The organism is Marinomonas sp. SBI8L, from assembly GCF_001624705.1.
GTDB lineage: Bacteria > Pseudomonadota > Gammaproteobacteria > Pseudomonadales > Marinomonadaceae > Marinomonas.
Map to the genome: position 1 here is coordinate 1 of NZ_JSEO01000021.1, position 57,671 is coordinate 57,671.

Sequence of the window (57,671 nt, forward strand, 5' to 3'; positions counted from 1 at the left end):
AATGTCAGTTGCTTATATTGGTTGTTCATTTTTGGACGACCTTGGTGGATTGTGTGAGAACTCGAAGCCTATAGGCAACTGACTCTCTTATCTATACCAAGTGTGTCGGTTATTGCTGCAATCTAAGCTTGAGCAAATAATAGGGAACCTGTAACTAAGTCATCTCTTCTCAGCACTGCCAGAAAAAGCCTCAAAAAAGGCAAGAGGACTTATTCGCAAGACTCCCTAGGTCTTACAAAACTGCCTACTCAATACTCTCAAACACCCTAAAAGCTATCTATCAGCCTACTTGTAACTGCAAGACAAAGATTATTACGCCACATTAAAACGCTTCTAAGCTAGCTTGAGAGAGTTTCAGCTCAGTTAGTCTATAGAGGTTTCGGTTCAACCTCTCTTCTATCATTTTTTTGGCAAAAAAAATCCCTGCCGAAGCAGGGATTTTGTTGTAACACTTAAAGATTTCTTAGCTTACCAGCCAGTCAATTCTTTTAGAGCATCACCGATTTCAGCTAGAGAACGAACAGTTTTAACACCTGCGTCTTCTAGTGCTGCGAATTTCTCATCAGCAGTACCTTTACCACCAGAGATGATAGCGCCGGCATGACCCATACGCTTACCAGCTGGTGCAGTAACACCTGCAATGTAAGAAACAACAGGCTTAGTTACATTAGCTTTAATGTAAGCAGCCGCTTCTTCTTCTGCAGTACCACCGATTTCACCAATCATAACGATCGCTTCAGTTTTAGGGTCGTTTTGGAACAACTCTAGAACGTCGATGAAGTTAGTACCTGGAATTGGGTCACCACCAATACCTACGCAAGTAGATTGACCGAAACCAGCATCAGTAGTTTGCTTAACTGCTTCATAAGTCAAAGTACCAGAACGAGATACGATACCTACTTTACCTGGTAAATGGATGTGACCAGGCATGATACCGATCTTACATTCACCAGGTGTGATAACACCTGGGCAGTTAGGTCCGATTAGGCGTACACCTAGCTCGTCACATGCAACTTTACAGTCAAGCATGTCTAGTGTTGGGATACCTTCAGTGATACAAACGATTAGTTTGATACCGCTGTTAGCTGCTTCAAGGATAGAGTCTTTACAGAAAGGCGCTGGCACATAGATAACAGATGCTTCAGCACCCGTTTCTTCTACTGCTTCACGTACAGTGTTAAAAACAGGTAGGCCTAGGTGAGTTTGACCACCTTTACCAGGTGTTACACCACCAACCATTTTTGTACCGTAAGCAATTGCTTGCTCAGAGTGAAAAGTACCTTGACCACCAGTAAAACCTTGGCAAATTACTTTAGTATCTTTGTTAATTAGAACAGACATTATTTGCCCTCCGCAGCTTTAACAACTTGAACAGCCGCGTCTTTTAGACTTGAAGCCGCAATAATATCAAGATCAGATTTAGCTAGTACTTCACGACCTAGCTCAGCATTTGTACCTTCAAGACGTACAACAACAGGCACCTGAACACCTACTTCTTTAACGGCACCGATAATACCTTCAGCAATCATATCGCAACGTACGATACCACCGAAGATGTTAACCAATACGGCTTTAACATTGTCATCAGAAAGGATGATTTTGAATGCTTCAGATACACGCTCTTTAGTCGCGCCGCCACCAACGTCTAGGAAGTTAGCTGGCTTGCCACCGTGTAGGTTTACGATGTCCATAGTACCCATCGCTAGGCCTGCACCGTTAACCATGCAACCAACGTTACCGTCTAGCGCTACATAGTTAAGTTCGAAAGAGGCTGCATGTGCTTCACGTGCATCTTCTTGAGATGGATCGTGGAACTCTTGCATTTTCTTTTGACGGTAAACAGCATTGCTATCAATGTTGATTTTTCCGTCTAGGCAGTGAATATTGCCTTCTTCAGTGATTACCAATGGGTTGATTTCTAGTAGTGCGAAATCAAAGTCATGGAACATCTGAGACAAACCTAGGAAAACTTTAGTGAATTGCTTGATTTGAGTTGGGTTTAGGCCCAATTTAAATGCAAGTTCACGAGCTTGGTAAGGTTGTGCGCCAACTAGAGGATCGATGATTGCTTTGTGAATCAACTCTGGAGTTTCTTCAGCAACAGTCTCGATATCCACACCACCTTCTGTAGATGCCATGAACACAACGCGGCGTGTAGCACGGTCAACAACTGCACCAAGGTACAATTCGTTAGCAATATCTGTGCAAGACTCAACTAGGATTTTAGAAACTGGCTGACCATTTTCGTCAGTTTGGTAAGTCACTAAGTTTTTACCAATCCACTGGTTAGTGAATTCAGCAATTTCTTCGTGAGTCTTAACTAGCTTAACACCGCCTGCTTTACCACGTCCGCCTGCATGTACTTGAGCTTTAACAACCCACATGTCGCCGCCGATTTTCTTAGCTGCTTCTACCGCCTCTTCTGGCGTGTCACATGCATACCCTGTAGATACTGGCAGACCGTATTCAGCAAAAAGCTGCTTAGCCTGATATTCGTGTAGGTTCATTTGTTTTTCCGCTCATCTTGTAATGATTGATATAAGCTCTGCCACATTGGCAGAAATTGTCAGCACCTGCGCTCATCATTCACAGGGCTGACAAATCGAATTTTTTATAGCGATTATTTACGCTTTTTACGGTTTGCAATATGGATAGCATGGCCGTCAACAGCAAGTGCTGCTTCATGTACTGCTTCACTCACTGTTGGGTGAGCAAATACAGTTAGAGCAATATCTTCTGCAGTTGAACCAAATTCCATTGCAATAACAGCTTGAGCGATCAAGTCTGCCGCATGGCCACCAATGATATGGCAACCTAGGATACGATCAGTTTCTTCATCGGCAATGATCTTAACGAAACCGTCAGTATCATTTGCTGCCATAGCACGACCAGATGCTGCAAATGGGAATTTACCCACTTTATAGCTAACACCAGCGGCTTTAAGTTCTTGTTCGTTTTTACCAACCCAAGCTAGTTCTGGGTGAGTATAAATTACTGAAGGAATGCAGTCATAGTTCATTTGCGCTTTATGGCCTGCAATAATGTCAGCAACCATCACACCTTCTTCAGATGCTTTGTGCGCCAACATAGGACCACGGACGATATCACCAATTGCGAATACACCTGGTACAGATGTACGGCACTGATCGTCAACAAATACGAAACCACGCTCATCTAGCTTAACGCCAGAATCAGCAGCTAGACATCCATCAGTAAATGGCTTACGACCAACAGCAACAATTAGTTTGTCGAAAGTTTGCTTCTCTTCTTCACCTTTAGCGTTAAGGTAAGTTACTTCAACTTCTTCACCCTTAACTTCACTTCCAGTTACACGTGCACCAACACGAATATCTAGGTGTTGTTTCTTGAAGATTTTACCCGCTTCTTTTGCAATATCTTTATCACAAACGCTTAGGAATTGATCTTGAGCTTCTAGAACAACAACGTCAGAACCTAGGCGGGCCCAAACAGAACCAAGCTCTAGACCGATAACGCCAGCACCGATAACACCTAGACGTTTTGGCACTTCACGGAAATCTAATGCACCTTCATTATCAACGATAATGTCACCAGTACGAGGCGCTGGTGGGATATTTACAGGTACAGAACCCGTTGCCAAGATAACGTTTTCTGCATCTAGTACAGTTACTGTGCCGTCATGGGCTGTGAATTCAACTTTTTTACCAGCAAGTACTTTACCCATACCTTCAAAGCTAGTTACGCCATTTGCTTTGAAAAGACCAGTAATACCACTTGTCAATTGATCAACAATTTTATCTTTACGATCAACCATGGCATTTACATCCATGCTTACATCGCCAACCGCAATACCATGAACACCGTATGATTCTTTTGCATCATGGTACTTATGTGAAGAGTCCAACAAGGCTTTAGAAGGGATACAGCCTACGTTCAGACAAGTACCACCAAGTCTTGGCTTATTGTCTTTGTCTAGCCACTTTTCAATACAAGCTGTTTTAAGGCCCATTTGAGCAGCACGGATAGCAGCAACGTAACCACCAGGGCCGCCACCAATTACAATAACATCAAATTTTTCAGACATAAGGGTTTCCATTTCTCGGTCAATACGGGCACAACCACATCTAGCTTATAGAAGAGTCGCGCCTCATGTTGTAATTTACCCGACCCAGGATAAGGGCCGAGTTTATAATTTGCTCAGTTACACTTCAAGCAACAAACGTGCTGGATCTTCCAACAAGTCTTTTACTTTAACAAGGAATTGAACCGCTTCCTTACCATCAATCATACGGTGATCGTAAGACAATGCTAAGTACATCATAGGCTGGATAACAACCTGACCATTTACAGCCATTGGACGCTCTTGGATTTTATGCATACCCAAGATAGCTGTTTGTGGTGGATTCAAAATTGGTGTCGACATTAGGGAACCAAAGGTACCACCATTAGTGATAGTGAATGTACCACCTTGCATATCTTCAAGACCTAGCTTGCCATCACGACCACGAACTGCGAAGTCCATGATACCACTTTCGATGTCAGCAAGACCCATTGAATCGGTATTACGTAGAACAGGTACCATTAATCCACGGTTAGTAGATACGGCAACACCAATATCTTGGTAACCATGGTAAACCATGTCATTACCATCGATAGATGCGTTCACTGCTGGGAAGGCTTTAAGTGCTTCAGTCACAGCTTTAACAAAGAAAGACATAAAGCCTAACTTGGTACCGTTATGGGTTTTAAGGAACAAGTCCTTATACTTCTTACGAAGCTCCATTACAGGACCCATATTAACTTCGTTATAAGTCGTTAGCATTGCAGCTGTTTGCTGTGCTTCAACCAAACGCTTAGCAATAGTTGCACGAAGGCGAGTCATTGGAACACGCTTCTCAACGCGACCATCTGTGTTCGGTAGCGGAGCAGCAGGTGCTGGAGTCGCTGGCGCTACAACAGGTGCAGCTGCTAGCGCTTGAGCAGGCGCTTGTTTTTGAGCAGCTTCAACATCTTCTTTAGTGATACGACCACCTTTACCTGTGCCCTTAACTTGAGCAACAGTTAAGCCAGCTTCAGCTAGTGCTTTACGTGCTGCAGGGCCTGCAACTGCGTCATCATCACCTTCTGTTGCAGCAACTTCAGCAACCGCAGCAGCTGGTGCAGCAGAAGCACCAGTTGCGCCTACTAAGAAAGATGCTAGTACTTGATCACTTAGTACTGTATCGCCTTCAGCAGCTAATACATTACCAATAACACCAGCGGCTGGTGCAACAACTTCAAGTACAACTTTATCTGTTTCAATGTCAACAATGTGCTCATCACGTTCACATAGTTCACCTGGTTGTTTGTGCCAAGCTGCAACAGTACCGTCAGCAACAGACTCTGGGAAAACAGGCGCCTTAATTTCAACACTTTCAGTTGACTCAGAAGCAGCAGCTGCCGGTGCAGCAACAGGTGCTTCAGCCGCAACAGCTGTATCACCAGCAACAAAAGTAGCTAGTACTTCAGCACTTAGGACAACATCACCTTCAGCTTTATGAATTGTTTGGATAACACCATCTGCTGGCGCTACAACTTCAAGAACAACTTTATCTGTTTCAATATCAACAATGTGCTCATCACGAGAACATGCTTCACCTGGCTGCTTGTGCCAAGTTGCAACCGTACCATCGGCTACTGATTCCGGAAAAACTGGTGCTTTTATTTCGATACTCATTTTAAACCCTTAATTACTTTGACTGACGTTGTATTAGCCTTGGATGGCATCGTTTACTAACGCTTCTTGTTCTTCAATATGGATAGACATGTAACCTGCTGCTGGTGCTGCAGAAGAAATACGACCTGCAAAGCGGATCTTCAACTGCGGATACAAGGCTTCCAATACACGATTCATACGGTGGCGATTAGCATGCCAAGCGCCTTGGTTCTTAGGCTCTTCTTGACACCAAACTAATGATTCAACATTAGTATAAGGTGCTAATACTGCTTCGAAATCTTTGTATGGGAATGGATATAACTGCTCCAAACGAATAACAGCCACATCGTCTTTCGCCAATTCTTCACGACGATTAATCAAATCGTAGTAAATTTTACCGCTACAGATAACCAAACGCTTCACATCAGCAGGGTCTGCTTTAGATGAAGAATCAGGCAATACAGTTTTAAAGCTGCCTTCAGATAAATCTTCCAAAGATGAAATTGCTTGCTTATGACGCAACAAGCTCTTTGGTGACAAGATAATCAAAGGACGGCGCATTGGACGAATCGCTTGACGACGCAAGATGTGGTAAATCTGAGCGGGTGTTGTTGGTACACAAACCTGAATGTTAAATTCAGCACAAAGCTGCATGTAACGTTCAAGACGAGCAGATGAGTGCTCTGGACCTTGACCCTCATAACCGTGCGGAAGCAACATAGTCAGACCGCATAAACGACCCCACTTATGCTCACCACTGGTGATAAATTGGTCAATTACAACTTGGGCACCGTTAGCGAAATCACCAAACTGTGCTTCCCAGATAACCATACCTTTGGGTGACGTTGTCGCGTAACCATATTCGAACGCCAGAACCGCTTCTTCAGATAAGTACGAGTCATACAAATCTAACGGAGGCTGACCTTCAGACAAGTGTTTTAAAGGAATATAACTACTACCGTCTTTTTGGCTATGAATAACAGCATGACGGTGAGAGAAAGTACCACGACCAGAATCCTGACCAGTAATACGTAACGGGAAGTCTTGCTCTAACAAGGTAGCAAAAGCCAAAGTTTCAGCATAGCCCCAGTTAATCGGCAAAGCACCAGCCGTCATTTTATCTCTATCTTGATAGATTTTTTGTACCTGACGCTGAACCACAATCCCATCTGGTATTTGAGTTAGCTTCTTAGCTAAATCTTGAAGTTTAGCAAGAGGGTAAGTTGTATCACCCGCATCAGTCCAACCAGCACCAATATAAGGGGTCCAGTCAACAAAAGATCCTGTTTGTGATTCAAGCACCAAGCTCTTAGAAACATGACGACCATTGTCTAAGTCTTCACGGTTTTCATCAACCAACTGTTTCTCTTCAGCTTTGGTAACAACACCATTGCTCACTAGCTTATCAGCATATTGAGTACGTGTTGTTTTTAGTTTATTGATCACTTGGTACATAAGTGGCTGAGTACCAGAAGGCTCATCAGTTTCGTTATGACCACGGCGACGGTAACAAACTAAGTCAATCACTACGTCACGACCAAATTCGTAACGGTAATCTAGAGCAAGTTGAGTTACGAATAACACAGCTTCTGGATCATCACCATTAACATGGAAGATAGGAGCCTGAATCATTTTCGCAACATCAGTACTGTACTGAGTAGAACGCACATCTTCTTGACGGTTAGTTGTGAAGCCTACCTGGTTGTTCACAACGATATGAACTGTACCACCTGTCTTATAGCCACGTGTTTGTGACATTTGGAAGGTTTCCATCACAACACCTTGACCAGCAAATGCTGAGTCACCGTGGATAGAAATAGGTACTACCGTCTTACCTGTTGTGTCATTACGACGGTCTTGACGAGCACGCACAGACCCTTCAACAACAGGTGAAACAATTTCTAAGTGAGATGGGTTAAAAGAAAGTGCAATGTGTACTTCACCACCTTCAGTCATCACATTAGAAGAGAAGCCTTGGTGATACTTAACGTCACCAGAAGTATTCACAAGTTTCTTACCTTCAAACTCGTCGAATAGATCTTTCGGATTCTTACCTAGTGTATTTACTAGTACGTTTAATCGACCACGGTGAGCCATACCAATTACAACTTCTTTTGCACCTAGTGCACCAGAACGCTGAATCAGCTCATTCATCATAGGGATTAAAGACTCACCCCCTTCTAGACCAAAACGCTTAGCACCTGGGTAACGGCTACCTAGATATTTCTCTAAGCCTTCAGCAGCGGTTAGGCGCTCAAGTAGGCTTTTACGCGTTTCATTGGAATATTGAGGATCAGATTGGGAAGATTCTACACGCTGTTGAATCCAGCGTTTTTCTTGGGTGTCGACTAGGTACATGAACTCGTAACCAATCGAAGAGCAATAAGTTTTTTCTAAACCTGCAATGATGTCTTTTAGTTTCATAACATCTTTGCTAAAGAATAGAGGGCCAGTGCTAAACTCTTCATCTAGGTCTGCACCAGTTAACTGGTGAAAAGCCAAATCCAAATCAGGCACTTGATTGCGGCCTTGCAAACCTAATGGGTCAAGGTTCGCATGCTGATGTCCACGCATTTGATATGCGCTAATCAGTTGCAGTACTTTAATTTGCTTCTGTTCGTGGCCAGAGCTAACTGCTGCAGAAACTGCGGCTGGCTGAAAACGGAATTTATTTTTAGCCAGTTGTAGGAATTGTTCCTGTACAACAGAATGAGGAACATCAGTTGACTGACCCTCACTCACCCTTGGCAATTGGTCAAAGCATTTACGCCATTCTTCCGACACTGAGTTCGGATCGACGAGGTAGCTTTCAAATAGCCCCTCAATGTACTCTAGGTTGCCACCTGAGAAATGAGAGGTGCTCCATAGCAACTCCATTAAACTTTCGTGCATTCTCGATCACCCTTATGTTCGAGCCGTTTGTCGTTTATACGACAAGTATCAATCTTATATTGTGTTGACTATATAAGGCTCGTGTGGCCTTTTAAGCCTGCCAATTTTACTACTTCATACTCTCTCTATTGTGTCAGTAAAATCGTTAATCATTCGGCACCAAATCTGAAGAGACAAACTAAGTACCTGCACTACCTTCCAACTGTGCCAAGTGATTAAACTTTATTTACTCATCCTTGTACCCACAATAAAGAAACTTAAATTCTGGGTTTATTTACGCTCGATCATTATGTTTGACCTTAAGAGCATAAATGGGCGGCATAGCATATATGCCGCCGATTTAACTCACCTTCATACTTATCATATGAAGGTGCAACATTTTTAAGTTGCGCGTTGTAGCAACATTGTACGAATGCTACCGATTGCTTTCGTCGGATTTAGCCCTTTAGGACATACATTCACACAGTTCATGATACCGTGACAACGGAATACGCTGAATGGATCATCTAGTTCAGATAGTCGTTCTTGTGTTGCATTATCACGTGAATCAATCAAGAAGCGATAAGCTTGCAACAAGCCTGATGGTCCAACAAATTTATCTGGATTCCACCAGAAAGAAGGACATGCAGTAGAACAACAAGCACACAAGATACATTCGTATAGACCATCAAGCTTTTCGCGCTCTTCTGGGCTCTGCAAACGCTCAATTGCTGGTGCTGGTGTATCATTAATTAAATAAGGACGAATCTTCTCATATTGTTTGTAGAATTGCCCCATATCAACAACTAGATCACGAACCACAGGTAGACCTGGTAATGGACGTAAAACCAATTTGTCGTTTTTCAAAACAGCTGACATAGGTGTGATACATGCCAAACCGTTTTTACCATTCATGTTCATACCATCTGATCCACACACACCTTCACGGCATGAACGGCGATATGATACAGAAGGATCCTTATCTTTCATAAGGTTCAATACATCCAATACCATTAGATCTTTACCTTCAGGCAGATCTACTTGGACATCTTGCATGTAAGGAGCGTCATCCACTTCTGGATTGTAACGATAAATACTTACTAACATTTTGCAACTACCCCTTAGTATGTACGTGCTTTTGGTGGGAAAGCTTCAACTGTTTTAGGTGACATATTTACATCACGCTTAGTAACAGTTTTATTCGCTGGGTGGAATAGTGAATGCTTCAACCAATTTTCATCATCACGTTCAGTGTAGTCATTACGCGCGTGAGCACCACGACTCTCTTTACGGAATTCAGCAGGAATTGCAGTCGCTTCAGCCACTTCTAACAAGTTCTCAAGTTCAAGCGCTTCAATACGTGCAGTGTTAAAAGCCATACTCTTATCTTCAAGATGTAGGTTTTCAACACGTTTACGAATCTCAGCCAATTGCTTAAGACCTGTCTGCATAGCTTCACCGTCACGGAATACACCGAAGTAAAGTTGCATTGTTTTTTGCAAATCAGCACGAACAGCAGCAACACTCTCACCAGAGGTAGAGTTGTTTAGACGATTCAAACGAGCCATTGCACGTTCGATGTCAGTATCACTTGCGTCCATTGATTCGAAACCTTCATCCAAAGCTTTCTTCACTTGGATACCAGCAGCACGCCCAAATACAACAAGGTCAAGTAGTGAGTTACCACCTAGGCGGTTAGCACCATGTACAGATACACTTGCAGCTTCACCACAAGCATAAAGACCATCAACAACCAGGTCATTACCTTCAGCATCTACAGTTAGAGCCTGACCACCGATGTTAGTTGGTGTTCCACCCATCATATAGTGACAAGTAGGAATTACTGGAATTGGTTCTTTAACTGGATCAACGTGTGCAAACGTACGAGAAAGCTCAAGGATACCTGGTAGACGCTTATTCAGAGTCTCTTCACCAAGGTGATCTAGTTTAAGCAATACATGGTCACCATCTGGACCACAACCGCGGCCTTCTAGGATTTCAAGAATCATAGAACGAGCAACTACGTCACGACCTGCAAGGTCTTTCGCGTTTGGAGCATAACGCTCCATGAAACGTTCGCCATCTTTGTTAATTAGATAACCACCTTCACCACGACAACCTTCAGTAACAAGTGTACCCGCACCGTAAATACCGGTTGGGTGGAACTGCCACATTTCCATGTCTTGCATTGGGTAACCAGCACGAAGTGCCATACCAACACCATCACCTGTATTAATGTGAGCATTTGTCGTAGATTGGAAAATACGACCAGCACCACCTGTCGCCAAGACAGTCGCTTTTGCTTTTAGGTAAACAGTTTCACCTGTTTCAATGCAAATCGCGATAACACCAACAACAGCGTCATCATCATTTTTAACTAGATCAACAGCATACCATTCGTTAAAGAAGGTAGTGCCACCTTTCAAGTTCGCTTGGTAAAGCGTATGTAAAAGTGCGTGACCAGTACGGTCTGCTGCAGCACAAGTACGCGCCGCTTGTCCGCCCTTACCAAAATCCTTTGATTGACCACCGAAAGGACGTTGGTAAATACGGCCATTTTCTTTACGTGAGAATGGTAAGCCCATATGCTCAAGTTCAAATACAGCTTGTGGACCTACAGAACACATGTACTCAATTGCGTCTTGGTCACCAATATAGTCCGACCCTTTAACGGTGTCGTACATGTGCCAGCGCCAATCATCATTTGGGTCTTCACTTGCAATAGCACAAGTAATACCACCTTGAGCAGATACTGTATGGGAACGTGTTGGAAATACTTTAGTTACACAAGCGGTATTTAAACCAGACTCAGTCAACTGTAGAGCAGCACGCATACCTGCGCCGCCGCCGCCAATAACAATGGCATCAAAAGAAATTGTACGTATATTAGCCATTAGTCTATAGCCCCCAAAGAACCTGAATGCCCCAAGTGATATAAACAAACATAGCTAAACCACATAGAGATTGAAAAAAGAAACGAACACCTGTTGCTTTAAGGTAATCAGTTGAAATAGACCATAGGCCAATCCAAGAGTGAACACCAATTGAAAGCAATGTCATTAAAGTAAAAATACGCATCCATGTGGCTTCAAACAAAGCACTCCACTGATCGTATGTAAGCTCAGGGTTCATTACTAGATATCCAAGAATGAATACCGTATACAAAGAAAGCACGATTGCTGATACACGCTGTACCATCCAATCATATAAGCCTGAACGGCCAAAGCTTGTTATTTGAGTTACCATATCCAAACTCCTACAACCAAAATTAGGATTGCAGCGATTACTAGGTTAGCTTTAGCTGCCATTTGGCCACTCTCTAACTCTTCGAAGTAACCGATATCCATAAACAAGTGTTTAATCCCTGCAACAAAGTGGTACATCAAAGCAGAAACAACACCCCAAATGATGAATTTCGCGATGAAGCTTGTTTGCAAAGCATTTACAACTTGATCGAAACCTTCTTGTGAATCTAACGAAAGATCAAACGCGTAAAACAAAAATGCCAAGCCTACAAACAGGATGACACCGGTTACACGATGAAGGATGGATACAATTGCGGTAACGGGCATTGATATAGTAGCTATATCAAGATTGACTGGTCTTTTTTTATTCACGACTCTTACACCATTTTTATCGATTGAATGGTCAATCACGACCTATCTCTCCATGAAGCAGCATTCAACTACCTCATTAGGCCTCTAACAGAATAGTCTTAATTTACGGGTTAATTCTATAAAAGCGACGTGACCTTATAGATTTCCCCTGCAAATCAATCATATTTCTGGGAACGCAATTATAGACCAGCCAAATTTACTAAGACAAATAGACAAGACAAGGGCTTTACAATGGTCGTCATTCACAAAATGAATAACCCCATACACAAGAACAATAATGGTATAAAATTACAAATTATTTTTCTAAAAAAAATAAAAAATAACCCATATATTTCAACAAGTTAACAAAAAACAATATAAGAACACCCTAGCATCTCGTATTAAGTTATGTATATTTATTACATCTTTTTTTTGTGGAAATACTATTTACACTTTTTTCGCAAGATTGATTTAACCTCTCAGAAACAGTATTTTTTGCGCACCTTCTGGGTCATACAGTCAGTTATCCACTCGACACCGTCCCGATTCAGAACTTGAAGGAGACTAAAAATGGCAGATAGAAAAGCTCGACTTACCGTAGATGGGATTGATGAAGTCATCGAACTCCCAATACTTTCCGGTACTCTTGGTACTGATGTAATTGATGTTCGTGGTCTTGGCTCTAAAGGTGTATTCACCTACGACCCAGGTTTCATGTCTACAGGTTCATGTGAATCAGCAATCACCTATATAGATGGTGATGCAGGTATCTTATTACATCGCGGCTACCCAATAGCACAACTTGCAGAGCATTCTGACTACCTAGAAACCTGCTACCTTCTTTTAAATGGTGAGCTTCCAACAGAAGAACAAAAAGCAGAGTTTGATAAAACGGTTCATAACCACACTATGGTGAACCAATCAATGCGTAAATTCCTTGAGGGATTCCGCAACGATGCTCACCCTATGGCGATCATGTGTGGTTTAGTAGGTGCGCTTTCTGCGTTCTACCAAGACCATATGGACATCAACAATCCAGAACACCGCGAAATTGCGGCATTCCGTTTGATTTCCAAAATGCCTACTTTGGCTGCAATTTGTTACAAGTATTCTAAAGATCAGCCAGTTATGTACCCACGTAACGACCTATCTTACGCTGAAAACTTCCTATACATGATGTTCGGTACACCATGTGAAGATTATGTAGTGAACCCAGTATTTGCAAAAGCTATGGATAAAATCTTTATCCTGCACGCTGATCACGAGCAAAATGCATCAACCTCTACTGTACGCTTAGCAGGCTCATCAGGCGCCAACCCATTCGCTTGTATTGCTGCTGGTATTGCAACACTTTGGGGGCCTGCTCACGGTGGTGCTAACGAAGCTGTACTGACTATGCTTGAAGAGATTGGTGATGAATCTAAGATTGATGAATTCATTGCTAAAGCAAAAGATAAAGACGATCCATTCCGCCTAATGGGCTTTGGACACCGCGTTTATAAGAACTTCGATCCACGCGCTAAGGTAATGCGTGAAACCTGTGACGCCGTATTAGCAGAACTAGGTCAATCGAACGACCCACTTCTAAAAATTGCTAAACGTCTAGAGCAAATTGCACTAGAAGATCCTTACTTTGTTGAGCGTAAGCTTTATCCAAATGTAGACTTCTATTCAGGTATCATTCTGAAAGCTATCGGTATTCCAACAAGCATGTTTACTGTAATTTTTGCAGTTGCGCGTACTGTTGGCTGGATTTCACACTGGAACGAAATGATCAGTGGCCCATACAAAATTGGTCGCCCGCGTCAGCTTTATACAGGTGAAGCTCAAAAAGACTACCCTACCAAGTAAGTTTTTTAGCCTAAAAAAAACCGCGTCACTTAACTAAGAAGCGACGCGGTTTTTTTGTATTAGAATAATGTTTTTATAAAACTTAATCTTCTTCCACGATCTCAGTGATCGTCATCTCCCCACACTTCAAACACTCACCTTCAATCCAAACACGAGATTCACTTTCATACTCTTTTGGATTCTTCATACCTAGGTCAACTTCCATACAATTGTTACACCAAGTTTGAGAGAGAAAGTCTTGCTGCTCTTCAACACTTCTCAGTGAGAAGTCACGCTCTACCCTTTTTTCATTTAACTCGTCATTCACTAGTCATTTACTCCACTATAGCGATAAGCTTGTACTAAGTTTACATCTGGATCTAAAGCATCAAGCTCAATACGCTCAATCACAGAGTCCAATGCGATTGCATTATTTAATTTATTTAAACCACCATCTAACACCAAGGAAAAACTTACCTGATCAGCCTTAATTGAGTTGAGGTAGACATCCCTTACCACAGCAATATTCGCCAGGTAAGTTTGTATCTGATCCAAGCCTTTGAAATCAGTCACATTATCAATACGCATAGTTATTTTTGCAGAACCCTGACCTCTTACCACCGCATATCTCGCTGAGAACAACTTAGCCAAAGCCGCATTCACTTGCTCTGCAATATCTTCTTGATCCAAGCCCTGCACAAACAGAGTGATTGGCTCCTCATCAGGCATCAACACCATAAGGCTGGCTTCATATTCATCCAAGATTTTATTTACCTTAAGAACACCTGCCACATCAGTCTGATAACGTCGACTTGCCTCGATTACAGGCTCCTCAAACAAGCCCCACAAATCAGATACAGTTACCGCTTGTTTGTCTAAATCATCCTGAAGCGGCGCATAAATAGGCAAACCTTTTAACACGGCATCTTTAGCAACTAGGTTTAATAAATCAGAAGGGGCTTGAGCACCGCTGACTTGTCGTAAGAAATCATCCTGCTCAACTATCCATAATAATAAAGAAGGTCTATTCGCCCCCCAGACAGCTAAACGTTTTGAAAAAAGGTAATCATTAATAGATTGAGCATAAAAATCGACAACAACTCTTTTTACAGGAAAAAATTCACCATCTATTTCCATCAAGTTTGTTTCTGTTGTAATCGAATGCTGAGCAACCCAAGACGCTGCAGATTTTTGCGCTGCTGGTAAAACAGCCAAGACACCATCTTGATTACCAGAAACCTTAATCAAGACCTCTTCGATTGCTTGTTTAAAGGCGTTATTAATCAATTTTTTTTCAGAATTGACTAGAGGGAGTGTAATTTCAGCTCGGTAAAGGTTCGGAATTGTCACAGCAGAACTCACTTGAGCGAGTAAAACCATGAAAATAACCATCAGAAATCTAATTTTCATACGCTTCCTTAAAATTAATGCGCATATTCTACTGTGATATTGGCAAAGAACCATAGCCCTAATATGTCACTATGCTAAAATGCCGCCTCCCACACCACTATTATCATGACAGGGCATAGGCAATGACCAAATCGGATAAGAAATCGATTAGTTATAAAGACGCTGGCGTAGACATCAACGCGGGCAATCAACTTGTTGAACGAATCAAGGGCGTAAGCAAAAAAACTCGTCGACCAGAGGTTATGGGCGGCCTCGGCGGTTTTGGTGCATTAACGCGTTTACCAACTAAATATAAAAATCCAATTCTTGTGTCAGGCACAGATGGCGTAGGCACCAAACTTCGCTTGGCAATGGATTTAAACCAGCATGACACTATTGGTATCGACCTTGTTGCTATGTGCGTAAATGACTTGGTTGTAGCGGGTGCTGAGCCTCTACTTTTCCTTGATTATTATGCAACTGGCAAACTAGACATAGATGTCGCTGCAAATGTTGTTACCGGTATTGGCGAAGGCTGCTTGCAGTCAGGCGCGGCGCTTGTTGGCGGTGAAACGGCAGAAATGCCAGGTATGTACCATGACGGCGACTATGACCTTGCAGGCTTCTGTGTTGGTGTTGTAGAAGAAGCAGACATCATTGACGGTACCAATGTAAAAGCCGGTGACAAGTTAATTGCACTTGGTTCTTCAGGCCCTCACTCGAATGGCTACTCTTTGATTCGTAAAATTCTAGAAGTTAGCCAAGCTGACCTTAATCTAGAGATTGATGGTGTGGCATTAAAAGATGCGCTAATGGCACCAACAAAAATTTATGTTAAATCCATTTTAAAACTAATGGAAAGCATCAAGGTAAATGCCTTGGCTCACATTACAGGTGGCGGTCTTCTTGAAAACATCCCACGTGTATTACCAGAATCAGCATCTGCTTACATAGATGCATCAAGCTGGACTCGCCCTGCTATCTTTGACTGGTTACAAGAGCAAGGCAATGTAGAGCAAGAAGAAATGTACCGCGTACTTAACTGTGGTGTTGGTATGGTTCTTTGCTTGGATGCAGACAAAGCAGATGAAGCACTAAAAATCCTACAAGACGCAGGCGAAGATGCTTGGTTAATCGGTGAAATTCGCGACAAACAGGATGACGTAGAAGTATTAATCTCTGACCTAGAGGCTTAATTACTGTGAGTTTTCCTATTGTTGTCCTCATATCCGGTAGTGGCAGCAACCTACAAGCTCTGATTGATCAGAGCTTGTCAGGGGATCTTGATATTGAGATCAAAGCTGTTATCAGCAACAAAGCCGATGCTTATGGCTTAACCAGAGCCAAAGAAGCAGGTATCCCAACCCATCACCTGAATCATAAAGAATTTGAATCACGTGAAGCGTTTGATGCAGCATTACAAACTTGTATCGATCAACACCAGCCTAAGCTAGTTGTTCTAGCGGGTTTTATGCGCATTCTTAGTGAAGGTTTTACCCGTCATTATCAGGGTCGCATGCTAAACATTCACCCATCGCTTTTACCTAAGTACAAAGGGCTAAATACCCATCAAAGGGCGATAGATGCAGGTGACAAGGTCCATGGTGTATCAGTACATTTTGTAAGTGCAGAGTTAGATGCTGGTGCTGTCATAGTGCAAGCGAAAACTGACATTGATACTGAAGAAACAGCTGATTCTTTAGCACAAAAAGTACATAAGCTTGAACATATTATTTACCCTCTAGCAGTTAAATGGTTTAGCCAAAACAGACTGAAGGAAGTGAATAATAAAGCAATTCTTGATGAAACCCCTTTAGCTGAAACGGGTTTTGCTTATAATTAAAGCAACCCCATTTAAGATTAGGTATTAATATGTCACCACAAAAAACAAGCTTCTATCTTATCTGCTTGATGATGTGGTGGCCTATTTTCGTCAAAACGGCACCAAGCGAAGCTCCCTCTGATAGCTTTATCAAGCCTTATAGTGCTACCTATAGCACGACTTGGAAAAAAGGCATCAGCCTAAAAGTGGAAGGTACTCAAACCCTCTCTCAAATGCCAGACAAACAATGGCTTTTCTCATTTGAAGCAGATACTTTTTTTGCATCTCTTAACGAAAGCGTTAAGTTCAATGTTAATCAAGGGCAAATATCCCCCCTTGTTTACGAGTATCACACCAGTGCATTTGGTAAAAAACGTGACGCGGTATTAACTTTTGACTGGCAGAAAAATCGTGTGAGAAACGATGTTAAGAACAAGCCTTGGAATATGGATATTCAAGCGGGCGTTTTAGACAAACTCAGTATCCAACTACAGATACGCCAAGACTTAAAACATAATAAAGCAAAACTTGATTATTTAATCGCAGACGGCGGCAAACTCAAACCTTGGCATTTTGAACGCCTAGGAAGCGAGAAAATTAACACTCAATTAGGTGATATAAATACCATCAAGGTAAAACGTGAAGGAACAGGAAAAAGAGCAAAAACCACAACGTTTTGGTTTGCACCTAAGTATGACTTCCTTCTCGTTAAACTTGTTCATCAAGAAAAGAAAGAGTCTTACAAACTCGAATTAGAATCGATCAAATAGCAGACGAGTAGCACTATCCCTCTAGTTGTTCCAAATAGTTAATATTCAGAAATACTTGCTCTTCTTGCCAAAATACCGCTTTTGCCCCTAGCTGGCGATAAAAAAGCATGACTCTCGCCTCATTTTCCAAATAGCGTTTTAGCCTTGCAGCCATTCCAGCTACCGGCAAAATAGCATGTAAAGGCTGAATACCAGAGTCACTTTCAATATAGAAAGCACAATCAGGTTCTTTCTCTGCTTCTGATTTCAATCGCTCAAAGACTGCTTGAGTAACAAGTGGCGTATCACAAGGGCTTAATAACAAATGGCTAACCCCTAGCTTTTGTGCCTGTAACAGTGCGGCATAAACACCACTCAAAGGCCCTCTTTCAAGGCAATCAGCCTCATCAGCAAAAACCTTAACTCCAAGATTTTGATAAGCTTTTGTGTCTTTATTAGCGTTTATCAGAGTATATTCTGCAAGGGTTTCAAAGCTCTTTAAAGCATATTCAATGAGCACCCTATCCTTATAACGAGTTAAACCTTTAGCCACATAGTTCATGCGACTAGCTTGACCACCCGCTAATATAACACCTAAGACAGAAACACTCATTTTGCTTGAATACCTAGTTATTTAGAGCCAAAAGCCAACTTGTTTCTTTGTTGCCAAATGGCCTTGGCCTTAACAACATTTTTTTCTTGATCTAACTCGCCACTCATTAAGGCTAATACCGAGGCCATCGTTTGCATGATTGCTTGCTCACCAAAACTATCAAGGGTTTCACCAGACCAATGATCAAGTAAACGAGTTAAATCTAGATTATCTTTTTGCCTAACATGTTGTTGGCTAGATTTAGGCCACTGACTCCAACTAACCTGTTTGTCTTTTAGGAAGGCCAAACTCACATCTCTTTCAGGGTTCACTTCGGCTTCACCATTCCCCCCCCTAAAAACCAAGACAGATTTATCTTCTAGCGCTTTAGCGGCTTCAATATGAATCTCATCGTACCCCTTATGGAATACCCCGTGCACACTGTGCTCAGCCGCTAACGGGTTCATCAACCTTACCAAAGTATTCACAGGCGAACGCAAACCCAATAGGCGCTTAAGCTCCATCAAGTCAGTCAGCTGAGTTGAGATTTTATCTAATGGAAGATAAGCAAAGTTTTGACTTTCAATTTGTGTTTGCGCTTGGGCAAAACTTTGCGCCGACTCTAATCCTAAAAAGCTAAGCACCTTATCAACATAAATACGTGACTCTTCAGGAAAGCTATGGCCATGCATAAAGACCTTCACACCAGATTGAGACAATGCAATAGCCACCAGCAAAAACCAAGGCAGTTCATTACGCTTACCAGCATACGCAGGCCAGTCTAAATCAGGCTGAATATCAATTTCTTGTGCCATTTTTTTACGAATAGCACGAGTAAAACCGGCCGCTTCTGCAACCGTTTCCTCTCGAATACGTATCAGCATCCAAAAAGCACCCATTTGCTCTGGTTTTACTACATCTTGCAGGATCAAATCCATTGCCTTCTCAGCTTCCTGCTCAGTTAAACTTCTAGAACCATGGCGTCCTTTTCCAAGAATTTTGATAAATTCGACAAACTCAGCACTCATTAAACCTGTTTTCCTATTTTCTTTATCCGCAATTAACCGCTAGTGAATCTGCACTTAAGCATGCATTAATTTCTGGAACGCATGAGCCGCAATTTGTGCCACACTTCAAACGTTTGCCCAGACTAACAAGGTCTCTATCACCTGCTTTAATCGCATTTCGTATTTGTTTTTCACCGACATCAAAACAAGAGCATATCAATCTACCCTTATCTTCAATGTTCGCAAGACGCCCAACTAAAATCGCCGATCTTTCTTGCTGTGTGACTTTATGTGCGGATTCTACAAGATCTACCAACCAAGCGGTATCAACTAATTCACAATTAGGTGAAAAATAGAACACGGCTTGCACGATATCATCAATTAAATAGGTATAACGCTTGCTCTGATTGATCGGGTTTTCATATTCAATCCATTGCCCTTGATGGCAATCAATTTCTGTTTTAGCAAGCAACTCTCGCACCATAGCAGCCAGGTTATGCTGTCCAGAAAATGCTAACTCATAACGCTGACCCTGCTTAAGAGGCACACGACACCAGTACTCCATTTCCTTATCTTCAAACACACAGCTTTCTAAATTTTGGTTTAAGATGGCAAAGCCATAAGTCAAATCCGCTTTCGCCTCAATTTTAACCCTAGCTATTTTTGATTCCGGTTGACCAGATAAAGGATCAACCACAGGCTGAACTAATCGTGAAACTACAGCATTACTAGCATAATTTTCAGTCCAATGAATTGGCGTAAAAATTTGCCCTTGTTTTTGGTCCTCACTGATTTTCACTCTTAAAAAAAGCAAACCTAACTCATTAGCCACAGACACCACTTGCTTTTCGACCAGGTTAAGCACCTGTGCATCCTTTGGCGAAATAGCCAAATAAGGTTGATCAATATGGCGTGACAATTTATCTGTTTTTCCCGTACGCGTCATAGTGTGCCATTGATCTCGGATACGCCCAGTATTAAGCAAATATGGGAAAGCTTGATTAACCTTTAAAAGAGGTTTTTGTGGCGTAATACTAATGAAGTTTGCTTTTCTGTTTGCTGTAAAAAAACGTCCATCAGTTAATATTCTTTTAGTGCCTTCTGGCCGTCCTTTAGGAACAGGCCACTGCACAGGTAATAAAGCATCGTACTCTTGCTGATTTATTTGGCTAAAATGGCCAATATCAAAATCTCGTTTACCATTATTTTTAAAACAAGACAAAGCCGCATGTTCGGCAAAAACCTCATGGGGCGCTCGATAACTAAAGCCAGACGCAAAACCTAATGCTTTAGCTACATCACAAATTGCTTGCCAATCATGGCGCGCCTCACCTGGTGCAGGCAAGATCCCTCTTTGACGAGAAATACGACGCTCAGAGTTAGTAACTGTGCCATCTTTTTCACTCCAACCCGTTGCGGGCAGCAAAATATCTGCAAATTTTGAGGTATCAGTATTCGCTTGAATATCACTGACAATAACTAAGTCACAGGCCTCTAACGCGCGCTGAATTTGTTCCGTATCAGGTAAGCTCACCATAGGGTTTGTGGACATAATCCACACCACCTTAACTTTACCTTCTTCCATTTTTTTAAATAAATCGACCGCCTTTAGACCATTCTCTTTCGCCATATTGGGCGCTTGCCAAAAATCTTTTACTAAATCGATGGCACCTGGGGTGGCGAAGTCCATATGAGCAGCCAGCTGGTTAGCAAGGCCACCAACCTCTCTTCCTCCCATAGCATTAGGTTGACCCGTGATAGAAAATGGCCCCATACCTTCCTTACCAATACGACCTGTAGCTAAATGACAGTTAATAATGGCATTGGACTTATCAACCCCAGTTGCAGATTGATTCACTCCCTGAGAATAAAAACTGACCGTTTTCTCGGTGGAGCACCAAAACCTTACTAATAACTCAAGATCATCAGGGGCTATACCACAAAAGTCAGCAGTGGAATTAAGACTTGGTGTTACCTCTCTTGCATGGGCAATACAGTCTTCAAAGCCGTTGGTGTATTGATCAATATAGGCTTGATCTAAGTGTTTAGTATCAGCACTTGCCACTAACAGATAGGAAAAAATCGCTGCATCACTTCCTGGCGTTATGGCTAAATGTAAATCTGCAATATCGCAAGTTGCGGTTTTTCTTGGATCAATCACGACGACCTTCATCCAAGGTCTTAACTTTTTCGCTGCAACAATGCGCTGATACAAAACAGGGTGAGTCCAAGCAGCGTTAGAACCCACCATAATCAAAAGATCACAGCTTTCTAAATCTTCATAGTTGCAAGGCACAGTATCAGAGCCAAAGGCACGCTTATAACCGACCACAGCAGATGCCATGCAAAGGCGTGAATTAGTATCAACGTTAGCTGTACCGATAAAACCTTTAGCCAACTTATTTGCCACGTAATAATCTTCGGTCAGTATTTGGCCTGATAAATAAAAGGCAAACGCATCTGGACCATGCTCAGTAATAATACGATTTATTCGTGCAGCGACCTCATCTATAGCCGTATGCCAATCCGTTTGTTTACCATCAACATAAGGGTTTAAGAGACGACCATCAGGCACTAAGGTTTCTGCTAAGCTACTCCCTTTTACGCATAGACGTCCATAGTTAGCAGGATGTGCTTCATCACCTGACACAGGTAAAAATTCGCCTGCTTCAGTTTTTTTCGTATTAAGCTTAAGACCACAACCCACCCCACAATAGGGACAAGTGGTTTTCATTTCTTTTGTTGGCATTTTTTGCTCCCAAATCGGCTAACGCGTTAGGGGTAAAAGCAAAAATAATGCTTTAGCCCCAAGGTTTTGTTTACCCTCTACAGATGGCCAGACCTAACTTGCCAACTTCACGTCACCGTTTTCTAAACTCACTTGCCAACAAGGAATCACAATGTCTTCTTCAATGCATTGGCCTGAACTTAATTCAAAATGTTGTTTATAAAGAGGGCTCGAAACCACAAGCTTGCCGTTTATCGAACCAACTATCCCACGAGATAATACATTGGCTTTTGCGATAGGGTCCCAATTAGCTATGGCAAAAACTTGTGGCTCAAGTTTAGGAAGGTAGAAAATAGCCACTTGCTCACCTTCAAATAAAGCCGCAACACCCACACCTTCAATAAGGTCTTCTTGCTTACACACTGTTTTCCAATTGAATGACATACGTTTCTCCTTAGCTGGCTTTGGCGATTAGGTTGTTTTTTTCAGACTGAGTAGCTGGACGAATTTGGTCTCGCTCTTCAACAAAGACGACTTCCTCATCCACACCATCATGGTTCACAAAATGCCTAAAGGCCTTCACTGCTTGCGGATCTTCGAGCGTGGTTTTCCACTCACACTGGAAGGTATCTACAATTAATGCCATTTGATCTTCCAGTTCTTGCGCCAAGCCCAAGCTGTCATCAATTACAACCGACTTAAGGTAATCAAGACCACCCTCAAGGCTATCCATCCAAACAGAGGTACGCTGCAACCTATCAGCCGTTTTCACATAAAACATCAAGACTCTATCGATATACTGAATTAACTCTTTATCTGTTAAATCCGTGGCAAACAAATCAGCATGTCTCGGCTTCATTCCGCCATTACCACACACATAAAGGTTCCAGCCCCCTTCTGTCGCAATAATGCCAATGTCTTTACTTTGTGCTTCTGCACACTCTCGAGTACAACCTGAAACAGCAAACTTTAATTTGTGAGGTGCTCGTAACCCCTTGTATCGATTTTCGATATCGATCGCCATAGTCATACTGTCATTCACACCAAATCGGCACCAAGTACTGCCGACACAAGATTTCACTGTACGTACAGACTTCCCGTAAGCTTGGCCTGTTTCAAATCCAGCCTTAATTAAGGTCTCCCAAATCTCGGGTAACTGATTTAAGTGAGCACCAAATAAATCGATTCTTTGACCGCCCGTTATTTTGGTATATAGCTTGTAGTCCCTTGCGACTTCACCAATTACAATAAGTTTTTCTGGTGTGATTTCACCTCCAGGAATTCGGGGTACAACAGAATAAGTACCATCTTTTTGCATGTTAGCCAGATATCTATCATTCGTATCTTGCAAAGTGACATGCTCTTTTTTGAGTACATAGTCATTCCAAACACTGGCTAAGATATTGCCAACTAAAGGCTTACAAACAATACAACCGTGTCCTTTACCATGCTTTTCTAACAGCTCGTCAAAGCTCTTAATTGATTCAACTTTTATCAGGTTATATAAATCTTGTCGGGTGTAGGCAAAGTGTTCACAAACATCTGTGCTTACTTCAACACCCAATGCTAATAACTCGTTATCAACCACATTTTTAACTAAAGCAGCACAACCACCACAACCCGTACTGGCCTTGGTTACAGCTTTGACATCAGCAAGGGATAAGGCCCCTTCGGCGACGGCTTGGCTGATATCAGCTTTAGTCACATTCAGACAGCTACAGATTGAGGCCGTACTCGGTAAAGCATCTACACCTAACGCAGGTGAAGCGCCATCAGAAACAGGTAAAATGAGAGATTCAGCTTGGCTTGGTAGATCAATTTCATTGAGGTAATACTGTAATAACGTATCGTAACTCGCATTATCTCCAACCAAGACGGCTCCTAGGAGTTTCGTCGCATCTTGATTGACAACCATTTTACGATAGCAGCCTTGCATGCCATCTTGGAAAACAATGGTTTTTGAACCTGGTGTTTGTCCATGAGCATCCCCAATGGACCCCACATCACACCCTAGTAATTTGAGTTTGGTACTCATATCAGCACCTTTAAACTCAAGCTCACCTTGCTTTAATAAATGATCTAACGCCGCTTTTGCCATGTTGTAACCAGGCGCCACAAGACCATAGATACGACCCTCATAAAGAGCACATTCACCTATGGCATAAATATCCTTATCACTGGTTAAACAATGGCTATCCACTTGAATACCACCTCGCTCACCAAGCACTAATCCTGACGATTTTGCTAAAGCATCTTGTGGTCGAATACCGGCTGAAAACACAATTAAATCGGTTTCTAAATACTCCTGACCATCTTCGGAAAAATTCATTCGATGAAAGCACTGCTCACCATTTTCAATATTTCGTGTTCCTGTCGCCACATGCACTTTTACACCAAGTTCTTGAATCATATCTTTAAGTAGATCACCGCCTTTTTCATCTAACTGAACAGGCATTAATCTAGGTGCAAACTCGACTACATGTGTCTCTAGACCAAGATTTTTTATGGCATTCGCGGCTTCTAAACCCAGTAAACCACCACCAACAACGGTTCCCACTTTGGCATTTTTAGCGCAATCTCGTATGGCATCAAGGTCTTCTAAGGTACGATAAACAAAGGTATTGGCGCGTTTATGGCCATCAATAGGCGGGACAAATGGATATGAGCCAGTTGCAAGTACAAGTTTGTCATAACTAACCGTTTCGCCTGTTTCACAGACAACCTTTTTAGCAACACGGTCTATTTCAATTATTTTCTGGCTAGGGTAATAATCAACGCGATTTTGCAGATAAAAATCTGCATCAGTTAATGCTAAGTCTTGTGCATTTTTTCCGGTAAAGTACTCACTTAAATGTACTCTGTCGTAGGCTATATGAGGTTCTTCACCGAATACACTTACCTGACAAGCACTCGCCCCTTCATGCTGGACCAGCTGCTCAACAAAGTGATGCCCCACCATACCATTACCTACCACGATAATATGAGTATTGGCACTTGGATTAGGCTCAGCTAAGTTTTGTTTAACCTCTAAATTTGTATTCTTATTCATCATGATGCCCTTCGCGGATGCCGTACTTAGCGGCAAATAATCAAAGAGATAACTGGATGAGAGTGCTGCTAAGCACCTTGGACTAAAGCATGACAATAGGCTTCGCCAAAAACCAGTTGATCTAAGATCTTTGATACTTTGGTTTTATTTTGAATCAGCTGGAAATACCAGCTAGCATCGGCGACGTTGCCATATAATATTGCCCCAACTAGCACACCTTCTTTGATGACTAGTTTTCGGTATTGATTGTGAGCGCTATCACGATAAGTAATACACTCGGATGAGGCATTGTTATTTACCTCACCAGCAGAAAATAAATTTACTCCTGACACCTTAAGCTTGGTTGCTACAGGTTCAATTTTGAACTGACTCTGTTTCTGGGTTAAATGATCCACCAAAACATCAAACTGTTGCCAAATTGGTGCAACCAAGCCAAAAGTCACCTGTTCAAATTCACTACATTCACCTAAGGCATACACATCCTGATGGGACGTTCGCATCACCTGATTAACACAAATTGCTTTATTCACTGTGAGCCCTGCAGCCTTTGCAAGCTCAACTTCTGGTTTGATACCAGTGGCAAGTACCACTAAATCTGTTTCAATCCATTTACCTGATGCGAGTTTAACCCCTTCAACCTTTTCATTTGCGTCAGAGTTAGTTGAAACAAATTCGGCTGGCGCTGAGCCTAAATGAAAGCAAATGCCTATCTTCTCTAGGTTATTTTGCAACAAGCGTGCCGAGTCTTTATCTAACTGGCGATTTAAAATATAGTCAGCCCTATGCACTACAGAAACTTGATGACCACGCTTGGCCATACCTACCGCAGCTTCTAAACCAAGAAGGCCTGCACCAATTACACAAACCTCTGATTTAGCTGATATTTTTGACATAAACTCCACATCAGATAAATCTCTAAACTGAGTTACATTAGCGGATTCAACACCAGAAATAGGCAATTTACTCGCCCTAGCACCCGTTGCAAAAACTAATTTATCAAACTCAATCTGTTTACCGCTTTGCAAGCTCAAACGCTTTTGCAAAAGACTTATGTCTACCACAGGGTCAGCCGCTATAATTGACGCACCACTTTGGGTCATTGCCTCAAGATCCACCAAAGACATTTCTTTTTCACTAATCTCTTGCGCCAACAAAGAAGACAACATAATGCGGTTATAACCAACATGAGCCTCTTCACCAATTAAGGTAACTTGATAGGCCTCTCCATGTTCAGTTGCCATAGCATGAGCAAGTTTACTACCCGCCATACCCGCGCCAATGATGACTAATCTCTTTCTTGTCTTTGGTAATTGTGGCATGTCACTTTGACTCATAATGTCTCCCCGTAGCGAGAAATCTCAATTTAAAAAACGTAAAACCAACACCCTTATGAGGCTTTTTTGGCAGGAGATTCCTCTGCTTCACCCTTAGCCGTTTCTACCTTTTCATCTTTGTCGGCACTTGGCTGAAACATAGGCTCAACCTTGTTTTGTTTTTCATATAAGAAGGTCAAAACCTGTGAACGGTAATCCGTATATTGAGGGTCATTAGCTAGTGCTAGACGATCTCTTGGCCTGTCCAGCTCAATATCCAAAATCTCACCCACAGTAGCTGCAGGGCCATTTGTCATCATGACAATACGATCAGATAAAAGCACAGCCTCATCCACATCATGAGTAATCATGATGACAGTGTTATTCAGTTGTTTTTGAATTTGCATAAGTGAGTCTTGCAAATGTGCTCGGGTCAATGCATCTAGCGCGCCAAAAGGTTCATCTAACAAAAGTACACTAGGCTCCATTGCCAACGCTCTTGCAATACCAACCCTTTGCTTCATCCCTCCTGAAATTTCATCAGGGCGCTTATCTTTAGCATGGGTCATATGAACTAACTCAAGATTGTGCATAATCCAGTCATGCATCTCTTGCTTCGTTTTTTTACCTGAGAAAATCTGTTTTACGGCTAACTCAACATTTTGATAACTTGTTAACCATGGCAAAAGAGAATGGTTTTGAAACACAACCGCTCGCTCTGGCCCTGGTCCATTAACCTCTTTACCATCTAAAACAATGCCGCCTTCGGTTGCATCATATAAACCTGCTACCAAGTTAAGTACTGTCGATTTACCACAACCAGAGTGACCAATCAGAGAGACAAATTCGCCCTTCTTAATCTTTAATGAAACCTGATCTAAGGCTTTAAAGCTGCCCTTATCAGTGGGAAAAGACATGGAAACTTGGCTAATATCCAAATGGGTTTGCATCTTGATAACCTCAATTAAAATGAATGAATGTCTTATCTAACTCGCGTTTATCGCTACAACTTATCTAAGCACCTGACTCTTATCCCAAGACACAATTTTTTGTAGAGAAAGCATGGCACGATCTAATGCAAATCCGATAAAACCTATCATGAGTACAGCCACCATAATGCGACCCAAGGAATTTGAACTACCATTTTGAAACTCATCCCAAACAAACTTACCTAACCCAGGGTTTTGCGCCAGCATCTCAGCGGCAATCAATACCATCCAAGCAATGCCTAAGGACAACCTCAATCCGGTAAACATCATAGGAATGGAAGATGGCACAACAATTTTTCTCACATGGGTTAACCAATTAAGACGCAATACTTTCGATACATTGAGTAAGTCTTTTTCTATGGCAGCAACACCCACAGCAGTATTAATTAAGGTTGGCCACATACAGCACAAGGTCACAGTAAACATGGAAGTTAGAAAGGATTTAGAAAACATAGGGTCCGCGCTTACGTAAGTAGCACTTACCACCATGGTGACAAGAGGCAGCCAAGCCAAAGGAGATACGGGTTTAAATATCTGAATAATGGGGTTTAAAGCACTGTAAATAGAAGAGTTTAAACCAATCAAAATCCCAAGAGGAATAGCAATTAAGGATGCCAAAGCAAAACCTGCAACCACCGTATATAAGCTAGTACCTATTTGATCAAAGAAAGTTGGCTTACCTGTATAAGGTCTGGTTTTAACCACATAGTCTGGATTTTTCGCTAACTTTTTAGCATTACGCTTTTCTTGCCTTTCGTAAAAAGCGATTTCTTTATCCCTCTCTCTTACATGATCATCAACTAAACTTTGCCATTGCTGATAAACAACATTAGGACCAGGGAAAACACCTAACGATGTATCAATTTTCGCTGCTCCAACATGCCAAAACACTAAAAACAGCAAGCTACCTAGCAAGGGCAATAAAATAGATTTAATCGAGATAGCATCATAAATTCGCTTTAAAGCAATGGATGCACTTTGTTTAGACTCAGGTTTAGAAAGAGACGTATTCATTCGGTTCTCACTTTTTAAAACTCAATAAAATGGCGCAATAAGATTAACTCTCACCCAAAAGGGTGAGAGTTAAAACAAAACAATTAAGGGGTTTGAGAACCTTTCAATCCAATGTTTAGACTTTCTAAATACTTGTTCGGGTAACGTCCGTCATAGCTAACATGGTCGATAAATTCATTTTGCTCAGGCTTAAATCCTGTCTCAGTTTTGAAGTCAGGGAAGTCAGATGCATCCATAACACCATCTTCAATTAAAGATTGAGCAGCTTGTGCGTAAATATCAGGACGATAAACCTTCTTCGCCATGTCCATGTACCAAGCATCAGGCTTAAAGCTATCTATCTGACCCCAACGACGCATTTGAGTCAGGTACCAAATGGCATCACTATAGTAAGGATAAGTAGCGTTATAACGGAAAAACACATTAAAATCAGGCACTTCACGAACATCACCTTTTTCATATTCAAAGGTGCCTGTCATACTATTAGCAATAACATCGTAATCCGCGCCAACGTATTCACTACGAGATAAGATCTCTACGGCTTCTTTACGGTTAGCGTTATTATCCTCATCCAACCATTTCGCCGCACGAATCAAGGCCTTTACCACATGTAAATGAGTATTCGGGTATTCATCCGCCCATGCCTTACTTACCCCAAAAACTTTCTCAGGGTTGTTTTTCCAGATTTCATAATCTGTCACAACTGGCACACCAATGCCTTTAAAAACAGCTTGCTGATTCCAAGGCTCACCCACGCTATAACCATAAATGGTTCCTGCTTCCATGGTTGCTGGCATTTGCGGTGGTGGGGTTACTGATAAAAGTGCATCTGCAGAAATTTGGCCACTTATGTCACCTTTAGCCGGCGCATAAAAACCAGGGTTAACACCACCGGCTGCAAGCCAATATCTCAGTTCATAGTTATGGGTCGATACCGGAAATACCATCCCCATATTAAATGGCTTACCTTGGGCTTTATAATCTTCAATCACAGGCTTTAAAGCACTGGCACTAATAGGATGAATGTATTTACCTGAAGCATCTTTTTTAAGATGAGGTTTCATTTGCTGCCAAATCTCGTTTGAAACAGTAATACCATTACCGTTTAGATCCATGCTAAAAGCCGTAATAATATCCGCTTGTGTGCCATAACCTAGCGTTGCTCCTAAAGGTTGTCCAGCCAACATATGAGCACCATCTAGCTCACCATCAATCACTCTATCTAATAACACCTTCCAGTTTGCCTGTGCCTCTAAAGTGACGTACAGATCTTCATCTTCGAAGTAACCCTTCTCATAAGCAATGGCTAAAGGTGCCATGTCAGTTAGCTTAATAAAGCCAAACTTCAAATCTTCTTTTTCTGGGTCGCCAATACTGCTTGCAATAGACAAGGAAGGCAGCAAAACAGCGGAGACTAGCGCGGCTTTCACCGCTTTAAGTGGAAAGCGTTTGGGAGTAGATAATGTGACTCTAGATGCTTTATACATGTTTTACTTCCTATTAGTTTCTAAAATTTGGACAACAAAAAAAGGCGCAAGCAATACCTAAAATAAATTAAGTATCGCTGGCGCCTTTGCCTTTAATCCCATCATCTTTAATGGGTGTCTCATAAGATTTAAATAAATTATGAGAACTGTTTGTTATCGTGAAATCGTCGTTAACTTCTTAATAACTTTAAATTAATTTCTTAATATTAATAATGCACTTTCCATGCCAAAAAACTTAAACCGTTGTTTTCTATTATAAAGTTCGGTTTTAGTCTCATTATTTCGTCACTATGAACTCGATATCAGCAACAAAGTGCACTATTAGTGATTTTTATTATCGTCAGATGCACACGAATATAGCGTTAGTAGATTAGCCCCTTATCTAAACCATCAGGATGAATAATGGTTTCACCTGCTAAAGAGCTTTCAAACCATTTATTGCTATTAAATGAAGGGTTCCTATAAAGGTGCTCCCCTTCAACCAATCCTAATGCTTTAAAGTATAAATCTTGACGACACACTTGGTTAATCACCTCTGTCACCTCAAACTTATGCCCCAGCTCTTGCCAACGAACCATCTGAGACATGAGCCAAAGAGCATATTCAGGATTAGGTCGATTTACTTTAGCCCCAGAAAATGTCTGATACGCCTCTTTGGGCCAAGCAAAGTTACCCGCTGGTTTAACCGCATTAAAACCATATCTTAATCCATCTGGGTCACAATCTAGATACTCTGGTTTTGCCAAGATGGTTAATAAATCTTCTTGATTAGCTTCATTATCAACCCATGAACATGCCTGATGTAAGGCATTAATAAGCTTAAGATGGGTTTCCTGATTTTCATCTTGCCACTGGGAGTTAACCGCAAAAACCTTTTCTGGTGTACTCCCCCAAAGGTCATAACCTGTCATCAACATATGGCCAACACCCTGTTGCACCGCTAAGCTATTCCAAGGCTCTCCCACACAATAACCATCAATTTCACCCTTAATAAGGTGACTGATCATTTTGGTTGGTGGTATTACCAAAATTTGAACATCTTTATCCGCATCTATACCTGCTCTTGAAAGCCAATCTCTAAGTTGATAGGTATGCGATGAGTAAGGAAACACACTGGCAAAACGAATGTTTTGCTCAGGTTTATCCATTAATAGCCGGCGTAACGCTATGCCATTTCGAATTTCGGCGCCATGATTGGCATAGTCATTCATTCGTTGAAATAGAGAGTTAGATACCGTTATGCCATTACCATTTTGGCTCACGGTAAAACCAGTTTGCATCGGTGCTTTGATAGGTGACTTTAGAGATGTCTTAACAGCACCAACGCCTAAGGTGGTTGCTATCGGCATGGCTGCTAACATATGAGCGCCATCTAAAACATTAAATGCTACCTTGTCTCGAATACTTGCCCAAGAAGCTTCTTTATGTAACTTAACACTCACACCAAGCGCTTCAAAAAAACCTTTTTCTCTAGCAATAACAAATGGTGCACAATCAATAAGAGGAATAAAGCCAATATTAATATCTGTCATGGTATTTGGCCCTTTACTGTCTGTTTCAATCACTTTATTTCTCCCATCAAATCCATCACAGCAATGACATTCTGCGCAACGTCTGCCATACGTTGACTCCGATCCATAGCCAACTTACGCAACGCTTGATAAGCAGCAGCTTCATCACAGCCCTGACTTTTCATAATTAGGCCTTTTGCCTTTTCAATTAACTTCCTATCCTCTAGTTGTGTTTTTACGGATTCCAACTCATTCCTAAGCGCTTGAAACTCCCTAAAACGCGCAACAGCAACCTGAACAATCGGCTTTACACGATTAGTTTGCAGACCATCTACAATATAAGCACTTACACCAGCTCTAATCGCCGCTTCCATATGCTGTTCATTTTCTTGCTCAGAAAACATTAAAATAGGTCTAGGATTATCTTTGGTGAGACGAGACATATTCTCTAAAGTATCTCGATCTGGACTATCTACATCTATGATGACAATATCAGGTTGGTAACGTGTTACCGCTTGATTAAGCCCTTGTGCATTTTCAAGTCGCCTTATCACTCGATAACCATTATCTGTCAGTGCTTGCTCAACAATCGCTGCTCTTGCAGGCTCATCATCAACCAGCATTACGGTCAGTTCTGTCACTTTCTTTTCTCCTAGGCATGCACCTTATTCCGCCGTTTAGAGCAAACAATAAGAAACACCTATGCCATAAACCTCATTCGGGATTAAAAATGCAATTGTTAAGCCATTTAAAGAAAGTGGTCGTAAAGGCGTCTAAAATCTGAGAAAAGTTAACTAAAGTCGAGTTTTGAAGGGAGTTTTTTATCTAATGCAGGTACTAAAACGAATTTTATGCACTGCTTAATCATGATGAGAAGAGTTTTGCACCAAAAGAGCGACCGAAAGTCTGTCTTTTAATTCTAGCTTCTTAAAGATAGCTGTCAGGTGAGCTTTTACCGTGCGATCAGTGATATCTAGGTCTTGTGCTATTTTCTTATTATTAAGACCTTGGCCAACAAGTTTTGCTACATCCATTTCACGCTGGCTTAATTGAGATAAAATCTCATCATTTTTAAGGCGTTTATCATCACCTCGTCTTTGCCCACGATTTTGTCCATTAGGCGCAGAAGAGGCTTTGCGCGCAGACTCATTAATCAGGTTTTCAATAAAGGTTTTACCACCCCAAATCTCACCGGTTTCTACCACAGATAAGACTAAAGCTAACTGCTCAACACCAATAAAAGGCGCACACTGACCGTTAACACCCTGTGAAAACATTCTTAATGCCGCGCTTTGACTTGTTTGATTTGGAAAAGCAATGATCTTAAGTTCAGGAAACAGGTTTCTTACCGTTACAACATGTTCAACCATGGAGGTAAAGTTTTCATCATCAAGATGAATAAAGCAAAAAGCAATAGGCTCAACGGTTTCTGAAAGCGCTGCTCGCGTTTCATTCAATGATGCAACAAAGCTCATTTCATATTGATTTGAAACAACTTTTTGCCAATGCGCAATCACAACAGGATCCGTATTCCAGCACACTATTTTCAATTCTTTATCTACCATCAAATTGTCCATACATATTATTTATTCTACTTTCCATGTAATGTAATAGTGTTAATTTTCGTTTCAAAATGAATAGCTTAGACAATATTATTGTTATGAAATGGTAACTTACCTTTCCCTTAAGGCATTCTGTTTCGCCTTTAGGATAGGTTTGAATAAATAATCTAACAGGCTCTTTTTACCCGTAATCACATCAACAGTTGCTTGCATGCCAGGAATGATTGGTAGATGAGTCTCTTCCGTGCCAAGAAAGTTTTTATTCGTCCTTACTTTTACCAAATAAAAGCTGTTTCCTTCTTCATCAATAATGGTGTCAGCACTGATATTATCAACGGTGGCAGTCAATCCACCATAGATGGCAAAGTCATAAGCAGACAGCTTAACAATCGCCACTAATTCAGGTTTGATAAAACCAATATCTTCAGGGCGTATCTTCGCTTCAATCAATAACGAGTCTTCTAGAGGCACTATCTCAACCAAACTTTGACCAGGTTGAATAACACCACCCACAGTATTAATTTGAAGCTGCTTTACTATCCCTTTTACAGGAGATCTCACCTGTGTCCTTAATACCTTATCCTCTAAAGAAACACTCGCCTCTTTGATCTTATCTAGCGTTGTTTGTACTTTCGTTAATTCTTCCTGCGCTTCTGCTCTAAACTTAGCACTACTTTCTAAAAGCTTAGTTTTCGCTTCAACTAAGGAAGACTCAGCCCTAGGTAACGCCAACTGACTCGCCTTCATATCCCCTTCCATTTGGTTTACTTGGCGTTCTAATTGCAATAATTCAACCTTAGATACAGCACCTTGCTCAAATGCAGGGCGGGTAAGGCTTAACTCTTCCTGAGCCAATTCATAACTGGTTCTTAGGTTATCTAACTTGGCACTTAATTCGACAATTTCTTGTTGCTTCTGGGCAACTTGCTGTTCAAAAACAAACTGATTAGTATTTAAGGATTCAGAACGGTTTTGATACAAACGCAACTCACGATCAACCACTTCTGGATACAAAGCCCTTAAGTCAGCATCAAAGCTTGGCTCACTACCATTCGCTTCGGCTCTTAATCTAGCGGCTCGAACGGCTAAGTTTATCCCTTCTGCTTGCTGTTCACGCAAAGAGGATACTGCCGCTATATTTTCGATTGTCATCAATAACTGATCACGCTCTACATTGTCACCAGTTTCAATGTGAATTTCTTTTAAAATACCGCCTTCAAGGTTTTGTACGATTTGCACCTGACTTGATGGAATTACCTTACCTTCACCCACAGTCACTTCGTCTAGCTCGGTATAGTTAGCCCAAAGGCCACCGAACACAACAAATAGGAATACACTCCACAAAATAATTCGGCCACCTCTTGGTGACTTAAGCATTAATGCTGCGTTGTAATTTGAGGAATAGGCTAAATCCTCTTGAGAAATATTGGGTTGTTTCATGATTAATTAACTTACCTTTAGTTTCCCTTGGCGCAAAGCTTCATGTACTTGAGCCTTAGGCCCATCTGCAATCATTCGTCCGTTATCCATAACAATCAATCTATCCACCATATCTAACATGGATGACTTATGGGTAATCAGGATCAAGGTTTTGTCTTTAATACCAGCTTGTAACCTACGCTTCATACGTGTTTCTGTAGTGTTATCCATAGAGGCAGTTGGTTCATCTAGAATAAGAATGGATGGGTCGAATAACAACGCTCTGGCAATCGCAATACTTTGCCTTTGTCCACCAGATAAAAGCATACCGCGTTCACCAACCATACTGTCTAACCCACTTGGTTTACGGTTAGCAAACTCAGACACACCTGAAAGGTTTGCAGCGCGAATAACGGCCTCATCTTCAACATAAGGCACACCTAAAACGATGTTGTCCTTGATAGAACCATAAAAAAGACTGACATCTTGAGACACTGAACCAATGTTACGACGTAAATCCGTTGGGTTTACCTGCCTAACGTCAACGCCATCGACACGAACCGCACCATCCATCGGCTCATACAAGCCTGTCATGATTTTACCCACGGTAGACTTACCTGAACCAATACGGCCAATAATGCCCACTTTTTCACCTTTTTTAATGGTGAAACTCACATTACTTATCGCCGCTTGCTCTTGCTCTGGGTAAGCAAAGGTCACAGTATCAAACTGGAATTCACCTTCAAATCTTGGTCTATGGACATATTTCACATCATCTGAGTGCTCGACAGGTGAACTCATAATTTCATTAATAGAGGTGAAAGCTGATTTTGCCTGATTATAACGAGTCGCCAAGGCCGCTATTTGTGCCATAGGGCCAAGAGCACGACCTGTCAGCATCACGGTTGCAATTAAGGCCCCCATACTCATCTCGCCTGCTGAGATCTGATAAACCCCAATAATCACCATAACAACAGTGGTCATTTGTTGAGTCACCATGGCAAAGTTAGAACAAGATTGCGCTAGCTGTCGCGTCTTCACACCCCAGTTAGCTATATTAGCCACTGACTCTTCCCACTGACGCTGCATCACACCTTCAGCGTTATTAAGCTTCACTGACTCAGCGTTAGAGAGGTTTTCAATTAACAAAGCATTCTTTTGAGACGCTGTTTTTTGCCCTTCTTCAATAGAACGGCGCAGAGGCACTTGAATCATCAGGCTATAAGCAATAATCAAGAAGATAGTAATCATAGGGATATAAGCGACAGGACCGCCTATCAACCAAATGATACCTAGAATCAGGAACATAAAGGGCACATCTACCAAGGTGGTAATACTGGCCGAAGTGATAAAGTCTCGAATACTTTCAAAGTCTTGCAGGTTTTTCGCAAACGCCCCCACAGAACGCGGCCTAGCGGCCATTTTAATGCCGTTAACCCTAGCAAAAATATTGGCAGAGATAAGGATATCTGATTTCTTACCCGCCAGATCGATAAAGTAACTTCGTAAAGAACGCAGTAAAAAATCGAATAAATAAACGCCCGCCGCACCAGCAGCCAACACCCAAAGGGTATCAAAAGCATTATTTGGCACGACCCTGTCGTATACGTTCATGACAAATAATGGGCTTGCCACTGCAAATAAGTTAATTAATAAAGAGGCAACAAAAACATCACGATAAATACGCCAAGAACGAGTTACCGTCCCCCAAAACCAATGTTTATGGTTCTTAGAGTATTGGTTTTCTTGTGCCCTATCATCAAAACGAAACTTAGGTTTTACAAAAAAGCAGTAGCCCGTATAGCTTTCTTCTAATTCAGCAAGGCTAACAAAAACTTCACCTTCGCCGGATTCAGGACGAAAGAGCTTAGCAACTTGCTCTTTCTCATTTATTTCCAATAAAACACAAGCATCCTGATCTTTCAGTAACAGAACGACAGGCAAGACCATATGGGAAATTTTAGAAATTTTACGTTTAATAAAGCGTGAAGAAATACCGATGCGATTGGCCGCCCTGGCAAACAAGTCAGGTGTCATCAAATCATCGGTGATAGGGAGCCCTGCTCGTACAGCATCAGGTGTATAAGGGTTATTGAAAAACTTACTCAATAAAACCAAGCAATCCAACAGTGGGTTAGGATAGTCGACGCCTTGCCCAGTTAGATCCCATTGTGCTTTTTCTTCTGCTGTAGTCTTTTCATCTGCCGTCATACTCGTTTCTACCGGTTCGGCTGAATTTGAAGCGAGCTGCTTTAAACCTGCTTCCTGTTTCTTTCTATCATAGGTTGCTGCGATTGAATCGTCTAAACTGCTGGCTTTCTCAGAGGCTGGATTTATATCTTGAGTGTGGTGTGGTGAAGAGTCGGAATCTGACGTACGCTTCGAATCTGACATCCAATACCTCTTAATTTAAAGTTCTAAACTACTTTTGATTATGCTATTACTCTAGAATAGAGTTTAAGTGTCGTAAATAATAGACTTTATACAATTGTTTACCTTTCAGTTCAGTTAAATTTTTCTATAAATCAAGGAATTAGTCATGTTGTATGCCAAACTAGATGAAAACAATAATATTTTAGATGTGGCAACAGAACCTTCTGATGAATACAAAACGTTGGTTTCTCCACATGATGAAAACGTGATTGAGATACTCGAGAAAAAAATCCAAACTCACGATACTCAAAGTATGCTAGAAACCTCTGACTCAGAGATGATGCGGGTACTCGAAGATTTGGTGAACCTACTTACCGAAAAAAGAATTATTCAGTTCACCGAATTACCTATGGCAGCACAGAAGAAACTACTGAGTCGTAAATGGGTTCGTGGCATACACACAGGTAATGAAGACAGTCTAATTGGCGAGTCAGACTTACCTGATAATAACGATTCTTTGATCTAATAAACCAATCCCAGACAGTGAACGGAGTTACATTTTTTTACACCACCCTGTCTGGTTTTTAATCAGTCCATATCCACCGCACTTCCAAGCACATAACCTTGAGCAGCATAGATATCAAAGCGTTGAAGGATTTCCCACTGCTCCTCACTTTCCACCCCAGTTGCAACCACTTGGATATGTAACGAATTAAACATTTTACATAGAGTATGCATAAAGAAGGATTCAGATTTATTGCCTACCGCCATACGAGTATATGACGCATCCACTTTGACGTAATCTGGCATTAAATTTTGCAGATACTGGAATGCTGAAAACTGCTTACCCACATTATCTATACCAAACTTAACCTTATGTTTTTTGAAGGTTTTCGACAAAATAATGGCATGGTCTTCTGTATTCAATACACTCTGTTCTGAAATTTCAAAACACAAGTGCTCTTTCACTTGATCTGATAAGGTATCTAACTTTTTATCTAACCAATTAATAAAACTAGGCTTAACATATGCCGATGCTGATAAGTTAATCGTAAGTGAGTTTTTCTCTTGTGCTTGTTCAATATAGTCGATAACTTTTTCAATAATGACTTGGTCGACCTGCTCACCTAAATCAAACTGTTCTGCCAAGCTGATAAAGTAGCCCGCATGATATTGCTTGCCCTCATATTCTAAACTTGCAAATACTTCTTCATGAAGAAGTGCCTGTTGATTTTCGAGTTGCGCCACTTTCTGCTTACGCAAACGAAAGGCTTTATTCTCGATACCAAACTCAAGCATTTCTTTCCAAGCAAGTCGGCCTATCGCCACTTGTTTATCATCATCTAGGCCAAATACTTTGACTTGGTTAATGCCCATACTTCTAGCAGAACGTAAAGCACTATCCACCTGCGCCATGGCTTTGGACTTCTCAACAGAGTCATCGAGAATGACAGCCCCTATATTTGCCACACCTTCTGAATAGGTTGTTTGAGTCGCCACAAGCTTATATAGCGAAGCCATGATGTTATCCACCAGCTTAACGAGAGAGTCATGGTCAATATGATGCACTAGAACAATAAAGTCAGCCCCAGATAAACGAGCTACTGTACTGCTACTGGCGCACTCGCTTAGTTTATAAGAAACTAGATCAGCCGAGGCTCGAATAAAAGCATCAGCCGCTTCAAAGCCTCTCTCATTATTCAGTTTAGCCAGATCAATTAAGCTGATTAAAATTAGACCATCAGTCGCCCTATCCGTTTCTGCAAAATGTGCCGATGCTTGGCTATCAAAAAAGTGTCGATTACCTAAGCCACTTACCGGGTCTTTAAAAGCTTTTGCCTGTAACCATTGAGCTGTTTCAGCTTCTGATTCAAATTCTTTTTCTAACTTTTCTGCCATTCTATTCATGGCTTCTACTACACGCTTTAACTCGCGTGTTTTTGGTAGTTCTTGCATCTTAACAAAGCGTCTTTGCTGAATATCTTCAGCTTGCTTTTCAACCGCCACCAAAGGTTTAAAGATCCATTTAAGGGTACCAGCCCCCACTGCAAGGGTTAGAAAGCCAATCAAGCCAAACCAAAAAAGTAGCTCGCCACTGGCCAACCACAACTGATAATAACCGTAACCAGCATTACCTGTGATATAGACTTGGCCTAGCTCATTCCAACCATTAGAAATGATGGCATTAGCCGTTGGCACATCAAAATCTATGGCGTTAATAAACCAATCAGGCACACCTTGAATTTGAGTCGGCTCAGCTCTCACAATATGCTCGTCATTGGCATAAACATGAATCTTAACCTCAGCCACATAACCACTATCAAAGACTGCCAGAATACTAGACTCAACGGCGGTGTAATCTTCCATACTCATAAAATCAGAGACAGACATAGAAAGTGAGTTCGCAGAGTCTTGAGTAGTCGATGCCAGTTGATTAACCAAATACTCTTTAGTGGTATTAAAGTTAATCGCCATTACCACAACTAACATCAGGGTAAATATCACGACTATGGTGAACATTAACTGCCTAAATAACGTCATTTTGCTGCTCCATGGTCTAATTTAGCGGCATTGAAAAACATAAACACCAATACCCATTCTTTTATCGTTGTTTGTTTCAATTGAAGTCCTCCAACCGATTATTCAAATCTGTCCATAAACTTAATCGAGAAGAACCACCAACCAATTCACCGCGCCCTTTAGCTTTCGATAACCAAAGGTTTTTAGCGTTGAATGAATAGATAGGTAAAAGGTCTCTACGCTTTGATGCAGGTTTTAATTGCTTGTCTAGATTATCAAGCAAGACAGGGACTGAGGTGGGCTTGTTGTAGAAAGCCAACACCATATGGTGTTGATTAAGGCTTAAAGATTTAACATAAACTAAACGCAGTTTGTCATCACTGATGCCAAGCTCCCTTAGGGTAAAATACTTAGCTATCGTGAAATCTTCACAATCTCCCGCCATGGTTCCAAGAAATTCAACTGGGGTGGCCCAATAGTCTTCTTGCCCCCAATGAATAATGTCATCAACAAAATCCATCTGATTAAAAAAATCATTAACACGAGTGAGCTTTTGCAGTTCACTCGCATCTTGATTCTCGGCGACTAAATCCCGCCAAGTTCTAACACGCTTCACCGCTCTTTCGCCATATTTCACCTCAACCGAGGCAAACAAGGCTTGATATTTTTCTGGCGCAGCAATAATTACTAGGCTGAGCGCCCCAATTATCATTGGCAGAAAATAGCGTTTAAGTGAAGCTAGAGTCATAAAAGGCTCTAATCCTATGTGTCATTTAAAAAGCATTGAGGTAATTTTAGTCTATTAAGACATTACTTCTTTGTGACTTGATCAAATTTTGCTAATTGCTCTTTGCTAGCGCTTACTTGATGCTTTTGTTTCCAATCTTCATAAGGTTCACCGTAAACATACTCACGGGCTTTGTCGTAATCCATTTCTAGATCACGCGCTTCATGTTCAGCCAAATACCACTTACTCAAACAGTTACGGCAAAAGCCAGCAAGGTTCATTAGGTCAATATTTTGGGCATCTTTACGCTCATCTAAGTGAGCCAATAAACGTCTTAATACAGCGGCTTCTATTTCTGTTTGTTGCTTATCAGTTGACATATTCGTTTCCATCTAAAGGGATTAGTTATTCATGTGTTGGCCTTTGCTGCCATAAACGTGCTTGGGCTTTGACCATAAAATCCACTAAGGGTTTCGTCTCTTTACCCGTTATTAATTTGCTGGCATGAGCCAAAGCCTCCAAACTAGACAAAGCATCTAAACTAGGTGCTTTTCTAATTTCATAAACACTTTGAGGGCTAATAGCAAAACTCACTTTAGGTAGCGCCTGTAACTCAGGATAAAGTTGAAGCAATTTATAAGCTTTACGCCAAGTTGCATCAATAAGGACAATACCTTCTATTCGCTTTTTATCCAGCTCAGGAAAATACTCTAATGCTTGGCTAGTTTCACCTGGATACAACAAGCACCAATTATGATTAATTGCCTCAAAATAATCCGTATTTTCAACATCATTTTCGGGCAAGATAATACACTGCACATCAGGCCAAACTTGTGCTACCAGCTTAATCGTATTTTTGGCATGCTTGGCTTCTTTAGGATGCTGAAATATCACTATCTTCAAGGGCTGCACCAAATTCGGAATCAAATCACAGATACATTGCTTGACTAAATAGTGACATTTTTCACAATAGTTTCGTGCCATATACTTAATGTGTTCGTCTAACCCTAGGATAGTCGATCAAGATAAGCCTGCACCACATTGTTCCAACCCATATCCAAGGATTCAACAGTAAGCGCATGGCCAATAGACACTTCAGTAATTAAGCCTGAATCACACAATGCTTTTACATTTTCTAAATCAAGATCATGTCCTGCATTTACCGCAAGGCCTGCATCAACGGCTGCTTGTGCCGCTTCATTATATTTAGCTAATACCTTTTCTTGGTCGTCGCTTGCATAAGCATTCGCATACGCTTCTGTGTATAGCTCGACACGGTCTGCACCGGTATCTTTTGCCATTTTCATTGCATCTGCTTCTGGATCCATAAAGAGACACACACGAATTCCAGCAGCTTGAAGCTTATTGATAATAGGAACAAGGGTTTCAGAATCACGACCTAAGTTCCAACCATGATCCGAGGTAAGCTGGTTCGGATCATCAGGCACTAGCGTGCATTGCTCTGGGACAACTTCAAGCACCACATCCAAGAAAGCCTGATCAGGGAAACCTTCAATATTAAGCTCTTTACCTGGGTATTGGGCCAATAGGGCTTTTAGGTCTCTTGCATCTTGATAAGTCGCATGACGTTGATCAGGACGAGGATGAATCGTAATACCAAATGCCCCTAAATCCAGCGTCTTTTTAGCGACTTGAACCATATTAGGGTAATCACGACCACGAGAGTTTCTTAATAGGCCGATTTTATTTAAATTTACACTTAAATGAGTCATGTTATTTCTATCTACTGAGACTGAGTTAATCTCATTATATGACAATGTATACCCTGACTTTCAATCAATTGTTTTATAATCTGGTTTATTTATAGGTTTTTGTTTAAAAAAGGAATTTTTAACACCTACTGAAACTGATAATGGTTCAATATTTTTCCAACCCTCATCCATGCATGCTGAATTAAGCAAATATTTAGTAAGATCACACAGAAGTGAACTTTCTTCGCCTTTTTATGTCACAGTTTAAGGAACCTACGATTAAGTTACCTCTTCTCAGTCTTTTCAGAAAAAGCGTCAAGCAAGGCGTCACTTTGCCGCTTTTTTCTGATAAGAGCTGTAGGCACCTTTCGAAAAGGGACAACACGGAGTGACACTTTTTCTGAAAGACCCTAAGGGCGTGGTCTAAAAGCCCTATCTTTAAGTTGAGGGCCTTATCAATAGAATAACTATTAAGTTACGCCTCTCGCCATAAATCTAAGCGCTTTTATCCCCACGCTGAGGCGGGAGGACTTATTCGCAGGTTCCATAATCAAAACTTTGGGTAGGAAATAAATCTTAATGCGCTCACTTAAAAAACTCTCATCCTTCATTAAGCTGTCTTTAACCAGCCTTATTGCGTTTGTCTTAGCGGCTTGCTCTGGTACTGACCAGCTTGATCAAATCAGCAAGAACGAGTTCATCACAGAAAGAGTGAGTCAAACCCAGATAAATCAGAGAACGTTGAAACTACCCGGTTATCAATTACATTATGTCTCTAATACTCCTGTAGATGCTAATACTGAAGCAAAAGACAGCCTTGTATTTGTCCACGGAACACCAGGTGGCTGGGGCACTTTCTCTCGCTATTTTGAAGATGAAACCCTACTTAGCGCCTTCACTATTAATTCGATCGACCGCCCGGGCTGGGGTGAATCTAGCTACCCAGGCAAACGTTTCCCAACCAGTTTAAGTAACCAATCAGCCCTTTTAGGCCCTTTGTTAGAAGAGATATGGCGTGATAACAATCAAGAGAAGCTTATTCTTGTCGGCCACTCTTTAGGTGGCTCTCTTGTTCCAAAACTTGCTGCAGATTACCCACATTTTGTGAAAGCGATTGTCGTCCTAGCTGGAGATTTAGACCCAGTAATGGCAGAAGCAAGATGGTTTAATAACCTGCTTTCTTTTATTCCCAACTTTTTGATTCCTGACACCTGGTATAACTCCAATGAAGAAGTCTTAGACATCGCACCTAGTTTGGCTAACTTGCAATCTCAATTCGCAAAAATTACCATGCCCATCACCATAGTACAGGGTACGGAAGACGGTTTAGTACGTCCTGGCAGTGCTGCCATGGCAGACAAAATATTCCCTAAAGCCAAGTTAAATACTGTTTGGCTTGAAGGGGCTGGACATATTATTAACATGACTCATCAAGAGGATGTTAATGCCGCCATTTTTAGCATTGCCGGTAAACCAATGCCAACTTCCTTGCTTTAACCTAAGTTTTAAAAGGATTAGAAATGAGTCAAGCTTACGAAGCATTTGACAGTATTTATCAAAGAGCTGCCCAACGTCATCAGGGTGAAGCCGCACTTGAAACCTTATTAGATAAACCTTTAAGCCAAGAAGCGCTTGCTGCAATTGGCGATGATCGCTGGTTAGCCGCCATGACTCAGAAAATCTTTCAGTCAGGTATTAGTTGGCAAGTCGTACGTAATAAATGGCCAAACTTTGAAGCGGCTTTTTTTGGATTTGATATTGAAAAAATGCTGCTAATCAGTGACGAGATGTGGGAAGAAAAAGCCAGAGACGCTAGCATCATACGTAATTTCACCAAGGTTATGACCATCAGAGAAAATGCCTTGATGATGTACGAAGCTAGTCTTAAACATGGCAGTTTTGCCAATATGGTTGCTAACTGGCCAAGTTCAGACATTATTGGACTTTGGGCATACCTTAAAAAAGAAGGTAAACGTCTAGGTGGTAACACAGGCCCTTACTCATTACGTATTATGGGTAAAGATACCTTTATTCTAAGCCGTGATGTGGAAGGCTATCTTAGAAATAGAGAGATTATAACCACTGGTCGCGACACCCAAGCCGCTTGGCGTGCAGCTCAAGATGCCTTCAACCATTGGCAGCAAGAGAGTCAGCGTCCAATGACTCAAATCAGCCAGATTATTGCCTACAGTGTTAATCACTAAAACCAATAATTTTAAAAAAGAGCCAGTACTTTCAAAAAGAGCATGTTCAATTTAATCATGCTCTTATACTGCTTAAGATAAATAAGTTATCAACGCCCTATTCTGGGTTTATACAATAAAGCAGATAACGTTTTTTAGACTCCCCTCTCACCTCACAGCCAAATCGCTTAATCTTAGTTGCCATAGACTTTTTCGCTAAAACGATAAAACTAGGACGTTTAAGTTTAGAACGGTACGAAGTAAAGCTTTCTACTTGGCTCACTGCTTTCCCATTCGAATAAAATTGGGCCGAAAATGGACGTTTCCCTAAATAAACAAGATCACTTTTTTTTGCTTCTTGCTGTTTACTCCAAACCTGCATCAAACTTTTTTCTGATTGCTTTGATGTCCAGCCATTACTTATCGCAAAAATTAATACAGATAATAAAATGGGTGTAAACAACGCCAGTTTAAACACATGCTCTGAGAGATTTTGCCTTTCATGATAAGCCATAATTAATAAGGCAATTGCCGGTAATATTGGCATCAAATAGCTGTGTAAAATATTGCCAGCAAAACTAAATAAGATAAGTGGCGCTAACACCCAGCACCATAAGAAACTGATGTAGCCGCTATTGGAGGATTGAGTCTCCTTGCCCTGCTTAAATAAACGTATAACCTGATAGGCTAATATTGGTGTCCAAGGCAACATTACCACCAGCCAATACAACCAAATAGTGCCACGAGTTTGCTTATGCGCTGTTCCGTAAAGATCACCACTCCAGCCACTCACCACGTAACGTTTAAAGTGCTCCCCAACAATAAAGTAATTCAAAAAACCTGGGCTCTCATATTCAGCAATAATGTACCAAGGCAAGCTGATCACAAGCATGAGTATACTGCCTGAAAACCAAGGTAAAGCTTGGTATAGTCTGCGCCAATGATTGCCAAATAATACCCACAAGAAGATACTCATCCCTACAAGAACAAGTGCTAAAGGCCCTTTAGATAATAAACCAATAGCTAGACCAACAAAAAATACATAACCCCACAAGCGCGACTTTAATTGCCAAACTTGCCAAAAGCTCACCATACTCAAAGTAATCGCAAAGGTTAAAGCTGTGTCTGTCATCACAGCACCAGAATACAAACTAAAAGCCGAAGTAGAGGCAAGAACCAATATCGCAAGATAAGCCGTTTCAGTTTTTTGATGAGCACTTTTCGCTAATTTGAAAACCAACATCATAACCAGCAAAGAGACCAGAAAGTGTGGCGCACGGGCGGCAAACTCAGTCACACCCAAGGCGGAAAAGCCCAGCGCACTAAGCCAACTAAACAACGGAGGCTTACCCCAAAATGGAATATCATAATCAAACATAGGGGTGATCCAGTTCCCCGTTTCAAACATGATACGTGCCATTTCTCCATACCTAGCTTCAGTTGTATCCATCAAAGGGTACAAACCAAGGCTAAAAAACCTGACCAATAAGCACAAGAGCAAGAGTGCAACGGCTTTTTGTTGCAAACTAAAACGACTTGTCTGCTTTATAGAAGGTGATCCAGATTCCATTACTGACATGAAAGCTCACCCTCAACTTGCTTGGTTTTTTGCTGCTTATTATGCTCCATCAACAGGTACACAGGTCTTTGCTTGGCTTCGATAAAGAGCCGGCCTATGTACTCACCTAATAACCCAATGGATAAAAGTTGTACGCTACCCAAGAAGAGGATAACGGTAATTAGTGAAGGATAGCCTGCCACCGCCTCTCCAAACATGAGGGTTTTCACCAAGATAACGATCAGCATGGCCAAAGCACACAAAGAGGTAATCACACCTGCAACCGTGGCAATTCTTAAGGGCTTAATACTGAAAGAAGACACCCCTTCAAAAGCAAGATCCAATAACTTTAAGAAATTCCATTTTGTCTCTCCCGCAAGTCTTGGGTCACGATCAAACTGTAAGCAAGCCCGTTTAAAACCAGGCCAAGCAAACAAGCCCTTCATAAAGCGTGTTTTTTCAGGCAAAGCATTAATTTCATCAACGACTCTGCGATCTAGTAAACGAAAATCCCCTACATTTTCAGGAATGGGAATGTCACTTAAATAGCTCATCAGTTTATAAAACAAGGCCGCACTTTTACGCTTAAACCAACCTTCACCGTGACGTACGCGTCGCTGCATATCGACTACATCGAAGCCTTGTTGCCAGCTTTCTAACATTTGTAATATCAACTCTGGCGGATCTTGTAAGTCAGCATCAATTAAAACAACTGCTCGGCCTTGGCTCGCCTTAAGCCCAGCTGTCATCGCCGCTTCTTTACCAAAATTACGGCTCAAACTTAAGGTTTGAATTTGATGATGCTGACTCTTAAGTTGGCTCACTAACAGCCAGCTAGCATCATTGCTGCCATCATCCACATAAACAATTTCACATTGCTGACCTATTTCATCCAAGACCTTAATCAACCTTTGATGACACTGAAGTAGAACCGCTTCCTCATTATAAAAAGGCACAATGACTGACAACAAAATATTGGGCTCTTGGTCGTGACGGCCTAACTGAGGGAGCTTATTTGATAACGCAATGATAGACATAACTGACGCCTTAACTTGATAGAAGCATCAGAATAAAGAGACAGATGTCAGCAAAAGGTCAGCGACATTTTTTTGACAAGCTTAAGGTTACCTTAAGGTTCGATCATTAACCTTCGCACAATCCCCCTTAATTTATCGTCAAAGAGTAACCCTAATTGAACCTATTATTGATTGAAGATCACAAAGACATTGCGGCTGTTATTTTTGAATATTTTGAAATTAAGGGGTACGAACTAGATTACGCCAATAACGGTGTACAAGGTTACGATCTAGCCTGCCAAAACCATTATGACCTGATTATCTTAGATATTATGTTACCGCGAATGAATGGGCTTAGTGTGTGCCAAAAGCTGAGAGAGCAAGGCATTACAACACCTATTATCATGCTCACCGCACGAGACACACGAGAAGATATGCTCGTTGGTTTTGATCAAGGTGCAGATGACTATCTTGTTAAACCCTTTGATTTGGAAATTCTAGAAGCCCGAATTACAGCCCTATGTCGTCGTCAGAAAGGCATGATAGCCACTAAAAAATTAGAGTTTGAAGAGCTAACGCTGCATATAAATAACCATACTGTAGAAAGAAATGGCTGCCGTTTTCCTCTCAACCCGACTCTATTTAACCTGCTTAAAATACTCATGTTAAGAGCACCTGATGTTGTCAGTAAAGATGAGATTTCTGCCCTCATTTGGCAAGAAAATGAGCCTAAAAAAGACATACTACGAAGCCATGTGTATCAACTTAGAAGCTTGATAGATAAGCCTTTTAATCACGCTTATATCAAAACTGTGCCAAAGCTTGGCTATCAACTTATCGCCAGTGCTAACTAGGTAATTTTATTTTGAATTTTAATAACATACGCTCAGCTAAACAGCTTACCTTTGTTTATTTTGCTGGGCTGGCGTTTGCTATCATAGTATTTCACTTCTCACTGTTTAACTCGACCTTGGAAGACTTAGAAGTTCTCAATGCTAAAAATCGCTTAAACAAAGATTTACAGCTAGCTCTACCAGCGCTACACCTAGGAACAAAAAGCTTAACCGTTTCGCCTTACAGCTCAGTGTTTGTTGGCATTGATTCGCTACCTGAAAATGTGGGGTTACTTAATTCACTTGAATTTGAAACTCTGCATGAAATTGATGACTACAACTCTCAGTATTACGACTTTTTTATTATGAAAACAAAACGTCAAATAATGGGTGTAATGCAAGATATTTACCTGCTCCATTACGACGATGTCTATGAGTTAAGCGAAGAACAGATGTTTCAAACTCAGTATAAGCAAATGCTATTTTCGCTTATTCTCTTGGGCATTAGTTTGTTTATCATTTTGAAGGTGTCTGATCGACTTACGTCCCCCCTATCTAAGCTTTCAAAAGAATTAAAACAGCGTTCGGTTAACCATTTTGAGCCCTTAAGCTTACCTGACGGCGGCGCCACTAAAGAGATCTGGCAATTAACTAGCCGAATCAATGAATACCAAGAAAAGATCAAATTATTAGTGGAAAGAGAAAGAGCATTCACCCGTTATGCAAGCCATGAATTACGCAGCCCACTAATGGTAATGAAAGGTGCTATTTCTTTATTAGGGCATTCTAGCGAGCCTGATTTTGTTGAGCGCCAAAGATTAAGATTAGATACTTCGACTCAAGAAATGGACATCTTCGTCACCACCTTACTTTCGCTTACACGGGAAGAAAAAATCGAAGCACCAAAAGCTTACGAACTCAGCAAGAAGTGTATCGAATCCATAATCAAGACCCATCAGCATTTCCTAGAAGATAAGTTAGTAAATTATCAGGTTCAGAGCCAATCCCCCTGTATGATCAAGGTGCCAGAAAGTATTATTCAAATCCTTGTAGGCAATATGATTAAAAATGCCTTCTCTTGCACTTTTGAGGGCAGTGTCACCATAATATTGGATAAAAGTGGCATCAAGGTAATAGATACAGGCATAGGGCTCAAAGATAAACCAGAGCAGGCCGATGGCTTTGGGTTAGGCTTGTTAATCGTTAAAGATATTTGCCAGAAATACGATTGGCACTTTAGCTTGATAGACAATTCAGATAAAGGCTGTACCGCCAGCATAGATTTTGTATAAAAAGATGCCGCGCTGTTAAGTCATATGGCCAGCGCTAATACTAAAAACCTTTTAGAGCCGCTTCGCGAGAATTTTTACGTGAAAGAGACTGGGCAAGAATTGCCCGTTTCTGAATCTGTGTTGCTCTATTCCATAACAGTATTTCGGTAAGAGATCGAAAACAGCCTAAACAAATTTCCGCGTTATCTAAACAACAATTACGTACACAAGGCGAAGGAATATCATCAACTAGATCACCCTCTTTCTTTACGTCTAAATGGTCAGACATAAACACCTCCTTTACACTTTTACAACTATCGATAAAGTCTAGTCAGCAACTAGGCATACGTCATTAAGTGAATGAAGTACCGTTAACAGTCAAATAGTAGCCTGATAAATAAATACCCACGCCTTCTTATTCTATATGGCGAATCCTCGAACTTAATTTCACCCATATCAGAAATTAACATTTAGAATTAAAGTTTAAGCTTCTCTTAAGAAATGATTTGTATCTTTAAACTTGAAGATTTCATAAACATCATTATCGACTGAGGATTAGATTATGTTAAAAAAACTAACCGCTTTTGGACTATCACTTTCTTGTCTTGTAGGGGCTAACCTTGCTCAAGCCGATTGGGAGCTTGACAATGAAAAAAGCCAATTAAGCTTTGTTTCTATAAAAAATGACAATATTGCTGAAGCACATCACTTTACTCAACTTAATGGACAGCTATCTGAGCAAGGAGAGCTTAATATTGAGATTGATTTAACTTCAGCTGAAACCATGATCCCTATTCGCAACGAACGGCTGACTAAATTTGTATTTGAAGCTATCGACTACCCTAATGCCATACTGACTGCCAATTTAAGTGAGCACATTTCTAATATTGATGAAGAAGGTGTTCACATTATAAAAGGCATTGATGCAGAGCTAGATTTCCATGGCAATAAAAAGGCCATAAAAGTAGACGTTTTAGTCACTAGCACTGAAGAAGATGTTTTAACCGTTTCTTCACTACAACCCGTGATTATCAACAGCAAGGATTTTGCTGTAACGAAAGGTATTAAAAAGCTACAGGAACTTGCTAAGTTGCCTTCTATTGCTACAGCCGTTCCTGTTAGTTTTACACTTACCTTTTCCGAAGATTAAATTAGCTGAAAAGACAGGATTAAACTCATAGACAATAGGCGGCTCTCGTTTTAGAGACTGCCTTTTTTATGTCTTTATCCATAAATTGAGTCATAAAACCTTCTCATAACACTGCTCTAGCTGCATTTTCCCCCAGAGTTCATGCTCAATCTCCTGGGTGATGCTAAAGCCATACTTTAAGTAAATAGCAGTAGACGCCTCTAGACCTTTTACTGTCCAGAGCACCACTTTTTGATATTCTTGCTCTACACAAAAAGATAAGGCTTTATCCATCAATTGCTTACCAAGCCCTTTTCCTCGTGCTTCAGGCTTTATCGAGAACCAACGTAGTTGTGCTTGAGAGTTAGATAACTCACAAATACAAATAAAGCCCAACAACCTACCATCTAGTTTCGCTAGCCAAATACGCTCTCTAGGGCTTTTTCGTTTCACAAATTGCGCAAGAGGCTCGGCGACATAAGCTTCAAATGAAGCATCATAGCCATACTCTTTGCTATATAAAATACCGTGCTGTTTTACTATTTCGCCTAAATCACCAACCTCTAAGGTATTACTAATCTGCATTCCCTACTCCTTGAACTGCATAGGAAGTTATGAACAAGAATATAAATTTTCGTAAAGCGATGTCTATGGTTTAACAAAAAAGGATTTTACCTATTTCCATTTTTCAGAATGTTGGAAATTAAATATTTCAGTTAAATAGAACCCCTTTTAGATACCATCGAGTAACCCCATTATTTTTATCATTAATGGACCTATGAAAATATTATGTAAAACTCTGAAAAGAAAGCTTTTTTACTCGTTATAAACCCTGTATCTTCCTGCACGTTAAAAAGACAAAGGATTAGTCATTAAAATGGAAAAAACATGTATTGTTACAGGCGGTAGTTCAGGGATAGGTCTTAGTGTTGTTAAGCTTTTTTTAGCCAACAACTATCAAGTGTTCAATCTTGATATACAACCCAGTGAATTTGGACATTTCTGTCCATGCAACATCACCAACCTAGATCAAATTAATAACATCATTGATGACATCACCCAGCATCACAATGTTGATACTTTGGTATCGAATGCTGGCATACATTTCTCAGCAACCATTGAAAACACCAGTGAAGATGAGCTTGATAAGATTTTTAGCATCAATGTAAAAGGTGCATATGCTGCGATGAAAGCAGTTATCCCAAATATGAAATCGAATCAATCTGGTAATATTATTTTAATCTCCTCAGAGCAAGCTTTAGTCGGTAAGCCTAACTCTTTCGCTTACAGCTTAACGAAAACGGCACTTGCCTCTATGGCTAAGACGACAGCACTTGATTACGCTGGCTTTAATATTAGAGCCAATGCTGTTTGCCCAGGTACGATTGAAACACCTCTTTATCACAAAGCAATCGATAACTACTGTGAAAGATCTGGTGCAAATAAAGAAGAGATTCACCAAGAAGAAGCCAGATTGCAACCTTTAGGCCGTTTAGGCCAGCCAGAAGAAGTTGCAGAGCTCGTCTTGTTCTTAGCCTCAGATAAAGCAAGGTTTATCACAGGCAGCCTACAAGTAATCGATGGCGGTTACACCACGCAATAAACTAATTAATACCTGATTTCCTAAACTGATTGAGCGAATGAAATGAAGCAAATTATTGACCCTCATTTACATTTTTTTGAACTAACCCAAGGCCATTATCAATGGCTAAAGGAAGAAAAAGCACCCTTTTGGCCAGATAAAGCCAAACTGCGTCATAACTTTCACGAAAAGTCTCTCTTGCTTGATCAAGATGCTAAATTAGCTGGCTTTGTACATATAGAAGCTGGCTTTGATAATGCAAAACCTTGGCAAGAAATTGAGTGGTTAGAATCTAGTTGCTCCCTCCCCTTTAAAACGGTTGCAGGTATTGACTTAACGCTTGAACAAGATGCCTTTATTGATCAAGTTAAACGGCTAAAAGGTTATCAATCGGTAGTGGGTTGTCGGCATATTCTAGATGACGAAGCCTTTGAGCTACTTTCTCAAAAAAGTGTGCAAGACAACCTAACCTATCTTGCCGATAGCCAATTAAGCTTTGACCTACAAATGTCACTCGGTGACAAAAATGCCATTGGCTTATTACTAGATTTACTGAAAGATTTACCCACATTAAGAATGATCATCAATCATGCAGGCTGGCCACCATTAGATATTAAGGATGGAGATAAACATGAAAGTGCTTTGCTTTGGCAAGAGTGGCAGGTAAACCTCACGGCTTTAAGTAAGTTCAAGCAGTGCGCAATTAAATGTTCAGGCTGGGAAATGGCAGAAAGGAAGTATAAACAATCATGGCAACACAAAGTCATCCGTGAATGTTTAACAGCATTTGGAGATAAACGAGTCATGCTAGCGAGTAATTTCCCTCTCACTTTACTATCTCAAGAGTATAAAAGTTTATGGCAGGACTACTTCAAGCTCGAATCAAAACTTAAGTTAACCCATGATCAAATTATTGCATTAACCTCAGAAAATACTACTTATTGGTACAGGTTAAAAAGTTAGTTATTCATTCAAAAACATAAATACTTTTTTTCATTTGCTATCTTCCTTTAAAGCAATTTAAGACGCCTACCCTTGCTGCCTCTCGTCATAAGACTTACGTGCCTGATTAATCGCTTGGTGATTAGTATCCGCCCAAGAAACCAATTGATACAAGGGCTTAACTAATTCGCGCCCCATTAGTGTAAGCTCATATTCAACCCTAACGGGTACTTCTGGAAAGACGGTACGGTTAACATAACCATCACGCTCTAAATCTCGCAATGTTTGCGTCAACATACGTTGTGAAATGCCTTCTATTCTTGATTTAAGCGAGTTAAACCTATCTGAACCATCAACTAAAGCAAATAAAATTAACGCCGACCATTTGTCACCGATCTGAGCAACAACATTACGAATTGGACACTCTTCATTGTTATAAAATACGCGTTTTTCAGCTTTGTTATCTGCCATAAGCTCTCTCTAATTCCTTCAGAAGTTACCAAAATGTGACTTAGGGACATTATAGTGCCTTATTGTTATTCAACATTCAATACCATACCCTAGTATACATTAGTAACCAATACTGTATTTCTTTGGAGAGTTCCATGTTAAAAATCACCGTCTTTTTAAGCCTTTTATTAATCGCGAGCGTTACTCTGGCAGATAGCTCAAACCAGAATTCAGACACGCTCGTGATAGATTTTAAATCTTTGCAAAAAGAGAATTGGACCAATGAAGAGCGCCAAAACGCAAAGCTTGTCACAGATTTTGTTCAAAACTTAATGAACAATCATGATTTTGACTATGTGTTAAAAAACTATAACGACAGTGCCTATGTACAGCACAACAGAAATCTTCCAGATAAGGTGCAAGGCTTAGTAGGTTTTCTAAAAGATTTTGTAGAAGATTACCCAGATTACACCTATGACGTTAAACACATCTATGTTGACGGTAATTACGTTATCTTCCACTCACATGCCACGCTAGAAAAAGAAGATAGAGGCAATGATCAAAAAGGAATGAATATCATAGACACTTGGCGTCTTGATCAAGGCAGAATTGTCGAGCATTGGGACTCAATTCAAGCCCTTGATAGCTTTATGCGCTTATACGCATTAATGGTAGGCGGCAATATCGAGAACACTAACGGGGTATTTTAATTGAACCTAACCTCTACTTAGCTTCGTGAAGGTTCATGTTTTTCATACATGGGGAGATCTGCATCTAGTTCTTCCCAATTTGCTTTTGAAGTAATGAAATTATGAGAGATAGGTCGTTCTTCAATATCCGTATCAAACACACCTAAGCGGATTCTTAGCTTGTCAGGGTTAGTCGCATTGGCACTATAAATCGGTGTGCCACAGATCGAGCAAAAATACTTCCGCTTACCTTTGCTAGCTTCATAATAAGTGAGGCTAGATTTAGTATCGCTTAATTCAAGATCTGAGGCATTGATAAAGCCATTCGTTGCGAACGCACTACCACTCGCCTTACGACACAGGGAGCAATGACAGTAAATAGGATCTATCACCCCACCTTTTAACTCAAATTGAATAGAACCACACAAGCAGCTGCCTTTGTACATCTAACCTTCCTAAATGATTAAAACAAAAGTTCAAATAAGCTGTTAACGACTGACTAATAAACAGCCGACCGAATCAAATACCAAATACCCTCTTTTTTTATAAATACCTATTTCGATCACCGCATCTCGCCTTTCATACACACCTTTCCAAACTGATCTAAACACCTCTAATTCATCGAAAGTTTAAGTCCGTAGTGAACTTAAAAATTCATAACCAAGATTTATACCATTATCTTGGTGCATGCACTCAATATCCTTATGAAACCGCTCTTGGCTAAAGCCTGCGATGCGATCTTTCTCATAACGTTTGATATAAAGCTCAAAATCTTTTGTATCATCGGCTTTTAGCATTTCTCTAAGGTATTCTTCTGCGATTTTTAACTCTTCTTTATATTGAGTCATTTTTACCCCTTGGTAAGTCCTTTTAATTTAAGATTAGAGTAACACCGAGAAAGATAAAACGAGTCTAAATAATAATGAATAGTTATTTAATTTGGATAAAATACCAGAAAAATCTCTTCTATTTTTTACCGAGTTTACAAGATGTATAAACACTTATTAGTGATTACTTTACTGTGCCCAAGCTTAGCTCTCGCTAATAGTGATCCGTGTAAAGTTATGGAAACGACGCTTGATCAAGTAAAAACAGCTCATAAAAACAATACAACTCTCACAAAAGTATTACCTTTAGTCGGACAATACAAAGGGATTGTAAAGCAATCTTGGCAATGGCTTGAAAAAGGTGATGATCAATACAATGTTTGGCGCATTGGGCAAAAAGCTGGCTGCGAATCGCTTAATCAAGGCGCCTACTATTATGCAAGATGATTTTTAGACATTAGCACTATTTCTGAAAAATTAATTTATACAGGCTTTACTTTATTAACGAGCATATCTAAATATTTCGAAAATCGCTTTAGTCTTGTTTCAGGCTTCTTCGCTGACGTTAGCCCAAGAGCAATCACATAGCGGCTGGATTTAGTTAAAGTTTCATAAAATGCCTTTGCTTCAGGTTTATCTTTTAGTGCTTCGATGAAATCTTTTGGTACTTGTATATCACTCACTGTATATGCCGAATCCCATCTTCCATCGGCTTTTGCAGCTCTAAAATGCAGCATGCCAGGTTCTTGCATTCGCCCTTCTTTAATTAGGCGCTCAACGTGCTCAGTATTTCGTTTAGACCAGTTACTATGTGGCTTTCTAGGGGTGATACGTTGTATATAAGCGTCTGAATCAAGCGACTTTTTAACCCCATCAATCCAGCCCCAACACAAACATTCAACGACAAGGTCATTCCAGGTCACACTGGGAACACCCGATCCTTTTTTGTAGATTTTGACTAATAACTCGCTTTGCGTTGCATGGTTAGCTTTTAACCATTGGCAAAGAGTCTCTGAGTTCTCAAAAGCCACCATGTTAGATGAAGAAGGTTTTGCCATGACGCTCTCTTTCCTTAAGGCGATTCAAGCCAACTAATTTACCGATACCGACATAATAAATTAACCGTCTTTATATAGCATTCCCATACTTAGCTTTTGGTTTAAAAACCCAGTACTTAGCCGCAATAAAATTAACCAACATCCCTGCAATTACGCCAGGAACAAGTGCAAAGTAAGGCCATATAGAAATAAGCAATGAAGCTTCAACAAATGCAGGTAAGAGAGAGGCAGGCAAGAATGTTTGTAAATTATCTTCTTGCCCAAATTGCATCATTAGGTAGTAGATTCCCATATTGGGAACAAAGGCTATTAAGGAAGTAATAGCGAATAAAAACCATTGCTTAAGCTTATCAGCCTCGTTACTTTCATCTGTTATATTTGTAGCAAAGGTGAAGTATCGATTCAGATACCAGTTTGATGTCACTGCACACCAAAAAGCAATGGCTCTGGCATAAAGTGGCGGCATAATAAGCGAAAGCAAAGCATAGACACTTAGGTCAACAATAAAACCTAAACCGCCAACAAGAGCAAACCGAAAAAAGGAAGACATGTGAAAACGCCAAAACAATCTGAAAAACGGAAGCCTAAATGACGCGTTGTCAAAAAAGCATTAAGTAAGCGCCTGTGACTAAACCATTTATTAAGATTAAGCACCTAAGTCTTCAGACAATATGTTTTCTAGTATGCTCTCCCACCATCCGTGAATACACACTGCCCACCCATTAAACACCTTGTTGCTCCTTATACCCATAGCTAAATTGACCATTTTAAAGAGCGCTTAAATGGTTTTTTTAATGCTTTAACATTATCCAAAGGATATTTTAGGCATTGGCGCTCTGAAACCAAGCTTAACTTCATCACAACACAAACCAAATTCCCAGATTGAGTCAGCTTTCTCAGTTGAATCAAACCTAATGATGTCCCAAGGGAGGTTGAGATACGAAGTTACACCCATTTCACCACTGTCTCCTTCGATATAAATGATGTTCACGTTTTCAAAGGTTGCGACAGCTTCATTCTCAAGGTTATCCCAAGGCGCCACTATCAATGTAAGCTCACTTTCTGAAACAGATAGCGCCTTGAGAGCGTGAGTTCCCAAAGAGCGAAATAGCAAATCAGATATTTTTCGACTCATATTTACCTCTGAGAATTTGGCGATTAAAACTATAGCGCATATTTGCAACCTGAAGTGAGTGTCTTATTTAAGCGACTATTTAACTTGTCATTTGGAAAAACAAGACAACTGCTACTGACTATATTAAATTCTAAAACAGTCACAGGGGAAGCTAAATAAGAAGATAAAGGCGTTATTGATAGGCCTTTAGATAGGGTAAGAAGCGCCCTATCTATTGGACGCTCTCTATTAGATGATATATAAGCATCATCAATCATGACTTACACACTGACCCACAGCCCATAGGGAGAGATAAGCGAGCCAGTCCTACTTAATTTTTGAATATAACAACACTAAAAGTCATTTTATAAATGAACATTTATACATTCTTACCACAGCATTTTTTATACTTGCGACCATTACCACAAATACAAGGATCATTTCGCCCAACTTTTGGTGTCGCTCTCATAACAGGGGATTGTGGCGGTGGACAACAACTTGTATTCGTACAAGTTGATTTTTCTGATTCAAAAGACGTATCCGGTAAATTATTACTTCTATCACCCATATTAACGACAAACTCTCTTATAAAATTTAAAAAGTGAATGCAATTATAAACATAACACTTAGGTTAACGAAAATATTTTTCACAGAAAAAGGTTTCTAACAGCCGATTTTTTAAAGGTGTTTTATTTAATTTGATAGTTATAAAAATTAAGGTTTTATTGATAGGTATTTATATTAGAAAATAAATACCCTATCTATAAGATAATATAGAAGCACAACTCATTCAGTTGTGCTTCTCGGCAGATAAACATTAAGTTAGTTTAGGAAGCCTAACTAAATTCGACTTGATAATCGCTCTAACACTTTGATCGCGGCGTTGATAAACGTAGACTAATAACTCAACCGCAGCTAGCACAACAATGGTGTAACCTAATAGTTCAGTACCCTCTTCCACCATGTTTTTTACTACACGCATATAGGCATCATCCATCACAGCTTGCCACAGAGAGCCTCTACCCATTAGGCGAGAGAAAGCAATAATAATCACAATTCCTGCGGACATAAAACCAAAGCTTGCC

General features: G+C 40.8%; 57 protein-coding genes (1 of these 57 running past the window's edge). 14 read left to right on the forward strand and 43 right to left on the reverse strand.

The annotated features are described in order from the left end of the window. Nucleotides 1-468: 468 nt before the first annotated feature. From sucD to sdhC, 9 genes are all read right to left on the reverse strand, one after another. A complete protein-coding gene (gene sucD, locus OA91_RS22525) occupies nucleotides 469-1,341 on the reverse strand; it encodes a succinate--CoA ligase subunit alpha (RefSeq protein WP_046019441.1) in 873 nt (290 codons plus the stop codon). Further along, nucleotides 1,341-2,507 (reverse strand): ADP-forming succinate--CoA ligase subunit beta, encoded by a 1,167-nt coding sequence (sucC, locus tag OA91_RS22530; RefSeq protein WP_009831770.1) that lies wholly within the window; start codon nucleotides 2,505-2,507, stop codon nucleotides 1,341-1,343. The genes sucD and sucC overlap by 1 nt, the downstream gene beginning before the upstream one ends. 113 nt (nucleotides 2,508-2,620) lie before the next feature. Continuing rightward, nucleotides 2,621-4,063 carry a dihydrolipoyl dehydrogenase gene (gene lpdA / locus OA91_RS22535; RefSeq protein ID WP_046019442.1) on the reverse strand — a complete coding sequence of 481 codons (1,443 nt, stop codon included), beginning with the start codon at nucleotides 4,061-4,063 and terminating at the stop codon, nucleotides 2,621-2,623. 117 nt (nucleotides 4,064-4,180) lie between these two features. After that, entirely contained in the window at nucleotides 4,181-5,695 is a 1,515-nt protein-coding gene (gene odhB / locus OA91_RS22540; RefSeq protein ID WP_063339924.1) for a 2-oxoglutarate dehydrogenase complex dihydrolipoyllysine-residue succinyltransferase, read from the reverse strand. Nucleotides 5,696-5,728: 33 nt separating this feature from the next. After that, nucleotides 5,729-8,566 carry a 2-oxoglutarate dehydrogenase E1 component gene (locus OA91_RS22545; protein ID WP_046019443.1) on the reverse strand — a complete coding sequence of 946 codons (2,838 nt, stop codon included), beginning with the start codon at nucleotides 8,564-8,566 and terminating at the stop codon, nucleotides 5,729-5,731. 381 nt (nucleotides 8,567-8,947) lie between these two features. Further along, nucleotides 8,948-9,652 carry a succinate dehydrogenase iron-sulfur subunit gene (locus OA91_RS22550; protein ID WP_046019444.1) on the reverse strand — a complete coding sequence of 235 codons (705 nt, stop codon included), beginning with the start codon at nucleotides 9,650-9,652 and terminating at the stop codon, nucleotides 8,948-8,950. A 14-nt stretch (nucleotides 9,653-9,666) separates the two neighbouring features. Beyond that, the gene (sdhA, locus tag OA91_RS22555) at nucleotides 9,667-11,439 is read right to left on the reverse strand and encodes a succinate dehydrogenase flavoprotein subunit (RefSeq protein ID WP_046019445.1); all 1,773 of its coding nucleotides are present in this window, start codon (nucleotides 11,437-11,439) and stop codon (nucleotides 9,667-9,669) included. Nucleotides 11,440-11,443: 4 nt separating this feature from the next. Continuing rightward, nucleotides 11,444-11,791 (reverse strand): succinate dehydrogenase, hydrophobic membrane anchor protein, encoded by a 348-nt coding sequence (gene sdhD, locus OA91_RS22560; protein ID WP_046019446.1) that lies wholly within the window; start codon nucleotides 11,789-11,791, stop codon nucleotides 11,444-11,446. Further along, on the reverse strand, nucleotides 11,785-12,201 hold the full coding sequence (gene sdhC, locus OA91_RS22565) for a succinate dehydrogenase, cytochrome b556 subunit (protein WP_343251988.1): 417 nt from the start codon (nucleotides 12,199-12,201) through the stop codon (nucleotides 11,785-11,787). Before sdhC ends, sdhD begins: the two co-directional genes overlap by 7 nt. Nucleotides 12,202-12,711: 510 nt before the next feature. Here sdhC and gltA point away from each other — a divergent pair. Beyond that, a complete protein-coding gene (gene gltA, locus OA91_RS22570) occupies nucleotides 12,712-13,992 on the forward strand; it encodes a citrate synthase (RefSeq protein WP_046019447.1) in 1,281 nt (426 codons plus the stop codon). Nucleotides 13,993-14,074: 82 nt separating this feature from the next. Here the strand turns inward: gltA and OA91_RS22575 are convergent, their stop codons facing one another. Together OA91_RS22575 and OA91_RS22580 are read right to left on the reverse strand one after the other, a co-directional pair. Beyond that, nucleotides 14,075-14,299, reverse strand: coding sequence for a hypothetical protein (locus OA91_RS22575; protein ID WP_046019448.1), 225 nt, complete (start codon nucleotides 14,297-14,299; stop codon nucleotides 14,075-14,077). After that, entirely contained in the window at nucleotides 14,299-15,381 is a 1,083-nt protein-coding gene (locus tag OA91_RS22580; RefSeq protein WP_046019449.1) for a DUF2066 domain-containing protein, read from the reverse strand. The genes OA91_RS22575 and OA91_RS22580 overlap by 1 nt, the downstream gene beginning before the upstream one ends. 122 nt (nucleotides 15,382-15,503) lie before the next feature. On the opposite strand from OA91_RS22580, the gene purM reads away from it, so the two are divergent. Genes purM through OA91_RS22595 form a run of 3 tightly spaced genes read left to right on the forward strand, consistent with a single transcriptional unit; the run spans nucleotide 15,504 to nucleotide 17,952 of the window. Then, on the forward strand, nucleotides 15,504-16,556 hold the full coding sequence (purM, locus tag OA91_RS22585) for a phosphoribosylformylglycinamidine cyclo-ligase (RefSeq protein ID WP_063339925.1): 1,053 nt from the start codon (nucleotides 15,504-15,506) through the stop codon (nucleotides 16,554-16,556). 5 nt (nucleotides 16,557-16,561) lie between these two features. Continuing rightward, nucleotides 16,562-17,203 carry a phosphoribosylglycinamide formyltransferase gene (gene purN, locus OA91_RS22590; RefSeq protein ID WP_197477861.1) on the forward strand — a complete coding sequence of 214 codons (642 nt, stop codon included), beginning with the start codon at nucleotides 16,562-16,564 and terminating at the stop codon, nucleotides 17,201-17,203. A 29-nt stretch (nucleotides 17,204-17,232) separates the two neighbouring features. Next, nucleotides 17,233-17,952 carry a DUF3108 domain-containing protein gene (locus OA91_RS22595; RefSeq protein ID WP_063339927.1) on the forward strand — a complete coding sequence of 240 codons (720 nt, stop codon included), beginning with the start codon at nucleotides 17,233-17,235 and terminating at the stop codon, nucleotides 17,950-17,952. 13 nt (nucleotides 17,953-17,965) lie between these two features. Here the strand turns inward: OA91_RS22595 and OA91_RS22600 are convergent, their stop codons facing one another. From OA91_RS22600 to OA91_RS22665, 14 genes are all read right to left on the reverse strand, one after another. Further along, entirely contained in the window at nucleotides 17,966-18,544 is a 579-nt protein-coding gene (locus OA91_RS22600; RefSeq protein ID WP_063339928.1) for a molybdenum cofactor guanylyltransferase, read from the reverse strand. Nucleotides 18,545-18,561: 17 nt separating this feature from the next. After that, nucleotides 18,562-19,551, reverse strand: coding sequence for a glycosyl transferase family protein (locus tag OA91_RS22605; RefSeq protein WP_063339929.1), 990 nt, complete (start codon nucleotides 19,549-19,551; stop codon nucleotides 18,562-18,564). 22 nt (nucleotides 19,552-19,573) lie between these two features. After that, nucleotides 19,574-22,279, reverse strand: coding sequence for a nitrate reductase (locus OA91_RS22610; protein ID WP_063339930.1), 2,706 nt, complete (start codon nucleotides 22,277-22,279; stop codon nucleotides 19,574-19,576). A 93-nt stretch (nucleotides 22,280-22,372) separates the two neighbouring features. Next, entirely contained in the window at nucleotides 22,373-22,702 is a 330-nt protein-coding gene (gene nirD / locus OA91_RS22615; protein ID WP_046019456.1) for a nitrite reductase small subunit NirD, read from the reverse strand. 10 nt (nucleotides 22,703-22,712) lie between these two features. After that, on the reverse strand, nucleotides 22,713-25,310 hold the full coding sequence (gene nirB / locus OA91_RS22620; protein ID WP_063339931.1) for a nitrite reductase large subunit NirB: 2,598 nt from the start codon (nucleotides 25,308-25,310) through the stop codon (nucleotides 22,713-22,715). A 65-nt stretch (nucleotides 25,311-25,375) separates the two neighbouring features. Beyond that, nucleotides 25,376-26,641, reverse strand: coding sequence for an NAD(P)/FAD-dependent oxidoreductase (locus OA91_RS22625; protein WP_063339932.1), 1,266 nt, complete (start codon nucleotides 26,639-26,641; stop codon nucleotides 25,376-25,378). 53 nt (nucleotides 26,642-26,694) lie between these two features. Then, on the reverse strand, nucleotides 26,695-27,570 hold the full coding sequence (locus tag OA91_RS22630) for an ABC transporter ATP-binding protein (RefSeq protein ID WP_063339933.1): 876 nt from the start codon (nucleotides 27,568-27,570) through the stop codon (nucleotides 26,695-26,697). Nucleotides 27,571-27,630: 60 nt separating this feature from the next. Then, entirely contained in the window at nucleotides 27,631-28,623 is a 993-nt protein-coding gene (locus OA91_RS22635) for an ABC transporter permease (RefSeq protein WP_157203878.1), read from the reverse strand. Between the two features lie 83 nt (nucleotides 28,624-28,706). After that, the gene (locus tag OA91_RS22640) at nucleotides 28,707-30,110 is read right to left on the reverse strand and encodes a CmpA/NrtA family ABC transporter substrate-binding protein (protein ID WP_063339934.1); all 1,404 of its coding nucleotides are present in this window, start codon (nucleotides 30,108-30,110) and stop codon (nucleotides 28,707-28,709) included. Nucleotides 30,111-30,472: 362 nt separating this feature from the next. Continuing rightward, on the reverse strand, nucleotides 30,473-31,675 hold the full coding sequence (locus OA91_RS22645; protein ID WP_082828084.1) for an ABC transporter substrate-binding protein: 1,203 nt from the start codon (nucleotides 31,673-31,675) through the stop codon (nucleotides 30,473-30,475). Beyond that, a complete protein-coding gene (locus tag OA91_RS22650) occupies nucleotides 31,672-32,262 on the reverse strand; it encodes an ANTAR domain-containing response regulator (RefSeq protein WP_331709781.1) in 591 nt (196 codons plus the stop codon). Before OA91_RS22650 ends, OA91_RS22645 begins: the two co-directional genes overlap by 4 nt. Nucleotides 32,263-32,481: 219 nt before the next feature. Continuing rightward, entirely contained in the window at nucleotides 32,482-33,186 is a 705-nt protein-coding gene (locus OA91_RS22655) for a response regulator transcription factor (protein WP_231870445.1), read from the reverse strand. Nucleotides 33,187-33,294: 108 nt separating this feature from the next. Continuing rightward, on the reverse strand, nucleotides 33,295-34,623 hold the full coding sequence (locus OA91_RS22660; RefSeq protein ID WP_063339935.1) for an HlyD family type I secretion periplasmic adaptor subunit: 1,329 nt from the start codon (nucleotides 34,621-34,623) through the stop codon (nucleotides 33,295-33,297). A gap of 6 nt (nucleotides 34,624-34,629) precedes the next feature. Further along, nucleotides 34,630-36,996, reverse strand: a complete 2,367-nt coding sequence (locus OA91_RS22665) for a type I secretion system permease/ATPase (protein ID WP_063339936.1) — start codon at nucleotides 36,994-36,996, stop codon at nucleotides 34,630-34,632. Nucleotides 36,997-37,141: 145 nt separating this feature from the next. Between OA91_RS22665 and OA91_RS22670 the strand changes: the two genes are divergently transcribed. After that, nucleotides 37,142-37,501, forward strand: coding sequence for a hypothetical protein (locus tag OA91_RS22670; protein WP_052702381.1), 360 nt, complete (start codon nucleotides 37,142-37,144; stop codon nucleotides 37,499-37,501). Between the two features lie 62 nt (nucleotides 37,502-37,563). On the opposite strand, the gene OA91_RS22675 is transcribed toward OA91_RS22670, so the two are convergent. The 5 genes from OA91_RS22675 to OA91_RS22695 form a co-directional block, all read right to left on the reverse strand. Beyond that, nucleotides 37,564-39,516 (reverse strand): bifunctional diguanylate cyclase/phosphodiesterase, encoded by a 1,953-nt coding sequence (locus tag OA91_RS22675; RefSeq protein WP_063339937.1) that lies wholly within the window; start codon nucleotides 39,514-39,516, stop codon nucleotides 37,564-37,566. Between the two features lie 76 nt (nucleotides 39,517-39,592). Beyond that, nucleotides 39,593-40,243, reverse strand: a complete 651-nt coding sequence (locus OA91_RS22680; RefSeq protein ID WP_063339938.1) for a transglutaminase-like cysteine peptidase — start codon at nucleotides 40,241-40,243, stop codon at nucleotides 39,593-39,595. Nucleotides 40,244-40,305: 62 nt separating this feature from the next. Next, entirely contained in the window at nucleotides 40,306-40,602 is a 297-nt protein-coding gene (locus tag OA91_RS22685; RefSeq protein ID WP_046019463.1) for a DUF1244 domain-containing protein, read from the reverse strand. Between the two features lie 25 nt (nucleotides 40,603-40,627). Then, nucleotides 40,628-41,206, reverse strand: a complete 579-nt coding sequence (locus OA91_RS22690; protein ID WP_063339939.1) for a tRNA-uridine aminocarboxypropyltransferase — start codon at nucleotides 41,204-41,206, stop codon at nucleotides 40,628-40,630. A gap of 23 nt (nucleotides 41,207-41,229) precedes the next feature. Continuing rightward, nucleotides 41,230-41,955, reverse strand: a complete 726-nt coding sequence (locus tag OA91_RS22695; RefSeq protein WP_046019465.1) for a pyridoxine 5'-phosphate synthase — start codon at nucleotides 41,953-41,955, stop codon at nucleotides 41,230-41,232. Between the two features lie 558 nt (nucleotides 41,956-42,513). On the opposite strand from OA91_RS22695, the gene OA91_RS22700 reads away from it, so the two are divergent. Continuing rightward, on the forward strand, nucleotides 42,514-43,431 hold the full coding sequence (locus tag OA91_RS22700) for an alpha/beta fold hydrolase (protein WP_063339940.1): 918 nt from the start codon (nucleotides 42,514-42,516) through the stop codon (nucleotides 43,429-43,431). 23 nt (nucleotides 43,432-43,454) lie between these two features. Next, on the forward strand, nucleotides 43,455-44,138 hold the full coding sequence (locus OA91_RS22705; protein WP_063339941.1) for a DNA-3-methyladenine glycosylase I: 684 nt from the start codon (nucleotides 43,455-43,457) through the stop codon (nucleotides 44,136-44,138). A gap of 97 nt (nucleotides 44,139-44,235) precedes the next feature. Here the strand turns inward: OA91_RS22705 and OA91_RS22710 are convergent, their stop codons facing one another. Beyond that, nucleotides 44,236-45,696 (reverse strand): ArnT family glycosyltransferase, encoded by a 1,461-nt coding sequence (locus tag OA91_RS22710; protein ID WP_231870446.1) that lies wholly within the window; start codon nucleotides 45,694-45,696, stop codon nucleotides 44,236-44,238. Continuing rightward, nucleotides 45,687-46,712, reverse strand: coding sequence for a glycosyltransferase family 2 protein (locus OA91_RS22715; protein WP_063339942.1), 1,026 nt, complete (start codon nucleotides 46,710-46,712; stop codon nucleotides 45,687-45,689). The genes OA91_RS22710 and OA91_RS22715 overlap by 10 nt, the downstream gene beginning before the upstream one ends. 155 nt (nucleotides 46,713-46,867) lie before the next feature. On the opposite strand from OA91_RS22715, the gene OA91_RS22720 reads away from it, so the two are divergent. Beyond that, nucleotides 46,868-47,545: a response regulator transcription factor gene (locus tag OA91_RS22720; protein WP_063339943.1), complete on the forward strand. Its 678-nt coding sequence runs from the start codon at nucleotides 46,868-46,870 to the stop codon at nucleotides 47,543-47,545. An 11-nt stretch (nucleotides 47,546-47,556) separates the two neighbouring features. Continuing rightward, a complete protein-coding gene (locus OA91_RS22725) occupies nucleotides 47,557-48,816 on the forward strand; it encodes a sensor histidine kinase (RefSeq protein WP_063339944.1) in 1,260 nt (419 codons plus the stop codon). 40 nt (nucleotides 48,817-48,856) lie between these two features. On the opposite strand, the gene OA91_RS22730 is transcribed toward OA91_RS22725, so the two are convergent. Next, nucleotides 48,857-49,084, reverse strand: coding sequence for a DUF1289 domain-containing protein (locus OA91_RS22730; protein WP_046019471.1), 228 nt, complete (start codon nucleotides 49,082-49,084; stop codon nucleotides 48,857-48,859). Between the two features lie 273 nt (nucleotides 49,085-49,357). Here OA91_RS22730 and OA91_RS22735 point away from each other — a divergent pair, with 273 nt between their 5' ends. After that, entirely contained in the window at nucleotides 49,358-49,945 is a 588-nt protein-coding gene (locus tag OA91_RS22735; protein ID WP_063339945.1) for a YceI family protein, read from the forward strand. 90 nt (nucleotides 49,946-50,035) lie between these two features. On the opposite strand, the gene OA91_RS22740 is transcribed toward OA91_RS22735, so the two are convergent. Beyond that, entirely contained in the window at nucleotides 50,036-50,509 is a 474-nt protein-coding gene (locus OA91_RS22740) for a GNAT family N-acetyltransferase (RefSeq protein ID WP_063339946.1), read from the reverse strand. A 292-nt stretch (nucleotides 50,510-50,801) separates the two neighbouring features. Here OA91_RS22740 and OA91_RS22745 point away from each other — a divergent pair, with 292 nt between their 5' ends. After that, nucleotides 50,802-51,527 (forward strand): SDR family NAD(P)-dependent oxidoreductase, encoded by a 726-nt coding sequence (locus tag OA91_RS22745; protein ID WP_063339947.1) that lies wholly within the window; start codon nucleotides 50,802-50,804, stop codon nucleotides 51,525-51,527. A gap of 42 nt (nucleotides 51,528-51,569) precedes the next feature. Continuing rightward, nucleotides 51,570-52,469, forward strand: a complete 900-nt coding sequence (locus OA91_RS22750) for an amidohydrolase family protein (protein ID WP_063339948.1) — start codon at nucleotides 51,570-51,572, stop codon at nucleotides 52,467-52,469. Between the two features lie 66 nt (nucleotides 52,470-52,535). On the opposite strand, the gene OA91_RS22755 is transcribed toward OA91_RS22750, so the two are convergent. After that, nucleotides 52,536-52,919: a winged helix-turn-helix transcriptional regulator gene (locus OA91_RS22755; protein ID WP_063339949.1), complete on the reverse strand. Its 384-nt coding sequence runs from the start codon at nucleotides 52,917-52,919 to the stop codon at nucleotides 52,536-52,538. A gap of 134 nt (nucleotides 52,920-53,053) precedes the next feature. Between OA91_RS22755 and OA91_RS22760 the strand changes: the two genes are divergently transcribed. Beyond that, nucleotides 53,054-53,608, forward strand: a complete 555-nt coding sequence (locus OA91_RS22760; RefSeq protein ID WP_063339950.1) for a nuclear transport factor 2 family protein — start codon at nucleotides 53,054-53,056, stop codon at nucleotides 53,606-53,608. A gap of 17 nt (nucleotides 53,609-53,625) precedes the next feature. Here the strand turns inward: OA91_RS22760 and OA91_RS22765 are convergent, their stop codons facing one another. Genes OA91_RS22765 through OA91_RS22770 form a run of 3 tightly spaced genes read right to left on the reverse strand, consistent with a single transcriptional unit; the run spans nucleotide 53,626 to nucleotide 54,435 of the window. Further along, on the reverse strand, nucleotides 53,626-54,033 hold the full coding sequence (locus OA91_RS22765; RefSeq protein WP_063339951.1) for a GFA family protein: 408 nt from the start codon (nucleotides 54,031-54,033) through the stop codon (nucleotides 53,626-53,628). Nucleotides 54,034-54,075: 42 nt separating this feature from the next. Further along, nucleotides 54,076-54,198: a hypothetical protein gene (locus OA91_RS24775; protein ID WP_269447930.1), complete on the reverse strand. Its 123-nt coding sequence runs from the start codon at nucleotides 54,196-54,198 to the stop codon at nucleotides 54,076-54,078. A gap of 18 nt (nucleotides 54,199-54,216) precedes the next feature. After that, nucleotides 54,217-54,435 (reverse strand): hypothetical protein, encoded by a 219-nt coding sequence (locus OA91_RS22770; protein ID WP_063339952.1) that lies wholly within the window; start codon nucleotides 54,433-54,435, stop codon nucleotides 54,217-54,219. Between the two features lie 141 nt (nucleotides 54,436-54,576). Between OA91_RS22770 and OA91_RS22775 the strand changes: the two genes are divergently transcribed. Beyond that, complete coding sequence (locus OA91_RS22775; RefSeq protein ID WP_063339953.1) at nucleotides 54,577-54,861, forward strand: hypothetical protein; 285 nt, start codon at nucleotides 54,577-54,579, stop codon at nucleotides 54,859-54,861. A 35-nt stretch (nucleotides 54,862-54,896) separates the two neighbouring features. Here OA91_RS22775 and OA91_RS22780 read toward each other — a convergent pair whose 3' ends face one another. From OA91_RS22780 to OA91_RS22795, 5 genes are all read right to left on the reverse strand, one after another. Beyond that, on the reverse strand, nucleotides 54,897-55,472 hold the full coding sequence (locus tag OA91_RS22780; RefSeq protein ID WP_063339954.1) for a YdeI/OmpD-associated family protein: 576 nt from the start codon (nucleotides 55,470-55,472) through the stop codon (nucleotides 54,897-54,899). Between the two features lie 70 nt (nucleotides 55,473-55,542). Next, entirely contained in the window at nucleotides 55,543-56,022 is a 480-nt protein-coding gene (locus tag OA91_RS22785) for a GtrA family protein (RefSeq protein WP_063339955.1), read from the reverse strand. A gap of 255 nt (nucleotides 56,023-56,277) precedes the next feature. Continuing rightward, nucleotides 56,278-56,607, reverse strand: coding sequence for a hypothetical protein (locus tag OA91_RS22790; protein ID WP_063339956.1), 330 nt, complete (start codon nucleotides 56,605-56,607; stop codon nucleotides 56,278-56,280). A 358-nt stretch (nucleotides 56,608-56,965) separates the two neighbouring features. Next, nucleotides 56,966-57,154 carry an SEC-C metal-binding domain-containing protein gene (locus OA91_RS24875; protein ID WP_082828086.1) on the reverse strand — a complete coding sequence of 63 codons (189 nt, stop codon included), beginning with the start codon at nucleotides 57,152-57,154 and terminating at the stop codon, nucleotides 56,966-56,968. A gap of 249 nt (nucleotides 57,155-57,403) precedes the next feature. After that, a protein-coding gene (locus tag OA91_RS22795) for a hypothetical protein (protein WP_063339957.1) crosses the window boundary here: on the reverse strand, nucleotides 57,404-57,671 show its end. It continues 383 nt past the right edge of the window; the window shows 268 of its 651 coding nt (coding positions 384-651); its start codon lies beyond the right edge, outside the window — the gene reads right to left on this strand; its stop codon occupies nucleotides 57,404-57,406.

Coding starts and splice junctions, on each gene's coding strand:
- sucD (WP_046019441.1), bottom strand. CDS start 1,341: ATGTCTGTTCTAATTAACAAAGATACTAAAGTAATTTGCCAAGGTTTT.
- sucC (WP_009831770.1), bottom strand. CDS start 2,507: ATGAACCTACACGAATATCAGGCTAAGCAGCTTTTTGCTGAATACGGT.
- lpdA (WP_046019442.1), bottom strand. CDS start 4,063: ATGTCTGAAAAATTTGATGTTATTGTAATTGGTGGCGGCCCTGGTGGT.
- odhB (WP_063339924.1), bottom strand. CDS start 5,695: ATGAGTATCGAAATAAAAGCACCAGTTTTTCCGGAATCAGTAGCCGAT.
- OA91_RS22545 (WP_046019443.1), bottom strand. CDS start 8,566: ATGCACGAAAGTTTAATGGAGTTGCTATGGAGCACCTCTCATTTCTCA.
- OA91_RS22550 (WP_046019444.1), bottom strand. CDS start 9,652: ATGTTAGTAAGTATTTATCGTTACAATCCAGAAGTGGATGACGCTCCT.
- sdhA (WP_046019445.1), bottom strand. CDS start 11,439: ATGGCTAATATACGTACAATTTCTTTTGATGCCATTGTTATTGGCGGC.
- sdhD (WP_046019446.1), bottom strand. CDS start 11,791: ATGGTAACTCAAATAACAAGCTTTGGCCGTTCAGGCTTATATGATTGG.
- gltA (WP_046019447.1), top strand. CDS start 12,712: ATGGCAGATAGAAAAGCTCGACTTACCGTAGATGGGATTGATGAAGTC.
- OA91_RS22580 (WP_046019449.1), bottom strand. CDS start 15,381: ATGAAAATTAGATTTCTGATGGTTATTTTCATGGTTTTACTCGCTCAA.
- purM (WP_063339925.1), top strand. CDS start 15,504: ATGACCAAATCGGATAAGAAATCGATTAGTTATAAAGACGCTGGCGTA.
- OA91_RS22595 (WP_063339927.1), top strand. CDS start 17,233: ATGTCACCACAAAAAACAAGCTTCTATCTTATCTGCTTGATGATGTGG.
- OA91_RS22600 (WP_063339928.1), bottom strand. CDS start 18,544: ATGAGTGTTTCTGTCTTAGGTGTTATATTAGCGGGTGGTCAAGCTAGT.
- OA91_RS22605 (WP_063339929.1), bottom strand. CDS start 19,551: ATGAGTGCTGAGTTTGTCGAATTTATCAAAATTCTTGGAAAAGGACGC.
- OA91_RS22610 (WP_063339930.1), bottom strand. CDS start 22,279: ATGCCAACAAAAGAAATGAAAACCACTTGTCCCTATTGTGGGGTGGGT.
- nirD (WP_046019456.1), bottom strand. CDS start 22,702: ATGTCATTCAATTGGAAAACAGTGTGTAAGCAAGAAGACCTTATTGAA.
- nirB (WP_063339931.1), bottom strand. CDS start 25,310: ATGATGAATAAGAATACAAATTTAGAGGTTAAACAAAACTTAGCTGAG.
- OA91_RS22625 (WP_063339932.1), bottom strand. CDS start 26,641: ATGAGTCAAAGTGACATGCCACAATTACCAAAGACAAGAAAGAGATTA.
- OA91_RS22630 (WP_063339933.1), bottom strand. CDS start 27,570: ATGCAAACCCATTTGGATATTAGCCAAGTTTCCATGTCTTTTCCCACT.
- OA91_RS22635 (WP_157203878.1), bottom strand. CDS start 28,623: ATGAATACGTCTCTTTCTAAACCTGAGTCTAAACAAAGTGCATCCATT.
- OA91_RS22640 (WP_063339934.1), bottom strand. CDS start 30,110: ATGTATAAAGCATCTAGAGTCACATTATCTACTCCCAAACGCTTTCCA.
- OA91_RS22655 (WP_231870445.1), bottom strand. CDS start 33,186: ATGGTAGATAAAGAATTGAAAATAGTGTGCTGGAATACGGATCCTGTT.
- OA91_RS22660 (WP_063339935.1), bottom strand. CDS start 34,623: ATGAAACAACCCAATATTTCTCAAGAGGATTTAGCCTATTCCTCAAAT.
- OA91_RS22665 (WP_063339936.1), bottom strand. CDS start 36,996: ATGTCAGATTCGAAGCGTACGTCAGATTCCGACTCTTCACCACACCAC.
- OA91_RS22670 (WP_052702381.1), top strand. CDS start 37,142: ATGTTGTATGCCAAACTAGATGAAAACAATAATATTTTAGATGTGGCA.
- OA91_RS22675 (WP_063339937.1), bottom strand. CDS start 39,516: ATGACGTTATTTAGGCAGTTAATGTTCACCATAGTCGTGATATTTACC.
- OA91_RS22680 (WP_063339938.1), bottom strand. CDS start 40,243: ATGACTCTAGCTTCACTTAAACGCTATTTTCTGCCAATGATAATTGGG.
- OA91_RS22685 (WP_046019463.1), bottom strand. CDS start 40,602: ATGTCAACTGATAAGCAACAAACAGAAATAGAAGCCGCTGTATTAAGA.
- OA91_RS22690 (WP_063339939.1), bottom strand. CDS start 41,206: ATGGCACGAAACTATTGTGAAAAATGTCACTATTTAGTCAAGCAATGT.
- OA91_RS22695 (WP_046019465.1), bottom strand. CDS start 41,955: ATGACTCATTTAAGTGTAAATTTAAATAAAATCGGCCTATTAAGAAAC.
- OA91_RS22700 (WP_063339940.1), top strand. CDS start 42,514: ATGCGCTCACTTAAAAAACTCTCATCCTTCATTAAGCTGTCTTTAACC.
- OA91_RS22705 (WP_063339941.1), top strand. CDS start 43,455: ATGAGTCAAGCTTACGAAGCATTTGACAGTATTTATCAAAGAGCTGCC.
- OA91_RS22710 (WP_231870446.1), bottom strand. CDS start 45,696: ATGTCAGTAATGGAATCTGGATCACCTTCTATAAAGCAGACAAGTCGT.
- OA91_RS22715 (WP_063339942.1), bottom strand. CDS start 46,712: ATGTCTATCATTGCGTTATCAAATAAGCTCCCTCAGTTAGGCCGTCAC.
- OA91_RS22730 (WP_046019471.1), bottom strand. CDS start 49,084: ATGTCTGACCATTTAGACGTAAAGAAAGAGGGTGATCTAGTTGATGAT.
- OA91_RS22735 (WP_063339945.1), top strand. CDS start 49,358: ATGTTAAAAAAACTAACCGCTTTTGGACTATCACTTTCTTGTCTTGTA.
- OA91_RS22740 (WP_063339946.1), bottom strand. CDS start 50,509: ATGCAGATTAGTAATACCTTAGAGGTTGGTGATTTAGGCGAAATAGTA.
- OA91_RS22745 (WP_063339947.1), top strand. CDS start 50,802: ATGGAAAAAACATGTATTGTTACAGGCGGTAGTTCAGGGATAGGTCTT.
- OA91_RS22750 (WP_063339948.1), top strand. CDS start 51,570: ATGAAGCAAATTATTGACCCTCATTTACATTTTTTTGAACTAACCCAA.
- OA91_RS22755 (WP_063339949.1), bottom strand. CDS start 52,919: ATGGCAGATAACAAAGCTGAAAAACGCGTATTTTATAACAATGAAGAG.
- OA91_RS22760 (WP_063339950.1), top strand. CDS start 53,054: ATGTTAAAAATCACCGTCTTTTTAAGCCTTTTATTAATCGCGAGCGTT.
- OA91_RS22765 (WP_063339951.1), bottom strand. CDS start 54,033: ATGTACAAAGGCAGCTGCTTGTGTGGTTCTATTCAATTTGAGTTAAAA.
- OA91_RS22770 (WP_063339952.1), bottom strand. CDS start 54,435: ATGACTCAATATAAAGAAGAGTTAAAAATCGCAGAAGAATACCTTAGA.
- OA91_RS22775 (WP_063339953.1), top strand. CDS start 54,577: ATGTATAAACACTTATTAGTGATTACTTTACTGTGCCCAAGCTTAGCT.
- OA91_RS22780 (WP_063339954.1), bottom strand. CDS start 55,472: ATGGCAAAACCTTCTTCATCTAACATGGTGGCTTTTGAGAACTCAGAG.
- OA91_RS22785 (WP_063339955.1), bottom strand. CDS start 56,022: ATGTCTTCCTTTTTTCGGTTTGCTCTTGTTGGCGGTTTAGGTTTTATT.
- OA91_RS22790 (WP_063339956.1), bottom strand. CDS start 56,607: ATGAGTCGAAAAATATCTGATTTGCTATTTCGCTCTTTGGGAACTCAC.
- OA91_RS24875 (WP_082828086.1), bottom strand. CDS start 57,154: ATGGGTGATAGAAGTAATAATTTACCGGATACGTCTTTTGAATCAGAA.